Here is a 55,315-nt window from a genome sequence, read left to right on the forward strand (position 1 = left end):
TCCGCCGCACTGGTGGAGCGAAGCCGACAGGCAGGCGCTGCTGGCTGTGCTGAAGGGTTACAACGTCGTCGGCATCTTCCATGGCCACCAGCACGCGACGCCGATGATCTACCACCGTGACGGGCTCGATTTGTTCAAGCCGAAGGCCGCCTTCATGGGCGGCTTTGCCTTGGCTAGGGTGACCGGCAACAGCATGGACGTGGTGCTGGGCGAAGCCGCCGGAGATCATGGCGAGGTCATCTTCACCAATGCGTACAGCAAAAGCCTGACTTTCTGACGGGCAGGAGAGGGCGCAAAAAAGGCGGCCGAGCCGCCTTTTTCCTGGTTTGCAAAGGGTCGGCGTCAAAGCGCCTTCTTCACCTTGTCCTTCACGTCGCCGTAAGCCTTCTGCATCTTGCCGGTGGCCTTGTCGACGTCGCCTTCGGCCTCGGTGCGCCTGTTGCCGGTGGCCTTGCCGGCGGTCTGCTTGACCGAGCCCTTGGCTTGCTTGGCAACGCCGGCAACCTGATCCTTGTTCACCATCTCGCATCTCCTGAACCGTTCGCCTGGAGAAACGGTCGCGGATCGCTTAGGTTCCGGGTTCTGCCCGTCGATTGGGATAGCTTCCGGCCGCGAAGCCGACAGGATAGGGTGCGCGAGAAGCCCGAACAGACAGGGCCGGAGGGACAATGGCTGAATTCACGCTCTTCATCGGCAACAAATGCTTCTCGTCCTGGTCGCTGAGGCCATGGCTGGCGATGAAGCATCTGGAGATCCCGTTCGAGGAAGGTCTTGTGCGCCTGCGCACGCCCGAGACCGCGGCCAATCTGGCCAGGATCTCGCCGACCGGCCAGGTGCCGGTGCTGAACCATCGGCTGGCGACTGGCGAGGTCCGGATCGTCTGGGAAACCCTTGCCATCCTTGAATATCTTGCCGAGCTGTTTCCCGAGAAAAAGCTCTGGCCGGCCGACATCGGCGCCCGCGCGCTGGCCCGCTCGGCGGCCACAGAGATGCATTCGGGCTTTCGCGAGGTCCGCTATGGCTGGCCGATGAATTTGCGCCGGCCAAAAGGCCATAAGCCGCTCGACGCCGAAGGTGAGACGCAACGGGCGCGCATCGAGGATCTGTGGCGGCAATGCCGCGAAAAGCACGGCAAAGGCGGGCCGTTCCTGTTTGGCCATTTCACCGCGGCCGACGCCATGTACGCGCCGGTCGTCACCCGCTTCGAAACCTATGGTGGCACGCTGGCAACCGATACCCGCGCCTATGTCGACGCCGTGCTTTCGATGCCGGCGATGCAGCACTGGTATGCCGAGGCGGCGAAAGAGCCTTGGCCGGAGCCCGGCCCAGACGAATAGAGCCGAGCAACCGGCAAGCTGGTCTTCCACTTCGCGGCCCGCGGCCTATCTGAAGATCGGGCAGGGGTTTTGGAGACTTCACAATGACATCTGTTCCTTCCGCACTGGCCGGCAAGGTCGCACTCGTCACCGGCGCCTCCTCGGGCATCGGCGAGGCAACGGCTGTGGCGCTCGCGGCCGCCGGGGCCAAGGTTGCCATTGCCGCACGCCGCGCCGATCGGCTCGAAGCGCTGGCCGCACGTATCGAAAAAGCCGGCGGCACGGCGCTCCGCATCGAGGCCGACGTCACCAGCAACGACGATGTCAGCGCCATGGTTGACAAGGTCGTCGCCGAATGGAGCCGCCTCGACATCCTCGTCAACAATGCCGGAGTGATGCTCCTGTCGCCCGCCGCCGAGGCGGTGCTCGACGACTGGCGCCGCATGGTCGAGCTCAACCTGCTGGCGCTGATGGGCGTCACCAAGGCGGCGTTGCCGCATCTGAGTGCCGCCAAGGGTCACATCGTCAATGTCTCGTCGGTCGCCGGCCGTGTCGCCAATCCGGGCGCCAGCGGCTATGCAGCAACCAAGTTCGGTGTCGTCGGCTTTTCCGAATCGCTGCGCCGCGAAGTCTACGCCGACAAGGTTCGCGTCACGGTTATCGAGCCCGGCCTGGTGCGCACCGAACTCGGCGACCACATCACCAATCCGGCTTTCAAGGCTGATCTGGACAAGCGGCTCGCCGCCATGGAGGCGCTGACCGCCGAGGACATCGCCGCGGCTATTCTCTACGCCGTGAGCCAGCCTGCACACGTCAACGTCAACGAGATCGTCATCCGCCCGACCGACCAGGAACGGTGAACGGCGTCAGATATTTTCGCTACGCTTCGAATCCCGCCCTCAGGAAATCGCCACACTCCTCGACCAGCCGGGAAGGATCCCTCGCGAGGTAGACGCCGAAATCCGCCATCGGCGCCGGCGGCAGGTTGAAGCGTCCATTGAGGCTTTGGCAGTCGGGCGGTAGTCCTTCCTGCAGCAGAAGGCCGATGCCAAGCCCGGCCCTCAGCGCCGAGATCAGCGTCGCGAAAGTCGACACGCGGCAGCCGATCTTCCAGCCGATCCCGGCCTCGGCGAGCGAAGCCAGCATCCTGTCCTGCCAGGAGCAGGCGCCTTCGAAGATGATCAGCGGAAGCTCGACCTCGTCATCGATCTCGATCATGCGGCTTGCTGCCCAGACCAGCTGTCGTGACAGATGGCCTCGCGGCGCCATTGTGAAGCGTGCCGGATCGGCCATGACGATGTCGCATCTTCCTTCGCCAAGCGACTTGCTGAGATCGCTGCTGCTGGCCGATGTCAGCTCGATCTCCACGGAAGGATGCCGGCGGCGGAAGTCGGCGATGATCAACGGCAGCCGCGTCACCGCCAAATCCTCGACGATGCCCAGCCGGACACGGCCGACCAGCCTGCGGCCTTCTATCTCGCGCCTGGCATCGTCACCGATCGCGATGGCCTTGCGGGCGAAGGCGAGCAAGATTTCGCCGGCCTCGGTCAGCGTCACGCCGCGCGGCGAACGGCGCAGCAGCTCGGCGCCGACTTCACCCTCGAGGCGCTGAAGCTGCATACTCACCGCCGCCTGGGTGCGGGCAAGCCGATCGGCCGCCCGGCTTACCGTTCCCGTATCGGCCACGGTGACGAAGGCGCGCAGCAGCCTGACGTCGATATCTCCAGTCATAAGAATTCCTGATAGCTGTGTCAGCACTATCAGGCTATCCGAAAGCCCGATCTGAATTCAAGGTCCGCTCGCACCAACGAAACAGGAGCAGCCACCTTGTTATACAGAAGAAGATTTGAGGAGTTCGGCGTCGCCTGGCCCTCGCTCGAGCGGCCTGATTTGCCGTTCTCGCCGACGGTTCGGGTCGCCGACACTGTCTATGCCTCCGGTCAGATTCCTGAGATCGGGCAGGAGATCGCCGCGATCGGCCAGGTCGGCAGAGAGATCGATCTGGCTGCCGCGCGGAACGCTGCCCGGCTCTGCGCGGCCAACATCGTCTATTGGCTGGACAAGGAACTGGACGGCAATCTCGACCGCGTCGTGAAATTCGCCAAGCTGACCGTCTATGTGAATGCGGCGGCCGGCTTTTCGGCCTATTCGGAGGTCGGCAACGGAGCATCCGAATTTCTGCTCCATGTTTTCGGCGAGCGTGGCGAGCACGCCCGCTGCTCGCTCGGCATGGCCGGCTTGCCGGCCAATGTTCCGGTCGAAGCCGACGCTATCGTGTATGTCCGCTAGGGAGGTCGCCCGAAATGGGCAGTGAAACCAGGAGGACGCTTGGCTTGATGGCTGCAAATCTTGAGGGACGGAGGGCGCTTGTTCTCGGCGGAAGCAAGGGCCTCGGTTTCGGCGTTGCCGAAGCGCTCGCGGCGAAAGGCGCCGAGATCATCCTGGTCGGACGAGGGGAAGCGACCCAGGATGCGGCGCGACGCGCAATCGAGGCCGCCGGCCACGTCTGCTCGACTTTCAGCGCCGACCTCTCCGACAACGACAGCGTCTCCCGGCTGATCCGTGCCGTCGAGGACGAGCATCAGCGGATCGACATCCTCCTGCTCAACGGCGGCGGCCCGCCGCCCTTCGCGGCCAGCGTCTTCGATGCGAGCGTCTGGGAAAAGCAGTTCACCAGTATGGTGTTGAGCCAGATGCGCATCGCCATTTCTTTCCTGCCAGGCATGCGGGCGCGGCGCTGGGGACGCATCATCGCCGTTTCCTCCACATCCGTCCGTGAACCGATCCCCGGCCTTACCGCTTCGAACGCATTGCGTGCGTCGCTCGCCGGCTGGGCAAAGACGCTGGCCGGCGAAGTGGCGGCGGACGACGTCACAGTCAACCTGTTGCTGCCGGGCCGTTTTGCGACGGACCGGACGAAACAGTTCGACGCCATGGACGCTGCCGACAGGGGTGTCGACGCTGCCGTGATCGCCGCCGAGAGTCAGGCTGAAATCCCGGCAAAGCGCTATGGCACTCCCGCCGAATTCGGCGCGGTTGCCGCATTCCTGGCCAGCGACGCCGCCGCCTATGTCACCGGCGTGGCGTTGCCGGTGGATGGCGGGCTCAGCCGCGCCATGCTGTGAGGCAGGGGGCAGCGGCGCGAATGGTCGCATCATACAGGAACGCCCCTCGTGCCTTTTATCTGCGCGGGGGGCGTCCTGGTGGTCGTCCGCCTTTTCTCAAGATCGCTCTTTCGAGGAACGGCGTTCGACACCGAAAAAATGCCCCGGCGCCAAAATGGTTCCCGGCTGGAGCAATTCCAGGAAAAGTGTGAACGGTTTTCCGTCCGGAATTGCGCAAAAACAAAGAGATAGAGCGGTTCGGCGTTTTCGTGGAACGATGAACCGGTCTAAGTGGTTTTTTCGGCGGGCAATAGCCCGGCTTTTGTTGTCAGATTGCCGGCGCACGGGCCGCCACCGCGCGTCTCTGCGAGTGTCGCAAATCAAAAAATTGACACACCGCGCAAAGAAGTCTACAAGAATTTTGTCGATGTTTGTTTGACCGACTTTTGTTATCCGCGCGCCGAGGCGCGCCTTTGACGAACTTCCCCATCAAAATCGAGACAAACGTTGTTGTGCATCCGCATGACGGCGAATGAATATTTGCCATGGAAAGGGTTCGTTATGAGCACAGGCACAGTTAAATGGTTCAACGCCACCAAGGGTTTTGGTTTTATTCAGCCTGACGACGGTTCTGCCGACGTTTTTGTCCACATCTCAGCCGTCGAGCGCGCCGGAATGCGCGACATCGTCGAGGGCCAGAAGCTTGGCTACGAGATGGTCCGCGACAACAAGTCGGGCAAGATGTCCGCCGACCAGTTGAAGGCGGCCTAAAACGGAATTCAGCCTCACCGCTGACCACGGATGTACTGGCACCGGTGAATGGCAAATTCCAGCGCATGGTCGCGGGGAGGTTAAGTCCCGCTCATGCGCATGAGAAGAACGTTTCTTTGCGCGTCTCTCGGGATGCGCGGGCGCTCTCATGGGAGGTCAGGCGGTGCCTGGCCTTTTTCATTTTTGCGCTTCTACCGCCGAAAAGCGCTGCTCGACGGCCTAGACGTGCTAAGGACGTTTCAGCAATTTGAAACCGGCTGCCGTATTGCTTTGTGCGGGATCCTGGCCGAAAGACCAGTCTCGCCACCTTTTCGGCGGCGCGCTCCGAACCGGGAGAAAGACCTTGACCGAAACTTCAAAAAAACCCCGCGACCAGGCCGAATCCATTTTTAGCAAGACGCGGACCCAGTCGATGTCGCTCGACCGCATCAATTCCGAACGGGATGCCGTCAGCCAGGCCCGCGAAGCCAAGACCGCACGGCTGCGCGAACTGCGCCTGGAAAAGGAAGCCGACGAAATGGCGGCGGCGGTTGCGCTCGCGGCCTCGCCGAAACGCGCAGGCAAACGCTGATGGCCACCAAACGCGTGCCTCAAAAGGCGATCGCCGCAGATTCGACCATCGCCGATGTGGTGAGCGAACTCGACAAGCCGGTCGAATATGTCCGGCGCGTGCTCGAAAAGCTCGAGCGCTGCAGGCGTGTCCACGGCGATGCCCAGGTGCGGCTCGGCGTGCGCGGCCGCGCCGAATGCCCCAATTATCTGATTGAATACGTCCGGGAAAACGCCAAGACCCACGAGCGCGTGACCTTTCAGGACGCCGCCTACAGCGGCAGCACGCATCGCGAACTGGCCCCCCGGCACATCGAGGAAGCCAGGAACTGGTCGCCCGAAGAAATGAACATCACGGCCGTTTCGGCGCTCATCGGCCGCCTTCGCAATCCGAATGCGCCATCATCGCGTTTCTCTGACGAGGATTGATATGGCCATCAAGTTTTCTGCGAAGAACCAGCCGGCAGCGCCTGCTGCCGCCGTGAAGCCGGCCAAGCCGGCCGCCGCCCCAAAAACCGGTGAAGCCGCCGAGGCGGGCACCGATCTGTTCAGGTCGCCGGCCGAAGCACCGCCGCGCAAGCCGAAGAAGAAATAGCGCCCTTGCAGCAAAATGCCGGCCGGAAATCTGCGCCAAGGCTGCTTGCCCTGGAGGTCGCAGGGGATTTTTCATCGCCACAAGAGGGCGCCGACCCGGTTGCCTTCGATTGCCAGACCTGTGGCGCCTGCTGCGCCTACTCGTCCAGATGGCCGCGCTTTTCCACCGAGGATGACGCTCAGCTCGACCTTATCCCGCAAAAATACGTGGCTGCCGACGAAGCCGGCATGCGCTGCGACGGCGCGCGCTGTTCGGCACTGTGCGGCGAGGTCGGCAAGTCCACCGCCTGCGGCATCTACGAGATCCGCCCCGACGTCTGCCGCGCCTGCATGCCGGGCGATGACGACTGCCTGATGGCGCGCCGGGCTCACGGGCTGCCGACGCCGTAATCGCGGCCCCCGGGCTTGCGTCCCAGTTTGAATTTCCTCAGTCAGATGATCGAAAGTCGCTGCGGTAGAGGCCGGGCGATCTTCCGGTCAACCGTTTGAATGCCTGCGAGAACGACGGCACCGATTCATATCCGACGGCGCGCCCGATCTCGCCAATGTTCTGGTTCGTTTCCCGCAGCGCCCTGGCGGCAAGGTTCATCCGCCACCGGGTCACGTAGGATAGCGGCGGCTGTCCCACGAGTTGAGCGAAGCGACGCGCGAAGGTGGCTCGAGACTGTGCCGCGCCGCTGGCAAGGGAAGCGATAGTCCAGGGATTGCCCGGCTGCTCGTGGATCATGCGCAAAGCCTGCGCAATGCCTTTGTCGCGCAAGGCGCCAAACCATCCTCCTGTTCCGAGAGGCTGATGTTCGATCCAGGCACGCAACAAGAAGATCAACGTGCTGTCGAGAAGGCGTGGGGCGACAATATCGTGGCCGCCGAGATTGCCTTTCGCTTCGACCTGCAGAAGTTCCAGGGCAAGCCGCAGCGGCTCGCTGGTGCCTATCTGATTTCGGGTCAAATGGATCAGCGGAGGAAGCAGCGAAACCATCGGGTATGGCCCGACGCCGTCGAGTGAATATCTCGCACAAAGAAGAGTTGTCGCGCCGCTCTCGCTTTTCGGTTCTGGTCCGCTCCGATTTGCGGAAAGGACGGCGGATATAGATGCCGTTGGTGCATCCAACGGATTACAAAGAGCATGCCCGATACCGCTCGCGACAAGGATGACGTCTCCCTCGCCCAAGCGGATCGGCTCCTTTTCACCGGCTAGCCGCAGCCAGCATTCGCCGTTCTGTATGACGTGGATGGCGGCATTCCTTGTCGGATCGACCGAAATACCCCACGGCCGATGCAGGGTCGCGCTGCCGATCATGGCGCTGCCAAATCTCAGCGAAGCAAGAACTTCGGATAAGGCGTCCACGAGAACCATCCTCCAACGATGAATAGGACGACGCTATTAGACGATTGGATAAGAATCTAGCGGAATAGCGTATCGACCATCTCACAATCGCGACAGATTATGTTGGCAATGTCGGCGTGCGGACGCTCCTGTCCGCACCGGGCAGAAGCAGGCACCTGACGGAGCAAACATGCGTGACGAACCATCAAATCCACTTCCAGCCAAGGCTCATAGTTCGCTCGAGACCAACAAGATGATCGTCCTGGACTTCATCGACAAAGCGGTAAACCAAGGCAACATCGAAGCCGCTTCGATGCATTTTGGCGAACGCTATATCCAGCACACTCCGAACATTGCGGATGGCGCGGACGGCTTCAAAGCCTATCTGCAGCAGCTCAAACAGTCATTTCCCCTCGCGAGGGGAGAGGTGAAGCGGATTTTTGCCGAAGGGGATTTCGTCATCGTGCACATGCACGCAAAACGCGAACTGGAGGAGGAAGGCTTGGCCATCGTCGACATTTTCAGGCTGAAGGACAGCAAGCTCGTCGAACACTGGGAAGTTCGGCAGCCTATCGCCGATAGCAAGCTGCACGCCAACAGCATGATCTGAATGCGGATAGGCTCAGGCTGGCTTGTGCCCGCACGTTTCGCTGATTACGCTGCCGGCGGCAGGGCCAACGCCGGGAGACCATCCGTGAGCATCGAATTCCTGTTGACGTCGCTGATTGTCGTGGCTTCGCCCGGTACCGGCGTTCTCTATACGCTAAGCGCCGGGCTTTCGCGTGGTGCGCGCGCCAGCGTCATTGCCGCTTTCGGCTGCACGCTCGGCATTATCCCGCACATGGCGGCCGCCATCACCGGCCTCGCGGCTCTGCTGCATACGAGTGCCGTCGCCTTCGAAACGATGAAATATCTCGGCGTCGCCTACCTGCTTTACATGGCTTGGAACACGTTGAAGGAGAAGGGCGGCCTGAGTGTCGACGAAGATGTCGCGCCGCGCTCGGCCGGCAAAGTGATCGCCTCCGGCATTCTGATCAACATCCTCAATCCGAAGCTGTCGATCTTCTTCTTTGCGTTCCTGCCGCAATTCGTCAGCACCACCGAACCGCACGCGCTGTCGAAGATGCTGGAGCTCAGCAGCCTCTTCATGCTGCTCACCTTCGTGGTCTTTGTCGGCTACGGCATCTTCGCGGCGTCGATCCGCAGCCATGTCGTGTCGCGGCCAAAGGTGCTGACCTGGATGCGCCGCACCTTCGCCGGAGCCTTTGTCATGCTCGGCGCCAAACTGGCGCTGGCGGATCGCTAGATCTCTCTGTTTTGACGCAATTCCGGGCGGAAAACCGTTTCACACCTTTCCTGGAATTGCTTACCGCTGCGGATCGGCCGGCCCGCCTGCGGTTTCGGAAGGCTCGTTGCCTCCGAAACCGGACGCAGCGCGGACGCCCAGCCGCCAGGCCGACGGGGGGACGCCGATCATCTTCTTGAAGGCACGGCTGAACGCCGCCTCGGACTCGTAGCCGATTTCCGCCGCTATGTTTGCGACGTTGCTGTTGCCGGCGCTGAGCAATTCCGAGGCAATCTGCATCCGCCACTTGGCGAGATAGTGCATCGGCGGCATGCCGACGAGTTTCGTGAAGCGCTCGGCCAGCACGGTGCGCGACAGCGCGGCCTCCTTCGCCAGCGCCTCCACCGTCCAATTGTGCGCCGGCCGGTCGTGGATCAGCGCCAGCGCCTTGCTCAGATGCGGATCGCGCAGGCCCGCCAGCCAGCCGGTTTGTTGTGGCGGCAGCGACTCCACATAACGGCGCAGCACGTCGACGAACATCAATTCGCTGAGCTTGGTGAGCACCGTCTCGCTGCCCGCACGCTTTTCCGCGACCTCCGATACCGCCAGCTTGATGAACTGGCCGAGCCAGCCGCCGTCGCCTTTCACGTCTCCGGCCTTGATGACCGGCGGCAGCGCTTCGAGCAGCGGATTGAAGGGCAGTGCATCGCAAGCGAGATAGCCGCATACCAGCCGGGCCGACAGCGATCCGTCCTTGACGTAATTGATGGGAAACGGTGTCTGGCTGGCGGCGGCGATATCCAGCACATCCGCGGTCGGCGGATCCGCGCGCAGGGCCGGATTGCTCGACATGATATGCGGATCGCTCCTGGTGAAGACCACGACTTCGCCTGCCTCCACGGCTATCGCCTCCTTGCCGATGATGCGGGCGAAGCAGCGGCCAGCCGTGAGCACGTGGTAGGAAATCAGGTGATCCGCGCCCGGCAGTATCCTCGGCAGTATCGAGGCGGGGGAGGGCGAGCAGACCGCCCAGGGGTCCTGGGCCGCAATGTCGAAAAATGTTGCGCCGGTGAGACGCACCTTTTTCAAGAGGTCAGACAGAGCGTCCCCGGCCATTCCATCCATGTCCCCCGTAAGTTGCGGCAACCGGCGCGACATCCCTTTCGAGTTCCGGACGCGCTGTCAAGTGAGGCGGACGCCCCGTCATTCCGTTCATTGCCGGAAGCCTTAAAATCTCGTCGGCGCTGAGCTCTGTCTCAAATCAGGTGCTGAGCGCAGTCGAACTCAAGAAAGATGAGGATCTAAGTCATGACGGTACATAAGGGCGGATGTTTTTGCGGCGCCGTGGAAATCGAAGTGCACGGAGCGGCCGAGGCGATGGGCTACTGCCATTGCAGCTCCTGTCGTTCGTGGTCGGCGTCTCCCGTGAACGCCTTCACGCTGTGGAAGCCGGAGAACGTCAAGGTCACCAAGGGCGAGGAGTTCCTGTCCGGCTTCGCGAAGTCAAACATGAGCAACCGTCAGTTCTGCACGAAGTGCGGCGGCCATCTGATGACCGATCATCCGCCGCTCGGACTGGTCGACGTCTATGCGGCCACGATACCGACGGTGAAGTTCACGCCGGGGGTTCACGTCAACTACGCCGAGACGGTCCTGCCGATGAAGGACGGATTGCCGAAGCTGAAAGACTTCCCCGCCGAACTCGGGGGCTCGGGCGTGAGCGTGCCGGAGTAACCCGGCAATGACACACGATTTCGAACAGCCACATCTCACGACAGGAGAATACGCATGGACATCACGACATTTCGCGCCACGCAGGAGCCGATCAAGGATCTTTATCGCAAGGATGCGCGCGCGGCACTTCTTACGCTGAAGGCCAGGGGCAGTGCCGACGACTCCAAGGTCACCTGCAAGGTCGAGACAGGACGTGGGCTCGCGCTGGCGGGCATCCATCCGAAGGCCGGGGGCAGCGGACGGGAGCTTTGTTCCGGCGACATGCTGCTGGAAGCCCTTATCGCATGCGCCGGCGTCTCGATGAGGGCGGCGGCCGCCGTTCTCGAAATACCGATCAAGTCGGCCGAAATCTCCGCCGAGGGCGACGTCGATCTTCGCGGCACGCTCGGCGTCACCGAAGGTGTGCCGGTCGGCTTCAAGGAGATCCGCCTGCGGTTCGACATCGAGACCGACGTTGCGCAAGACCGGCTGACTGACCTGCTCGAGCTCACCGATCGCTATTGCGTGATCTTCCAGACGATCCAGCGCAGTCCCAAGACCTTCGTGAAGCTTCACAAGGTCGTGCGGTAGCCACGACCTGCCCGGAATCCTAGACTTTGGGGGTTCCGGGCTGGGCCTGAGCGCGGCCTCACTGAACGCAGCTTGGCTGAATGCAGCTTTGTCGCGCCAAGCGCTATCCCTTCACGTAGCCCATCGCCTCGACGATCCGACCGTCCTTGACGCGCATCAGGTTGACGCCGCGCAGCGAATTGCCGTCGGCCATCCAGTAGCGCCAGCGGATCGTTGCCCGGTCGCCCGGCGACGAAGGTTTCTTCGATGTCGAAGCGCGTGCCGGGTCCGGTCGCGATCGCCGACCACAGTTCGACGCAAGCGCCCTCGCCGATGCGGCGGGCGCCGTCCGGGGCCGGCGTGGTGTTCTCGATCACGCAATCTTCCGCCACCAGATCGTCGAGCGCCGACGGGTCGTGGCGCTGGAACACGTCGTTGTAGCGCCGCATGATCTCGGCGGTTTCGGCGGAGCGTTTGGCCGCGGCGATGTCGATGATGAGTTCCTGTGTCATTGGATATTCCTTTCCCTTCAGTGATCGGTAGCGGTTTCGATGAGGCGGGCGCTGAGCGTGATCACGGCGACGCCCGCCAGCGCCCGCGACACGAGGCAGCTCTCCTTGGCGGTCTGCGCCAGCCGCTCGAAATCAGCCGCCGCCAGCCCGGCGACGCTTGCCTCCGTCTCCAGCTCGATACGGGTCAGCGTCGGTCCGGCCGCGCTGGCGCCGAGATGCGCTTTCGCGATCGTGTGGATATGCGCGGGAGTGTGACCTTCGCGGCCGAGGATGGCGCTCAGCGCCATCGAGAAGCAGCCGGCATGCGCCGCCGCAATCAATTCCTCGGGGTTGGTACCGGGACCGTTCTCGAAACGTGACGGGAAGGAGTAGGCACCTTCAAAGACGCCGCTGCCGAGCTTCAGCAGGCCCGAACCTTCCTTCAACGATCCCTGCCATTGGGCCTCTGCTTCACGAATGGTCATTGTGTCTCTCCTTTGATTTGAGGGTTGATCAGTTTTTGAGCGAACCAGTCAGGCGCCGTCGACGACCACCTTTCCGAAGACGTCGCCTTGCTGGAAATAGCGGTAGGCGTCGTTGGCCTCGTCGAAGGCGAACACCTTGTCGATGACAGGCTTGAGCCGATGCACCGAGATGGCACGCAGCATGGCTTCGAGGTTGGTGCGATTGCCGACGAACAGGCGGCTGATGGTGGCGAGGCTGCGCTGGTAGACGGGGCCGGGGATCTGCACCGTCCCGCCTTTCGCATCCTGTATGGTGAGAAGCACGATGCGCCCGTAAAGCGCGCAGGCGATCATCGATTGCGCGAAGGTCGGCGGGCCGCCGGTCTCGACGACGAGGTCGATGCCGCCGGTCTGCTCGCGCACCGCAGCACCCCATTCCGGCATGTCGGCGGTCGAGACGACGAGGTCGGCGCCCAGCGCCCGCAGCCGGTCCAGCTTCTCGCTGCGCGAGGTGACGGCCACGACACGGCAGCCGAGCAGCTTTGCAAATTGCAGCGCAAACAGCGCGACACCACCTGAACCGATGACCAGAACCCATTGGCCGGGCTTCGGCATCTCGGCCGCCGTCACGGCATTCCAGGCTGTCAGGCCGGCGCAGGTCAGTGTCGCCGCCTCAGCCCAGTCGAGATGATCGGGAAGCCGTACAGCCCATTGCTCGTCGAGCACGGCGTATTCGGCCAGCATCCCGTCCAGCGTGCAGCCAAGCTGGTCGATCAGCCCGGCATTGATGCGGCCGTCGATCCAGCGCGCAAAATAGCTGCCGGTGACGCGGTCGCCGACGGCAAAGCGGGTGACAGAATCGCCGACCGCAACGACTTCGCCGGCGCCGTCGCTCAGCGGGATAACGCCTTGGCGCGGCGCCAGCGGATAGGTGCCGTTGAGGATCATCGTATCGCGGCGGTTGAGCGAGGCGGCACGGACACGCACGACGATCTCGTGCGGCTTCGGCGTCGGCTGCGCCTCGTCGCGCATCACCAGGCACTTGGTCCCGCCGGTTTCTTCAAGACGATAATTGCGCATTTGCCTCTCGCTAGTATGTAGACTGATCTACATATTATATAGACCGGTTGTCATATTCGAGGCAAGGCCTATAGTGCGCACTCCTGACAGAGGTTGACATGGCGAACGACACCCGCACCCGCATACTCGAGACGACGGCGCTGTTGCTGAGGCAGCGCGGCTACCACGGCACGTCGCTTAACGACATCTTGAGCGCCTCAGGCGCACCGAGAGGCTCGCTCTACTTCCACTTTCCGGGCGGCAAGGATCAGCTGGTCATCGAGGTGACGCGCGATAGCGTCGCCGATGTGACGCAGAGGCTGGACGCCGCGCTCGCTGCCGAAAAGGACCCGGCGGTGGCTGTCCACCACATCTACCAGTCGGTCGCGCGCATGCTGGAAGACAACCAGTTCACGCTCGGTTGCCCGATCGCGCCCGTAGTGTTGGACTCGCCGACGGACATGCCGGAGTTGGCCGAGTTGTGCCGCTCGGCTTTCGAGCAATGGATAGGCCTGCTCAGGGCCGCCTTCGTCAGGGCAGGGGTGTCCGAGCGACGCGCGCATGCGCTGGCGCTGCTGGTCGAATCATCGCTGGAAGGGCTGATGGTGATCGCGCGCGCCACCCACGACCGTGCCCCGGTGCTGGCGGTAGCCGATGAAGTCGCCGCGCTGATTGAGGGGGCATTGCTGGCTAAGGGCGCCGCTGCCGCGGTGCATTGACGCCGCTGTTTGAGCTTAGCGGCTTGCTCTCAAAGCAGAAAGGGCGACCTCTCGGCCGCCCTTTCCGTATCTGAAGGCTGATGGATTGGATTAGAAATCCATGCCGCCACTCAAGCCCGCTTGCGGGCTTGAGCAACTTGAGTTCATGGACGTGCTTTATGGACTTCTTAGAAGTCCATGCCGCCCATGCCGCCCATACCGCCGCCGCCCATGCCGCCAGGCATGCCGCCGCCAGCCGACTCCTTCTTCGGAGCCTCCGCGATCATGGCTTCGGTGGTGACCAGCAGGCCGGCGACCGAGGCCGCGTCCTGCAGAGCCGTGCGCACAACCTTGACCGGATCGACGATACCCATGGCGATCATGTCGCCATATTCGCCGGTCTGGGCGTTGTAGCCGAAGGTCGCGCCCTTGTTCTCAAGGATCTTGCCGGCAACGATCGATGCTTCCGCACCGGCGTTGGCCGCGATCTGGCGGGCCGGAGCCTGCAGCGCGCGACGCACGATGCTGATGCCCGCGGTCTGGTCGGAGTTGGCGCCGGTTGCCTTGATGCTCAGCGAAGCGCGCAGCAATGCGACGCCGCCGCCGGGAACGATGCCTTCTTCGACGGCCGCACGGGTCGCGTTGAGGGCGTCATCGACGCGGTCCTTCTTTTCCTTGACTTCCACTTCGGTCGCACCGCCGACGCGGATGACGGCAACGCCGCCCGCCAGCTTGGCGAGACGTTCCTGCAGCTTCTCCTTGTCGTAGTCCGAGGTGGTCTCCTCGATCTGCTGCTTGATCTGGGCGACGCGGCCCTGGATCTCGGCCTTCTTGCCGGCGCCGTCGACGATGGTGGTGTTCTCCTTGGAGATCGACACCTTCTTGGCGCGGCCGAGCATGTTCAGGCCGACATTCTCGAGCTTGATGCCGAGGTCTTCGGAAATGACCTGGCCACCGGTGAGGATGGCGATGTCTTCCAGCATGGCCTTGCGGCGATCACCGAAGCCCGGCGCCTTGACGGCAGCGATCTTCAGGCCGCCACGCAGCTTGTTGACGACCAGCGTGGCCAGGGCCTCGCCTTCGACGTCTTCCGAGATGATGACCAGCGGCTTCGAGGTCTGCACAACAGCCTCGAGGATCGGCAGCATGGCCTGCAGGTTGGAGAGCTTCTTCTCGTGGAGAAGGATGTAGGCGTCTTCCAGATCCGCAACCATCTTTTCGGCGTTGGTGACGAAGTAGGGCGAGAGATAGCCGCGGTCGAACTGCATGCCTTCGACGACCTCGAGCTCGGTCTCGGCGGTCTTGGCTTCCTCGACGGTGATGACGCCTTCATTGCCGACCTTCTGCATCGCTTCCGCGATCATCGAGCCGACCGAAACATCGCCATTGCCGGCAATGGTGCCGACCTGGGCAACCTCTTCCGAGGTCTTGATCTTCTTGGCGTTCTTGATCAGCGTCGCGACGACGTCGGCGACGGCGAGGTCGATGCCGCGCTTGAGGTCCATCGGGTTCATGCCGGCGGCAACCGCCTTGTGGCCTTCCTGGACGATCGACTGTGCCAGAACGGTCGCGGTCGTGGTGCCGTCGCCGGCGATGTCGTTGGTCTTCGAAGCAACTTCGCGGACCATCTGCGCGCCCATGTTTTCGAACTTGTCCTCAAGCTCGATTTCCTTGGCGACGGTGACGCCGTCCTTGGTGATGCGCGGTGCGCCGAACGACTTGTCGATGACGACGTTGCGGCCCTTGGGGCCGAGCGTGACCTTCACCGCGTCGGCGAGGATGTTGACGCCGCGCAGCATGCGCTCACGAGCGTCGCGGGAGAATTTTACGTCTTTGGCAGCCATTTTTAGCTCCTGGCAGGGGCTTGGATTGAGCCCGAAGATTTAGATGAGGGTGAGGCCGATATTCAGCCGATGATGCCCATAATGTCGGATTCCTTCATGATCAGAAGGTCTTCGCCATTGAGCTTGACTTCGGTGCCCGACCACTTGCCGAACAGGATGCGGTCGCCGGCCTTGACGTCCAGCGGGACGAGTTTGCCGGCTTCGTCGCGGGCGCCGGAACCGACGGCGATGATCTCGCCTTCCTGCGGCTTTTCCTTAGCCGTATCGGGGATGATGATCCCGCCCGCGGTCTTGGATTCGGATTCGACCCGACGAACGACCACGCGGTCATGAAGCGGGCGGAACTTCGACTTTGCCATTTTTTATTCCTCGATGAGAATGGTGAGAACAGTTCCTTCGTCCGGCGGCGCCGGACATGTGGTTAGCACTCATCTTGGGGGAGTGCCAACGTGGCGCTGAAATAGGCTGGCAGCTCGCGTGAGTCAAGGCGGCCGCTGGGCATAATCAGGACAATTGCTTCAAACAGGATCCTTGACTAAGTCAACTAAATCGCTGATCTTGCCGGGAGAAGGATGCCATGACCATTCATCGTCACCCAGGCAAGGAGCGGATCGACGCGGTGCGGGCCTTCAACCGCTTCTATACCCGCCAGATCGGGCTGCTCGACGAAGGGCTGCTGAAAAGCACCTTCTCGCTGACCGAGGCGCGGGTGCTCTATGAGCTGGCGCATCGCGATGGCCTGACCGCCACCGACCTTGCGCGCGACCTCGGCCTCGATGCCGGTTATCTCAGCCGACTGCTGAAGAAGTTCGAGGAGCGTAATCTGGTCGAGCGCGCCACGATCGAGGCGGATGCGCGGCGCTCGTCGATCGCGCTGACCAAGGCCGGGCGGCAGGCCTTCGCACCGCTGAACCAGGGTTCGCACGACCAAGTTGCGGCCTTGCTCGACCGGCTTTCGGTTGCCGAACAGGACAGGCTGGTCAAGGCCATGCAGACGGTGCAGCGCCTGCTGGACGGGACAGCCGAACCCAAGATTCCCTACACGCTGCGGCCTCTGCAGGTCGGCGACATCGGCTGGATCATCCATCGCCAGGGCCTGCTCTACGCGCAGGAATATGGCTGGGACGAAACCTATGAAGCGCTGGTCGCCGAAATCCTCGGTGCCTTCGTCAAATCCTTCGATCCGAAATGGGAACGCAGCTGGATCGCCGAGCGGGAAGGAGAGGTGGTCGGCTCGGTCTTCGTCGTGCGCCAGTCGGACGAGGTGGCGAAGTTGCGCCTGCTCTATGTCGAGCCGTCGGCGCGCGGGCTCGGCATCGGCAAGCGGCTGGTCGAGGAATGTGTCGGCTTTTGCCGCGCCAAGGGTTACAGCACACTGACGCTGTGGACCAACGACGTGCTCGTCGCCGCCCGCCACATCTATGAGGCTGCGGGCTTTAAATTGACCAACGAGGAGCGCCACCATTCCTTCGGCAAGGATCTGGTCGGCCAGAACTGGGATTTGGAGTTGTAGCAGCGCTGCAGAATTTCGGGCATCGGCCTGCGGCGGTCGCTCAGGTCGTAGGCTTGATGTTTTGGTTCAAGCGAAAGAAATTGGTAGGATCATACTTGTTTTTTAGTGCGGTCAACCTCGGATAATTCTCGCCGTAAGCTGCCAGAACCCGATCAGTGCCCTCTTCGCCTAGATTATTGGCATAGACGCCGCCGGTCGAGAACGGTCTCATTGCATCCCACAGGTCACGCGCCCATCGGATGTGCGTTTCGTCGTCAGACGGATTGTCCCAGATCGATATCGGGAAGCAATCGTAAAGTGCATCCCGGTTGGCGTAGGGCGTTCCGTCCATCGGTACTCGCGAGATGGCGCCGCCAACCTGCTGCAGGACCAGAAGCGATTCGCTGGGTGCAGTCATGTAAGCCGCAAGCATGGTATCGATCGCCTGATCTGTGATTTCGCGCATGAACTGCGCCTTCCAGTAGTAGCGCCGACCGCGCGGAAAGAGGCTGTCCGCGGCCGATTGGATTTGAAGATAGGGGGCAGGAGCAATCCGGCGCTCAACCGGCGTGCCATACTCTCTCAGAGGTTGAATGATTTGCTGGCCCTCGTCGAGTGGGCCGATGTAGCACGCCGAAATGCTGAAGAAGCGTTCGCCCGAGGGCGCCGTCACAAGTGCTGCATCCAGGCTCAGCTCATCCGGGGCGCCGCTCGAGAACGCACGGTAGAACCGCATCGCTTCGCGTGCCTCTTCGTACCGGTATAGCATCGATCCCGCGATGAGGAGCGGACCCACCGGATGGAGCTTGTATTCGAAAGTCGTGACTATTCCGAAATTGCCGCCGCCGCCCCGAATGCCCCAGAACAAATCTGCATTTTCGGCCGCGCTTGCCGTGAGCAACCGGCCGTCCGCCGTCACGATTTCGACAGCGACAAGGTTGTCGCAGCTCAGCCCATGTTTGCGGCCAAGCTTGCCGAACCCGCCGCCGAGTGTCAGTCCGGCTATGCCGGTATCTGCGTTGACACCCATGGTCGTCGCAAGACCATGGACCTGCGTGGCTGCGTCGAACTCGCCCAGGTTCAAGCCGGCTTCTGCGCGAGCAACACGGCGGATCGGGTCGACTTCGATCCGCTTCATGCGTGACACATCGATCACCACGCCGCCGTCGCATACCGAACTGCCGGCGACGTTATGACCACCGCCGCGGACGGCGGCGAGGAAGCCTTGCGATCGGGCGAAGTTGACGGCCGTGACGACATCGCTGGATTCGGCGCAATAGAAGACAGCCGCCGGCCTCTTATCGACCATCCCATTCCAAACTCTGCGCGCCTGGTCATAGCCAGGGTCGTCCGGAAGGATCAGATCGCCGCGAATCGCCTGCCTGAGCCGGGCGATATCTGGCGCCTGCAACGCCGGCTCGGAACCGTCTATAAGCTTGAACATGCTCATCGAGGGATACCCTTCGTGATCCGGCACGGTTGGACAGGCCGCTTTCGCTCACCGGCATGTGTCGGATCTTAATGATCTCATGCGGCGCCATTCGCTGCAAAATCGAATATCTCAGTCGCTGGATGAGCTAAATTCATCTAAACTGCCTGCATGAGAAAACTTCCGCCGCTCGGGTCGCTTCGCGCCTTCGAAGCCGCTGCCAGGCTGATGAGCTTCAGGAAGGCTGCGACGGAACTCGGAGTGACGCCAACGGCCATCAGCCACCAGATTCGATTGCTGGAGGAGGTCTGTGGGCAACTGCTGTTCCGGCGGCGTCCACGACCGCTCGTGCTCACAGGCGTGGGCGAACGGCTATTCCCGGTAATTTGCAGCGGCTTCGACGCTTTCGCTGCGGCAATAGCATCAGCCTCGGCCGGTGTTGGCCAACGCCCGTTGCGCGTAACGAGCCCAAATGCATTTGCCAGCCGATGGCTGGTTCCGCGCCTGTCGAAGTGGCGCGAACAGCATCCGAACATTCCACTGGAGATCATCGGGACAGACGCCGTTCTGGACCTGCGAGCCGGTGACGCCGACGTCGCGATCCGCTATGCGCGCAGGATGCCGCGGGACGTTCCCGCGCAGGAAATTTTTCGGGACGCATTCTTTCCGGTATGCAGCCCGGAGCTGTTCGCGGGAGGCGACCGACAGATCGAGCGCGCCGCCGATCTGCTGCAATACCCGCTCATCCATTTCAATTGGACGAACCGCGACCCGGAAGCGCCGACTTGGCAGCGATGGCTGGCGATCGCACGCTCGATCGATCCCAGCATCCCCAATGCCAACCAGGCATGGGACTTAAGTTTCCGCGAAGAGCTGCACGCGATTGACGCGGTAGCGGCAGGCCAAGGCATCGCTATCTGCAGCGATGTGGTCGTCAGTGGCGAACTCGAGGCCGGCAGGCTGGTCAAGGCACATGATCTCTCTCTGCCAGGCTATGGCTTTTACCTTGCGGGCGTAGCCAATCACCCCCGACAAGCGCATATCGAAGCCTTTTCCGCCTGGATGAGATCGATAGCCTGAGCATCTGAACGCCGATCTTCTGCATACTCGTCACAAGTGCTCGGCGTAATAAATTGCTAACCACGATCGCCCTGCACTGACTGCCATGCACACTTGCCGGCTTCTGGCATAATCCGCGCTCCTTGAATTATGAGCACGCTTATTATATATGTCGCTCATGGTTTCCGACGGCATCGACAGATTGGGCTTTTTGATCCACGACGTGCAGCGCCTGATGCGCAAGCGCTTCGAGGCGCGCGCCAGTGGTTTCGGCCTCTCTTCGGCGCAATGGCGGCTTCTGGTACGTGTCGCCAAGGAGGCGGGTGTCGCGCAGGCGCGGCTTGCCGAGCTTCTCGAAATCGAGCCGATCAGCGTCTCGCGCCTTGTCGATCGCATGGAGGAGGGCGGCTGGATCGAGCGCCGTCCCGACGCAACCGACAGGCGAGTGCGCATGATTTTCCCGACCGCCAAGGCGAACGCGGCCTACGCCCACGTCAAGAGCCTTGCCGGCGAGGTTTACGAGGAATCGCTCGTTGGCGTTTCGCCGGAAGATCGCCGCGTCCTGGTCAGGGCGCTGGAGACAATGGTGCAGAATCTTGCAGATGGTGAGACGCCGCCCTCGGACAAAGTGAAGAATACGGAAGGCGCAGCAGCATGAACGCGGTAGCCAAACTAGATGAGAATGCGGCCAAGCTGGAGATGGAAGCTCCCGCGAAGCCGGCGGCAGCTCCGGTAACGGTCGCTCCGCAGGTAGCTCCGGCGCCGGTGGCGCCGAAGAAGAAGCGCCGTGCCGGCCGCTTCCTTTTGATGTTTGTGCTGCCCGCTGCGTTGATCGCCGGCGGCAGCTATGTCTGGGTGACCGGCGGCCGCTATCAGGAGACCGAGAACGCCAATCTGCAGCAGGCCAAGGTATCGATAGCCGCCGATACGGCGGGCCGCATCGTTCAGGTCGACATTTTCGACAACCAGTCTGTCAAGCAGGGCGACGTGTTGTTCGCTATCGATCCCGAGCCCTACCGGATCGCATTGGCCCAGGCCGACGCGGCGGTGGCCGGCGCACGGCTCAATGTCGAGCAGCTGCGTGCGGCCTACAGCCAGGCGCTGGCGCAGGAGAAGTCCGACGAAAGCCAGGTCCAGTATGCGCAGTCGCAATATGACCGCGCCGCCGACCTTGCCCAGAAGGGCATCAACGCCAAGTCGTCGCTGGACGAAGCCAAGAACGACCTCGATAAGGCCAAGCAGCAGCTGGCCGTGGCCCAGCAAGGGATCGTCAGCGCCAAGGCGGCACTTGGCGGCAATCCCGACATCGAGACCGACAAGCATCCAACTGTAATGGCGGCGCTCGCCGCACGCGACAAGGCGGCCTACGATCTGGTCCAGACCACGGTCAAGGCGCCTGCCGACGGCATCATCAGCCAGGCCGCTTCGTTCAAGGTCGGCCAGTATGTCGGTTCGGGCACGCCGCTGTTTTCGCTGGTCGAGACCGGCGACACCTGGGTCGACGCCAATTTCAAGGAAACCCAGCTCACCAACATGAAGCCAGGCCAGAAGGCCGAAATCATGGTCGATACCTATCCGGGCAAGACGTTCGAAGCCACCGTCAAGGCGATCGGCGCCGGCACCGGGGCCGAGTTCTCGCTGCTGCCCGCCCAGAACGCCACCGGCAACTGGGTCAAGGTCACGCAGCGCATTCCGGTCCGCCTGGAATTGACCGATGCCGACGCCAAGACGGCGCTGCGCACCGGCATGAGCGCGACGGTCACGGTGGACACCGGCGTTTCTCGCGGGCTGCCGAGCATTTTCCACCGCGCCACGGCAGGCGAGGCCAAGTAAAGAGGCCTGGTAGCGGCCGCATAGCAAACAGCGAGATGGATGCAGGATTGGTCCGAGGGAGACGCAGGAAAAATTGTATGCGTAGACGGGCTGCGCTGTAGCCCGCCTGAGCAGACAACGCCGCGCAGGATCTTCGGTCCTCAGGTTTCCGGGCGGCAGGCCCGCTTTGTCGAGACGCTCAGTCGATGTAACCCCCACATCGATGCTCGCGTCCCACCGCGATGAGGGTCTCTCTACAGCGAGGGCCTCGCCGTCCGGAAACCTAATGTACACGTTTTTGTTACCTGCTGGAAGTTTTACGTCATGAGCAGCCCAGAACCCTTTCGCGAAGTACCGCACCGCGGCCTGATCACAGTTGCGCTCATGCTTGCGACGATCATGCAGGCGCTCGACACGACGATCGCCAACGTTGCGCTGCCGACCATGACCGGCGATCTCGGCGCCTCCCCCGACAACATCAACTGGGTGCTGACCTCCTACATCGTTGCCGCCGCGATCATGACGCCGGTGACCGGCTGGCTGGCCGATCGCTTCGGCCGCAAGGAGCTGTTCCTGACGGCCGTGGTCGGCTTCACCGTCTTCTCCATGCTGTGCGGCATCGCCTGGAGCCTGGAGACCATCGTTCTCTTCCGGCTGATGCAAGGCGTGTTCGGCGCGGCCATCGTGCCGCTGTCGCAGACCTTCCTGCTCGACATCAACCCCAGGGAACGCCACGGCCAGGCAATGGCCATCTGGGGCGCCGGCATAATGCTGGGACCGATCCTTGGCCCGACGCTGGGTGGCTGGCTGACCGAGAATTTCAACTGGCGCTGGGTGTTCTTCATCAACCTGCCGGTCGGCATCATCGCCTTCCTCGGCATGGCCGCATATCTTCCCAGCGTCGCCCGGCGGGTGCGCAGCTTCGATTTCTTCGGCTTCACCATGCTCTCGCTCGGTGTCGGCGCGCTGCAGCTGATGCTCGATCGCGGCGGCGAGGTCGACTGGTTTTCCTCGATCGAGATATGGATCGAGCTTGGCCTTTCCATCACCGGCTTCTGGGTGTTCACCATTCACACGTTGACGGCGGAGCACCCCTTTATCGACCCCAAGATTTTCCTCGATCGCAATTTCGTCACCGGGCTGGCGTTCATCTTTGTCATGGGCGTGCTCATCCTGGCGAGCATGTCGCTGCTGCCGCCCATGCTGTCGACCATCTTCGGCTATCCGACACTCACCATCGGCATCGTTCTGGGGCCGCGCGGTGTCGGCACGATGATTGCGATGCTGTTCGTCGGGCGGATCATGCACAGGATCGATGCCAGGATTCTCGTCGTCATCGGCTTCCTGTTGACCGCGCAATCGCTCTACACCATGTCCAGCTTCTCGCCGCAGATGGACAACTGGCTTATCCTCAGCTCCGGCGTCATCCAGGGCCTTGGAATGGGAATGGTGTTCGTGCCGCTGTCCACCGTGGCTTTCGCTACGCTCGACGCACGCTTCCGCACCGATGCCACGGCGTTGTTCAGCCTGGTGCGCAATCTTGGCTCGTCGATCGGTGTGTCGGTGGTGACGGTTCTGCTGGTGCGTAACACGCAGATCAACCACGCCGAGCTCTCGGCCTATGTCAATCCGTTCAATGCCAACCTCTGGGCGGCATCGCCGGCAGCGGCGGGCGGCGATCCGACGGCGCTGTCGCTGATGGATCGCATGGTCAATATCCAGGCGATGATGATCTCCTACGTCAATGACTTCAAGCTGCTGATGATGATGACACTGCTTGCTGTCCCGTTTGTTTTCCTGCTGCGCAAGCCAAAGGCTGCGCCGCCGGCCGGTGGGGCGCCTGCCGCGCATATGGACTAAGCCTCACAGCTCCGGCACCGCGACCGGCTCACGGGTTCCGTTGCCTGTGCCGGTCGCGTCGGCGTTGAGCAAGGTTCACCTGCCATTAGTATATCCGGACCAATATGCACTCGCTTTTGGGTTGAAAGCGAGCCTCCATTGCTTGCTTCAAGCATCAGCGGGAGGAATTGTGTTTGGCCACGAAATCATCCAGGCAAACCGCCGAAGCGCCTGAATCCGCCAATTTGACGACGCTGGCAAAACTGGCGACTGCCTCATATGAGGCCCTCGAGCGCGAGCTTCGCGCCACGATTGCGGCGCTTCAGGACCAGGCACTGCGGTTCCAGACCGCGATCGAGAACATCTCGCAAGGCATCTGCTTTTTTGATGCCGATGAACGGCTGATCCTGTGCAACCGACGCTATGCGGAAATCTATCGCCTTGCACCGGAGCAATTGCAGCCGGGTGCGGCGCTACGCGAAATCGTCGAGCGGCGCGTCGCTGTCGGAACCTCGGCAATGAATGCGGACGCTTATCTGGCGTTGGCGCGGGCGGTCAATTCGGGCACGGCTTCGGGAAACTGGACAGCCGAGCTCGCCGATGGCCGGACAATTCAGGTCTGCCATCAACCGATGCCTGACGGCGGCTGGGTGGCCACGCACGAGGACATCAGCGAGCTCAGCGCCAATCGCCTGGTCGTCGACGAGCGTATCTCGCTGCAGACGCTGATCGACCTGGTGCCTGACTACATGTGGCTGAAGGACACCGAAAGCCGCTTCGTCGTCGCCAACCGAGCCATTGCGTCCGACAGCGGTCGGGACAGCACGAGCGACATGATCGGTCTGAGCGACTTCGACCTTCACGCGCCGGATCTTGCGCAAAAATTTCGCTCCATCGAGCAGCAACTGATGCGTGATGGACAACCGATGATCGACGAGGAGGAGTTCGTCGTCGATGCGTCAGGCACCGGCAAATGGTTCCTGTCGACGAAGCTGCCGTTGCGCAACGTTCAAAACAACATTTTCGGCCTCGTCGGCATTGCCCGCGACATCACTGCGCGCAAGCAGGCCGAAATCCTTCGCGACGGGCAGGCGCATATCCTCGAGATGATCGCAAAGAGCGCTCCCCTCGAAGACGTGCTCGAGCGGCTCATGCGTCTAGTCGAGTCCCAACTGGCGGGGATATTCGGTTCGGTCTTGCTGCTCGACAAGGATGGCACCCACTTGCGCCACGCCGCCGCGCCGAGCCTGCCGAGAGACTATACCGACGCCGTCGACGGCGCCGCGGTCGGCCCTCGGGCAGGGTCTTGCGGTACCGCAGTCTATCGGCGCGAGCCGGTGATTGTCGCTGACATCATGCAGGATCCGCTTTGGCAGGACTATCGCGAACTCGCGCGGCCGTACGGTTTGCGTTCATGCTGGTCGACCCCGATCCTGTCTCATCAGGGCGCCGTGCTCGGCGTCTTTGCGATGTATTCTATGACGGTGCGCGAACCGACCGAGACCGAGACCCGCCTCATCGATTTCACCACGCGCATCGCCGGGATCGCCATCGAACGCAAACAGGCCGAAGACCGCATCCACTTCATGGCCAACCATGACGTGCTGACCGGGCTTCCCAATCGCGCCTTGCTCGAGGATCGGCTTTCGCAGGCGGTCTTGTACGCCCAGCGATACGATCGCTGGGTGACGGTGGTGTTCATCGATCTGGACAACTTCAAATTCGTCAACGACACGCTCGGCCACAATGCCGGAGACGAGCTTCTGAAGATCGTCGCAAGTCGCATGGTCGACTGCGTCCGGGCGACCGATACTGTCGTGCGGCTGGGCGGCGACGAATTCGTCGTCGTGCTTTTCGACCAGCCGGCGAACGTCGATCTCGTCTCCGAGACCTTGCAAAAGCTCAGGGCTGCACTCGCCGAGCCGGTTCAGCTCGGAGCGCATCTTGTACGGGCGACGGCCAGCATCGGCATTGCCAACTATCCCAAGGATGGGACGGATCCCGATACGCTGCTGGCAAATGCCGACGCGGCCATGTATCGCGCCAAGGAGTTCGGCCGCGACAACTTCCAGTTCTACGCTCCGGAGTTCAACACCAGGGCGCATGAAAAATTCGTGCTTCAGGAAGAGTTGCGAAACGCCTTGGCGCGTTCGGAATTCACGCTGCTCTACCAGCCGCAGGTGGACCTTCGGTCAGGTCGGGTTTTTGCGGTCGAGGCGCTGATACGCTGGAACCATCCAACGCTTGGCACGGTAATGCCGACGACGTTCATCCCGACCTCCGAGGAGACTGGTCTGATCGTACCGATCGGCGACTGGGTTCTGCATGAGGCGTGCCGGCAGAACAAAGCCTGGCAAGACGCAGGACTGCCGCCCTTGACCGTTTGCGTGAATGTGTCGGCGCGGCAATTCAGGGAACGCAACCTGATCGATCGCATCGTCAGCGCGTTGAAGGACAGCGGCCTGGAGGCGAGATATCTCGAGCTGGAGGTGACCGAGAGCCTTATCATGCAGGATATCGAGCTCGCGGTCGCCACCATGAACGCCCTGCAAAGCCTGGGTGTCCAGATCTCGATCGATGATTTCGGCACCGGCTATTCCAGCCTCAGTGCACTCAAGACCTTTCCCGTGGCGCGGCTGAAGATCGACAAGTCCTTCATCAAGGATCTCGCCGCCGACGAGAACGATCAGGCTGTGGCCAGCGCGGTGATTTCATTGGGGCAAAATCTCAACCTGAGGGTCATTGCCGAAGGCGTTGAGACGGATGATCAGGTGGCCTTCCTGCGCAGGAACAATTGCGACGAAATGCAGGGCTATCATTTCAGCAGACCGGTTTGTGCGCAGGACATAGAGGAATTGCTCGGCCGCGGCCGCAAAGACTGACGGATCGGTCGCCCGACAGGCTTCCGCCGACCACATGGCGGAAGTTATCTGCCGAGCACAAGGCACCAGTAGCGAAGTGTGCTGTCGCGGCCGTCGCTTACATAGGCGAGGCCGAAGCGGGTGAAGCGCGGGTCGAGCATGTTGCGGCGGTGGCCTGGCGAATGCACCCAGATATCGAACAGCTTCTGCTGGTCGAAGCGGCCTTCGGCGATGTTTTCGGCGGCCGCGCCGGCAATGCCATTGTCTTTGACGCGCGAGGCAAAGTCCTTGCCCCAGCCGGTGGTGTGGTTCATGCGGCCGCCGCGCGCCATGTAGCCGGCCTGCTGGAGCGCCGCCTGCTCGAGCTGCGCATCGGCGACAAGCGGCCCGAGACCCGCCGAAGCGCGGATGCCGGCCAGTGTGCCGGCGGCGGAGGCAGAGACACCGGCGCCTTCGCCGGTAGGCAGCACTGCGGTTGCGCAGGCGGTGAGCCCGGCAAGGGCGCCAAGACCGGCAGCTCTGAGCAGCACGCGCCTGTTTAGGCCAGGTTGGGCCTCATGATTTTCGATTTTCGTAACGGTCATGCCCGCCTGACATAACCGCGATCATGGCTTTTGCCGGGCAGGGGACTAACCGCTGCGGATAAGTTTGCAGTTGGACAATAATGGCCAGCCGGGCGATCCCGGTATTTAGCGTTGCTTCGGCGAGTCAATACTGAGCCTGCGCTTGCGCGCCGTCCCTCTCGACAAGACCAACAGTTGGACGCGATCGAGCGCAGGCGGGTTCAGTTGGGGCTGGTTGCGGCGGTGAACCCGCACTGCTTCTGTTCCATATCGATCTGCTTCGTGATGCGAATGGCGTTCTGTGCATAGGCCTCCGTCACGGAGCCACTATTCACGGTCTTGTCCTTCAGCGGACTCACGCCTGCGCAGAGGTGGAAAACATGCGGCTCGGCGGACTTCGCGGCTCCGTTTTCGGGCGCGATCCAGTAAACGACATCCTGACCGGCGGGGTGGCTCGCGTCCCGCGTCGCCGCCGCCACCGCGGCCGTGTCCGCCGCGATCGCCTGCGCCTGAGCGGCGACATCGGGCGAACAGGCGGTGGTCGGCTGCCCCGACTTGATCTGGGCTGCGCACGTGTTCATATCCTGAGTGTACTGTTCGACCGACGGGGGTTTGAAACTGATCCCCGTAACCGTCGCGAGCACAGCCAGCGCAGCGCCGACGCCGCCGGCAATCTTCTTGGTCCGCGGATCCATGTTTTTGTCGGTGAGGATCAGGAAAACCAGTGGGAGGAAGGCAATCAGCGTGATGATTGCGCCGAGCTGGTTTTGGAAGAAGAACCTGGCCGCGTCGGATGCGCGGGCCGGATCGTGCCTGTTGGCCGCCTTCCACAGCAAGTTGCCGGCGATTGCGAAAATCGCGATGCCGACCAGAAGGCCGATGATCAGCGGCAGGTGTCCCTGGTCGAACTTGTTCTGGCGAAGCAGCATAATCCCGTAGATCTCGCCGCCAATGGCGACGATCCACGAGAGTGCGGCGAAGAGGCGAAGACGCGTGGCGGAGGACTTCTGGCCCTGCGTCGCTTGCCAATCCTTGGTAACGTCTGGCTTGTTGTCGGTCATTGACCAGATCCCCTGATATCGACACTTCTGCCGGCGGCGTCAGACCAGAAGCCCAACCGCCCTGCGCAGCGTCATTGAACGAGCGTTACCTGCCTTGGCGACACGGCGAAAATGTGAGCGCCACGGCAGGCCTCATCTCCATTCATAATTCATATTGCGCATGAGTGAGGCTGGTAAACAGATATTTCCCCATAAACACCCTCCATTTATTAGCGATAATTATAGAGATACTTATCAACCTTGGGCAACCGGCAGCTCGCAAGGTGGTCCGATATCCGTCCGTTGCGCACAGAGAGGCCGATTCTCAAGCGAATTATGCCGCCGCTCCATCTTTGTGTTCGACCAAGATCTTTTCGGAAAACCGGTTTCCACTTTTCAGGATCATGGTCTAGACCTGACAGGCACCTTATCCGGAAATCCGATGGCTGGAGGCGCTGGTGGAAGGCCAGGACGAACATATGACCGGCGCCAGGGCGGCCGAGGAGCGCCGCGCCGACATCTATGACGAGGACGGCGTCATCCTGTCGTCGTTCCTCGCCCAGATCGGTGCCGCGATCGCCGATCGCGATACACTGACGCTGAAGCGTGAAGTCGACGATCTGCACCAGTCGGAACTCGGTCACCTGCTCGAGGCCCTGCACCCGGAACAGCGGCGCGCGCTGGTCGAATTGCTGGGCAAGGATTTCGACTTTTCTGCGCTGACCGAGGTTGACGAGGCGATCCGCCGCGACATCGTCGACAGTCTGCCCAATGCGCAGATCGCTCAAGGTGTGCAGGATCTCGATTCCGACGATGCCGTCTACATTCTCGAAGACCTCGACCAGGAGGACCAGGACGAGATCCTGTCGCAGCTGCCGTTCACCGAGCGGATCAGGCTGCGGCGCTCGCTCGATTATCCCGAAGAGACCGCCGGCCGCCGCATGCAGACGGAGTTCGTCGCGGTGCCGCCCTTCTGGACGATCGGCCAGACCATTGACTACATGCGCGAGGACAACAATCTTCCTGACCGTTTCAGCCAGATCTTCGTCATCGATCCGAGCTTCAAGCTGCTCGGCGCTATCGACCTCGACCAGATCCTGCGTACCAAGCGCTCGGTCAAGGTCGAAGAGGTCATGCATGAGACCAGGCATGCCATCCCGGCCACCATGGACCAGGAGGAGGCGGCGCGCGAATTCGAACAATACGATCTTCTGTCGGCTGCCGTCGTCGACGAGAACGAGCGGCTGGTCGGCGTGCTGACCATCGACGACGTCGTCGACGTCATCCAGCAGGAGGCCGAGGAAGATCTGCTGCGCATGGGCGGCGTCGGCGACGAAGAACTCTCGGACAGCATCTTTTCGACCTCGCGCTCGCGCGTGCCCTGGCTGCTGGTCAATCTTTTGACGGCTTTCCTGGCGGCCTCGGTGATCGGCCTGTTCGACCGCACCATCGAGCATATCGTGGCGCTGGCGGTGCTGATGCCGATCGTCGCCGGCATGGGCGGCAATGCCGGCTCGCAGACCATGACGGTCACGGTGCGGGCGCTGGCGACCCGGGACCTCGACATCTACAATGCCGGCCGCATCATCCGCCGCGAAATCGGGGTGGGCTTCATCAACGGCATCATCTTTGCCATCCTGATCGGCCTCGTGGCTGCTGCCTGGTTCCACGATCGCAATCTCGGCGGCATCATTGCGGCTGCAATGATCATCAACATGTTCGTGGCGGCTCTGGCGGGCATCCTTATCCCGCTGCTGCTCGACCGCTTCAAGATCGACCCGGCCGTGGCTTCGGCGGTTTTCGTCACCACGGTCACCGATGTCGTCGGTTTCTTTGCCTTTCTCGGGCTCGCCACATGGTGGTTCGGCGTAAGCTGAACGGCACCTCAATTGACTTTTACGTAAATGTCGTGCGAGGCTTTGGAAGGTGCCTTGTCCGCCGATTCTGGTGCGCGCCTGGGCGCCTTGGGCGCCGGCCAGTTGGAACTTGCGGCGTGGCCGGGGCATTGGAGTGACGATGCGGGAATATTATTCGATCACGGAGCTGACCCGCGAATTCGACGTGTCGACGCGGACGTTGCGCTTCTACGAGGACGAAGGGCTGGTGCAGCCGGTAAGGCGCGGCCGCACCCGGCTGTTCCGCCCGTCGGACCGGCATCTCATCCGCCAGATCATGCGGGGAAAAAGGCTCGGCTTCTCGATCAACGAGATCCGCGAGATCATCCAGATGTACAGGGAGCCGCCCGGCGAGGTCGGCCAGCTCAAGCTGATGATCAAGCGCATCGAGGAAAAGCGCGAGGATTTGCGCCAAAAACGCCGCGACCTCGAAGAGACCCTGGCCGAGCTCGACCAGGCCGAGGAATCCTGCGTCGAGCGGCTGGTGGAACTCGGCGTCACCACATAAGCGCGGTGTCAGCCCCGGCTCAAATCCAGCGCCGCACCCTTTTGGCGTAGTCCCGGTACTTCTTGCCGAATTTGGCCGTCAGCACCTTCTCCTCGCTCTCGATCGTCAGCTTCTGCGTCAGGAACGCCGCGATGACCGCCAGCGGCAGGAACCAGGCGATCCCAGTGACAAAGGCGAGGCTGACCAGCAGCAATGTGTTGGCGAGGTAGATCGGGTTGCGGCTGACGGCGAAGGGTCCGGTGGTCACCAGATGGTCAGGCACGCCGTTCGGGTTGAGCGTCGTCTTGGCGCGGATCATGGTGCGGATTGCCGTGAACCAGAGCGCGGCAACCGCCACCAACCCCACAAGGCCGGCGGCGAACAGGATGTCGCCGAGAAGATCGCCGATCCACGGCAGCGGATAGAACAGCCCCAGCGCGACGCTGACGATGATGGCGGCGATATAGATCAGCGGCGGCCATGGGATGTGCCCCAGCTTCGGCTGCCCAGGATTTTGCTGCACGGGTTTCGGGTGACTGTCGCTCATTATTGTCCTCCCTCGATTAGCGCGTTCCCGGTTCCGCCGCCTCGATTTGGGCGGTGCAGGTTCCGGCGAGCTCGCCAATATGCGCCTTCCACTCCGGGGACTGGTCGTTGCTGTAGAGCCGGTCAAGCGAGGCTTCGCCCTGGAGAGTGTCCAGCATGCAGGCACAATAGCTGGAGCAGAACTTGGTGTCGCGTGCCTGCTCGCAGGATATCTGGCAGGATTTCAGAAAACTCACCTCCCTGGTTTCGGCCTGCGCCGGCATGAATTGCGAAAGCAGGCAGACCGAGCCGATCAGCACCGGCTGATGGATCAAATAGAAGGCAAGGCTGTGCCGGCCGATGAAGACCAGCGGATTTGCCCAGCGGCCGGGCGTCAGGGCCGACAGCCGCGTCAGCACGCCGGAGGTGGAGGCGAGCTTGGTAACCGCGATGCCGGCAAGTACGGCGCCGAACCAGGGCAGCAATGGAACGTAGTCGTTGGAGCGCGGGTTGGTCGCCGACAGGCCGACCCACCATAAAGCTGGATGATCGAAAAGCTCGGATCGCAGGTAGAAAGGCGCGGCAATGACGAGGGCCGCCACGGCAAGCGTCAGCAGCGCCGGCAACCGTAGGAACGCCAGGCCGAGCAGGCTGGCGAGGGCGATCTCGTGCAATATGCCGAAGAAGATGAAGCCGTCGGGCGTGGCGATGCGGGTGACCAGCGATATTGCGAGCGCTGCCCCGGCAACCATGGCGAAGCGCTTCCAGAAGCCGGTCCAGCGGATTTTTTTGCCATGGGCGAGATAGAGGCTGATGCCGACCAGGAACAGGAAGCTCGAGGCGATGCAGCGCGCATAGATTTTCCACCAGCCGAAGGCGGTGAGGCCGGGATCGGTGTAGCCGAAAAATTCGAGGTCCCAGGTGAAATGATAGCTCGCCATGGCAAGCAATGCGATGCCGCGTGCAATGTCGATGGCGGCGATGCGCTTCGACTTCGGTTGATCCTGAACGGAGGCGGTCGGCGTGTCGGTGCTCATGGTCTCGCTGTCTTGGTTCAGCCCCGGCAAGACGACTATCACGGTTGCCACCGTCAAAAGAAGCAGGGCCTTGCGTCACGTTGGCGCCGGCCAGCATCAGGGCTGCTTTAGGCCAGAGCCGGAAAGCCTTTGGCCGGCTTCGCTTTTTGCCGTGAAGGCGTCGGTTTCCTGTTACCCGGCAAGGAATCGCCGCGGCAGATTTGTGCTCCAAACACTGCTTCAGGCGATTCGGCTTCGGGAAAAGCAATGGCTACCCATGTGCGCCATCCGATCTGGCTCGCGGCCTTGCGGCCGGCGGATGCCCGCACCTTCGCCTCGCTTTATGCGGTCGAATCCTTCGCGCGCGCCACCGTATCCAGCGTCATCCCGATCCAGGCCTACGAGATCCTGCACAACGAGCAGATCGTTTCGATCCTCTACACGATCGTGGCGATGCTCGGCCTGTCGGCGACGCTGTTCATGCCGATGCTGATCGCCCGCTTTGCCCGGCGCTGGGTCTATACCGCCGGCGCCTGCCTGCTGGCCGCCGGCTCGCTGTTCTTCGTCACCCATACGCTGGCCGGCCAGGTGGTCGGCATGCTCTGCCGCGTCGTCGGCGCCGGCGCGCTGGCGATCACGCTCAACCTCTACATCATGGATCATATCCGCAAGACCGATTTCATGCAGGCCGAGTCGCTGCGCATGGCGTGGTCGATGCTTGCCTGGACCGCCGGGCCGACCCTCGGCATTTTCCTCTACACGCGTTTCGGCATCTATGCCGCGCATGGCGCGGTGGCCGTCTTCGCCATGGCCTTGCTGGCGCTGTTCTGGACTTACCGGCTTGGCGACAACCCGTCGATCCGCCCCGGCAAGACGCGGCCGGTCAATCCGCTGGCCAATATCGGCCGCTTCGTCGCGCAGCCAAGGCTGAGGCTGGCCTGGCTGATCGCCTTCGGCCGCTCCTGCTTCTGGACGACTTTCTTCGTCTATGGGCCGCTGTTCATGGTGATCACCGGCGAGGGCAAGCTCGCCGGCGGCCTCTTGGTTTCGGCCGGCAATGCGCTTTTGTTCATGGCCATCTTCTGGGGCAGGGCAGGAAAGCGTTTCGGCGGCCGGCGCACCATGACGTTCGCCTATTTCGCGATGTCGGCAACGCTGCTGGCGGCCGGCGCCGTCGGCGAGGCCGCACCGCTCGTCACCGGCGGGTTGCTGCTTTGCGGTGCCTTCTTCACCATCGCGCTCGATGCGCTGGGCTCGACTGCCTTCATGCGCTCGGTGCGCTCGTATGAGCGGGCACAGATGGCGGCGGTCTACCGCACCTATCTCGACTTTTCCGAGCTGACGCCGCCGCTGGTCTACTCGGTGGTGCTGGCGTTTTTCGGACTGGGCGCGGTTTTCGCGACGCTCGGCCTGCTGGCGGCGATCTGCGGCTTCGTCACCTGGCGCTATCTGCCCAAATCGCTTTGATTTTCGAGCGCCGCATGGCGCTCGCGCACCCAATTGTGGAAGCGGTGCTGATCATATTCCTCCGGCATCAGCACGCCGGCCTTGTGGCGCATCGAGCGGAGGCCCTTCTGGTTGACCTCGCAGATATCAGCGTCCTCCTCCAGCACCTGGGTGCCGAAGGCGACGATGTTGTCGATATCGGCGGCCGGATCGGCGAGCGCTTCGGGCGAAAAAAGCCATTCGGCAGTGAGTTCGGTCTGCTCCGGCCCAAGTGGCACCAGCCGCACGGTCCTGACATAGTCGACATGGCCGACGACGAACATCGACGGCAGGCTGGTGGCATAGGTCTGCCCGGCGGCACGCTCGGCCGGCGTCAGGCCGGAAAAGACCGAGCCGTGGACGCGCCTGTCGCGCGACCAGGTTTCGGCCCCGGCCCGCAAGCCGCCGGCAAATTCCGGTGCGTCATTGTCGGCGTGGCGCGCCCATTCGGGGTCGTCGTGCCGGCCCATCAGGCCGCGGCCATAGATCGGCACCAGCCGCGACAGGTCCTTGTGGACGCCGGGGCAGTGCAGGCACTCGTTGAAGTTTTCCCAAAAGATTTTCCAGTTGCAGTTCATAACCTTGCGCAGGACATGGCCGCTCAGCAGCGTTTCCAACGGCCAGTTGGCGAGGTTGCCGGATGCCGGATCGAAGGATGTTTCAGCCGAACCGGCAGCGTCTTCGGCGAGGTTGACGAAGACGAACCCGCGCCACACCGACAGCGCGACGCGGTAGAGCGGATGATCGGCCTTGTCGAAACCTTCAGGCAGCGATTTCGACGGCACGCGCACCAGATCGCCGCGCAGCGAATAGGACCAGGCGTGGTAGGGGCAGGTGATGAGCCGCACCTTCAGCCGGCCTTCGCTCTGCTGGCAAAGCTGCGAGCCACGATGCCGGCAGGTGTTGTGGAAGGCGCGCAATTCGCCGGTCTCGTCGCGCAGCACGACGACCTCCTGCGTGCCGATGTGGAACGTCCTGAAAGCCAGCGGCTGGGCAAGGTCGGCCTCGCGGCAGACGAGCAGCCAGTTGCGATACCAGATGGCCTCGAGATCGTTCTGATAGGCCGCGATGTCCCAATAGGCCGATGACGGCAGCGTCGGCTCGGCCCGCGTCAGGCCGTTGTAGGGACCGCGCTCGTTCGGGCTGGGTTGCATGCCGGCTTCCTCCCCATCCGCCAGCCGACACCGGCCGCGAAAATTGTCAATCGCGGCGCCGGCCGGCCAGCTTGGCGAGGCGGCGCATTCGCTACACGATCCGGCGGAATTTGGTTTGCCGGGCGCGGCGATTCTGCCTATAGTCGCTGATGTCGTCGGTTCCGTTTGGAACCAAGAGGGAATGCGGTGAGGGCAAGTTGTTTGCCCAATGCCGTGGCTGCCCCCGCAACTGTGTGCGGTAGTCCTCTCCATATGCCACTGAGGGTTCGCCTTCGGGAAGGTGGGGAAGGGCGCTGATCCGCGAGCCAGGAGACCTGCCGGCGACAGGAAACTGACTTCTATGCCCTCGGGTGGAGGGCGAAAGGACAAGACATGAATACCGCTTCCGTCTCGCTCGGCGCTTCCGCCTCCTCGCAGTCGCGTTTCATGCAGCTGGCGCTTGCTGCATTCCTCGGCATTTTCGTCATGGGCTTTGTCGGCTTCTCGCATATCGATGCGGTCCACAATGCCGCGCACGACTATCGCCATTCGATGGGCTTTCCCTGCCACTAACAAGGGGCTGACATCATGACACTGTTTCGCAACGTCGTGTTCATCGCGGCGATCGCAGGGCTTGTGGCCGGCGTGGCTCTCGCCTGCATGCAAGCCTATGCCACGGTGCCGCTCATCCTGAAGGCGGAAGTCTACGAACAGGCCGGCGGCGGCCATGACCATGCCGCGGCACCGGCCGAGAACGCCGCGGGCACGACGGCCATGAGCAGCGCCGCGCCGGCACCGGCTGAAGCAATGGCTCCGGCGGAAGAGGAAAGCTGGGCGCCGGCCGACGGTTTCGAACGCTTCGGCTTCAGCGTCGTTGCCAATATCGTCACCGGCATCGGCTTTGCGCTGGTCCTGGTTGCGGTTTCGGAATTCGCCGGCGGCATCGGCAATTGGCGCCAGGGCCTGTTCTGGGGCTTGGCCGGCTTTGCCGTGTTCACGCTGGCGCCGGGCCTCGGCCTGCCGCCGGAACTGCCGGCGATGCCGGCGGGCGACCTTGTCCAACGCCAGATATGGTGGTGGGCAACAGTGGTGGCGACCGCGGCCGGTCTCGGCCTTATCGTCTTCCGCAGATCGCTGCCGCTGGTGGTTCTTGCGGTGGCGTTGATCGTTGCGCCGCATATCGTCGGCGCGCCGCAGCCCGACAGTTTCGAGACGACGATCCCAGAAGGCCTGCACCACCAGTTCGTGGTGGCGGTGACGCTGACCAATCTGGTGTTCTGGCTGGTGCTCGGCGCGGTCGTCGGCGTGGTGCGCGGCCGCTTCACCGGCACGGCGACCAGCCTGCGCGACAGCTTTGCCTGACCGCGCTGCCGGGGCATTGACCCTGGTCATCGGCGGTGCGCGCTCCGGCAAGAGCGCGTATGCCGAGAGGCTGGTAACGGCCCGTCCGCCGCCTTGGCGCTATATCGCCACGGCGCAAGCCTATGACGACGAGATGCGCCAGCGTATCGCGCTACATCGGTCGCGGCGAGGCGAGGGCTGGACGACCATCGATGCGCCGCTCGACCTTGCCGGCGCGATCGAGGCGCTGCCTGACGGCCAGCCGGCGCTGATCGACTGCCTGACGCTGTGGCTGACCAACCATATGCTGGCCGAACATGATGTCGAGGCCGAATGCCGAGGGCTGGCCGATGTGCTGTCGCGGCCGCGTGGGCCGTGGTTCGTGGTGTCCAACGAGGTCGGCCAGGGCATCGTGCCGGAGAATGCGCTGGCAAGACGGTTTCGCGACGCCGCCGGCCGGCTGAATCAGGACGTCGCGGCCGTCGCGGACACAGTGCTTTTGATGGTGGCGGGGCTGCCGCTCAAGGTGAAATGACATGGCTGATGCTATCGATCCCAAGACCATTGAACAGGGGGACGAGGAACGCCACCGCGCCAAGATGGCCAAGCGCAAGGCGGTGCAGGACGCCGAGGTCGCGGCCAAGACGGTCGAGAAGGGGCTGCTGATCGTCAACACCGGGCCGGGCAAGGGCAAGACCACGGCCGCCTTCGGGCTGGCGCTCAGAATGCTCGGCTATGGCAAGCGCGTCGGCGTCGTCCAGTTCATCAAGGGCAAATGGCACACCGGCGAGAAAGACGCGTTTGCTAGTTTTGGCGATCGTGTCGTCTGGCACGCCATGGGCGAGGGTTTTACCTGGGAGACGCAAGACCTGAAGCGCGACATCGCGGCGGCCGAGGCCGCCTGGGCGAAGGCGCTCGAGTTGATGGCCGACCCGTCGATCAGCCTCGTGGTGCTCGACGAGCTGAACATCGCCCTGCGTTACGACTATCTCGATCTCGAAAAGGTGGTCGCGGCGCTGAAGGCTCGTCGCGAAGGCCTGCATGTCGTCGTCACCGGCCGCAACGCCAAGCCGGCATTGGTCGAGGCGGCCGATCTGGTCACCGAGATGGGCGTGACCAAGCACCACTTCTCCGCCGGCGTGAAGGCGCAGCAGGGGATCGAGTTCTGAGGGTTTGGCGATCGGGCAGAACGTTCAGAGGAAGATCCAACTCGGATGACGCTTGCCGAGGTTGCCCTCGACCTCTCAAGACCTGGGTTCCTCGCCCGCCGCGAAGCGGGGGAGAGGTGGCCGCGCAGCGGCCGGAGAGGGGGCCTTCGTAGGGCGCAGTCCCCTCTCCGTCTCGGCTTCGCCGAGCCACCTCTCCCCACTTTCGTGGGGCGAGGAACCCAAGCTGGAATGAAGCCACGATTCTCGCGCGCCCTCTGGCCTGCCGGCCGGCTCCTTTCACAAGGGGCATATCCGCGATTTTCTCCGACCGCAGCCACATTTTGTTCTTGCTTTGTGCCGGCAGCTATGCTACTAATTTCGCTATGGTGATTATTCGCCCCAACGACCCGCCCGCAGAGGCGGGTTTTTGGTTTCAGCTGTCGCCGTCGCTTAAGACCCCCATCATCCGCACTTGCATTTCATCGCCGGATTGCCGATATGGAGGCTGGGAGGTTGGTGGTGGACGGTCCACTCGCCAACCGGGTCAGGTCCGGAAGGAAGCAGCCCTAACGAGCCCGGAACGGGTCATTGTTCCAGCCTCCCACCTCTTCGCCTTTTGCTCGACATTGACGGCGCCAAGCCGTGCGGGCGAAACTATGCGCAGGAATCGGCCGCCTCCAGTGGCAGCCCTTGGAGCTTAACGGGCGAATGAGCGAAGCCGAAAACGAGGCCGGGAAATTGGACAAGCCTGCCGCCTATCGGGTGCTAGCGCGCAAATACCGGCCGTCGAATTTCTCCGAGCTGATCGGCCAGGAGCCGATGGTCCGCACGTTGACCAATGCCTTTGCCACCGGCCGCATCGCCCAGGCCTGGATGCTGACCGGCGTGCGCGGCGTCGGCAAGACGACGACCGCGCGCATCCTCGCGCGGGCGCTGAACTACAAAACACCGACCGTCGACCAGCCGTCCGTCGACCTTGCCGTGCTCGGCGAGCATTGCCAGGCGATCATGGAAGGCCGCCATGTCGACGTCATCGAGATGGACGCCGCCTCGCATACCGGCATCGACGACATCAGGGACATCATCGAGCGCGTGCGCTACGCCCCGGTGTCGGCGCGCTACAAGGTCTACATCATCGACGAAGTGCACATGCTTTCCAACCAGGCCTTCAACGGCTTGCTGAAGACGCTGGAAGAGCCGCCGCCGCACGTCAAGTTCATCTTCGCCACCACCGAAATCCGCAAGGTGCCGATCACCGTCCTGTCGCGCTGCCAGCGTTTCGACCTCAGGCGCATCGATGCGGCGATGATCAAGGCCGACCTTGCCAGGATAGCCGGTCTGGAGGGCATCGAAGTCGAAGACGATGCGCTGGCGATGATCGCGCGCGCTGCCGAAGGCTCGATGCGCGATGCGCAGTCGATCCTCGACCAGGCGATCGCCCATGGCGGCGGCGCGGTCAGCGCCGAAGCGGTGCGTGCCATGCTCGGCCTGGCCGACCGTGCCCGCATCGTCGACCTGTTTGAACATGTCATGAAGGGCGACGTCGCCGCCGCGCTTGCCGAATTCCGTGCCCAGTACGATACCGGCGCCGATCCTGCCGCGGTGCTGACCGACCTTGCCGAGTTCAACCATCTGGTCACCCGTCTGCGTTTCGTGCCGGCTGCCATCGACGACGCCTCGCTGTCCGAGGACGAGCGCCGGCGCGGCGCCGATTTCGCCAGCACGCTGTCGGTCAAGGTGCTGTCGCGGACATGGCAGATGCTCTTGAAAGGCATTCCCGAGGTGCAGACCTCCAACCGCCCGGTCAGCGCCGCCGAGATGGTGCTGATCCGGCTGGCCCATGCCGCCGACCTGCCGACCCTGGATGAGGCGCTGAAATCGCTGGAGAACGGCGTTTCGCTGCCGGGCGCCGCGCCGCGCGCGAATGGCGCGCCGGCAAGCCCCGGCCCCGCGAGCCATGCGCCTGCAAGCGGTGGTGCCGGCGCCGTGGCACAGACGCGGATGCCGACGGCCAATGGCGGCGCGCAGACGATGCGCCTGGTCGAGGCCGAGCCCGTGCCGACCGACTTCGTTGCTCCGCCGGAGCCAGTGGTCGAGGCGCCGCCGGTGCCGGTGAAATCGCTGGCCGACATTGTCGCCCTTGCCGACGCCCAGCGCGACATGGCCTTCAAGGTGCTGGTGAAGCGTTGCGTGCGCCTTGTGCGCATCGAGCCCGCCCGTATCGACGTCAGCCTGACCGACGATGCGCCGAAGATGCTGCTCAATGATTTGACCGCCAAGCTGCGCGCCTGGACCGGTCGCAACTGGCTGGTGTCGCTGTCGAAGGAGGAGGGCGGCCAGACGCTGGCCGAGATGGAATCGACGAAGCGCGAAAACGCCTTCCTCGATGCCAAGAGCGACCCGACGGTCGCCGCCATCCTGGCGCGCTTTCCCGGCGCCAAGATCATCGACGTACGCATTCCCGACGCGCCGGAAGCCGATGCGGCCGAGGCCGAAGTGCCGGTCGAGCCGCCGGCCGACGACGACGAAACCTGAAACAACCAGCACCAACTGCAAAGGACCGTGCGATGAAAGATCTTCTTGGCCTGATGGGCAAGGCAAAGGAAATGCAGGCCAAGTTTCAGGCCATGCAGGATGAGATCGCCATGCTGGAAGCCACCGGGCAGGCCGGCGGCGGCCTGGTCAGCGTCACGCTGACCGGCAAATTCGAGATGAAGTCGCTGAAGATCGATCCGTCGCTGTTCAAGGAGGACGAGGTCGAGATTCTGGAGGACCTGCTCCTCGCTGCCCACAACGACGCCAGGACCAAGGTCGAGCAGACCATGCAGGAGAAGACCAAGGCGCTGACTGCGGGACTGCCGATCCCGCCGGGAATGAAGCTGCCGTTCTAAGGCTAATGCATGTCGCGCAAAAGTGTGCAGGGGTTTTGCGATAATGACATGCATCAAAACAAGAACCTAAAACGCGTCGCATGAGGCCGGTCGAACGCGACGCGCTATTAGTCAATCGGGATGCCGTTACAGTGGCCGAAGCCTTTAGCGGCCCAACGCTTGCTGACCAGCCAGCTGTGTCTATTGGGCAACGCCCCACACTTAATAACGCTTTAGCCATCTTTTTGCCTGAAAGTGTCTCATTCTTGCCGCAACCAGGGGCGGGCTGGCAGCAGAATGAGGGGACGCCTGTTGATCTCTACCCGATGGAAGACGCCGTTGCGGCTCGGCGTCGTTATCTCGCCGCTGTTTTTGGCCGCTTGCAGTCAGACCGCCTCGCACGGCATGTCCAGCCTGACCGATGCCATTACGCCGGGTTTCCTGAGCTCGCGCTCCTACAATTCCACGCCCAAGGAGAAGGAATGCCTGGAGCGGGCGATGTTCTTCGAGTCCAACCGCTCGAGCCGTGACGGCATGATTGCGGTCGGCACCGTGGTGATGAACCGGCTCCGGTCCGGCAAGCACGGCAGCACCATCTGCGAAGTGGTTGGCGAGCGCGGCCAGTTCGCGCCGGGCGTCATGACACGGCCGATGAATTCGAAGGCGATGCCCGATGTCGAGGAAGCCGCCGAGGCGGTGCTCAAGGGCGAGCGCAAGGCCAAGCTGAAGAACACCATGTATTTCCACACCGCCGGCCTGCGCTTCCCCTACAAGAACATGCACTACACCATGGTCGCCGGCGGCAATGCCTTCTATGAAAAGCGCGGCCGCAACTGGCAGCCGCTGCCGGACGAACCGGTGGTCGCCGTGGCCCAGGCCAAGCCGCAGGCGCCTGCCGCTCAGGCCATACTTGTCGCCTCGGCGGAGCCGGCACGCGAGGCCAGGCCGACATTTGCCAAGGCAACCTATGTGACCGCCGCTGCATCGCAGCCGGCAAAGCAGACCAGGGTGACTGCCGGAATGGCGACCCCGGAGAAGCCGACTCAAGAGAAGCCGATACTTGTGGCGCTGCAAGAACCAATGCAGGAGCCGGATGCGGCCCGTTTTGGCGGGACCGTGAGCGCCCGGCCTGTCACCTCCTTCCAGGCCGCGCCGGCGGAACCGACAATGTCGTTCGAGGCGACGCCCGAGAACGCCGACGCGATCGGCGCTATGATCGCCGGCCAGACCCGGCCGCTGGAAGAAAACTGAGGCGGTCGATTGTTGAGGGCGCCGCCGCCCCTCATCTGGCTGCCGCCATCTTCTCCCCGTATAGTGACGGGGAGAAGTACGCCTTTGCCAAGGACTTCGCCAATTTCCGGCGCTGCAAAAAGGGTGCCGAGGTCGCGGTTGGCCCTTTCTCCCCGTCACTATACGGGGAGAAATGCCCGGCAGGGCAATGAGGGGCGGCGCAAACCTAAAGCGATTGCCTCGTTGCGCGTTGAACAGCGCGCGCCTCAGGAGTGTTCCAAAACCCGCTGAAAAATCCTAGAGCCTGATCCATTCCGATAGTTCGGAATGGGGCTCTATCGTCTTGTTTGACCATGATCTTTTCCGAAAACCGGTTTCCACTTTTCGGGATCATGGTCTAAACCGGTGCGATGTCGAAGCGAATCGCCGGTCCCGAGATCGAACGCCTGATTCAGCTGCTGGCCAAGGTGCCGGGGCTCGGTCCGCGTTCGGCACGGCGCGCCGCGCTCCACCTCATCAAGAAGAAGGAGCAGCTGCTGGCGCCGCTCGCCGCCGCCATGGGCGAGGCGGTCGACAAGGTGCGCATCTGCTCGACCTGCGGCAATGTCGATACCTCGGATCCATGCATGATCTGCACCGACCCGCGCCGCGACCCCACTACGCTCATCGTCGTCGAGGACGTGGCCGACCTTTGGGCGCTGGAGCGGGCGACCGCCATGAACGTGCGTTATCATGTGCTCGGCGGTACGCTGTCGCCGCTCGACGGCATTGGTCCTGATGAGCTCAACATCCGTTCGCTGGTCGATCGCGTCGCCGGCGGCGAAGTCAAGGAAGTGATCCTCGCCGTCAACGCCACGGTCGAGGGCCAGACCACCGCACATTATCTCACCGACCAGCTTTCCGGCTTCGACATCAAGGTGACGCGCCTGGCGCACGGTGTTCCGGTCGGCGGCGAGCTTGATTATCTCGACGAAGGCACGCTGGCCGCAGCGCTGCGCTCGCGGACGGTGTTTTGAGGCGGGTTGCGGGGAAGGGTAGTTCTGAGATGATTGCCTTCTGTCGCGCCCCCCTCTGTCCTGCCGGACATCTCCCCCACGAGGGGGGAGATCGGACGTCACGCCGGCTTTCGCTAACCTCCAAAGCCGGAGAAAAGGCGCCGCCGTCAAAGCTGGCAATCTCCCCCCAAGTGGGGGAGATGTCCGGCAAGACAGAGGGGGGCGCGACGGAACGTCGGCTTTGCGGATTGGCGATCTTTCTCGCAGTCCTCTTTGCCTTCCTCCTCGCCACCCCCGCTTCCGCGGCAAAGATCGACGACCAGTTCCGCGCCTGGCTTGGCAACGACCTCTGGCCCGAAGCCAAGGCCAAAGGCATCTCCAGGAAAACCTTCGATGCCGCCTTCGACGGCGTCAAGCCGAACCTCCAGCTGCCCGACCTGGTGAAGCCGGGCGAGAAGGCGACGACGCCGCAGAAGCAGCATCAGGCCGAATTCGGTTCGCCCGGAGCCTATTTCGCCGAAAAGATAGTTCGTGCGGTGACGGCCGGCGGCCGCACCCGCGAGGCGGCCAATGCGAGCACGCTGGCCGCGATCGAGAAACGCTACGGCGTGCCCGGCGAAGTGCTGCTGGCGATCTGGGGCCGCGAGAGCGGCTTCGGCGCGGCGAAGATGCCTTATGACGCCTTCGAGGTGCTGGGCACCAAGGCGTTCATGTCGACCAAGAAGGAATTCTTCCGCACCGAGCTCTTGGCGGCGCTGGAGATCGTCGAGCGCGGGCTTGCCCCGGTCGGTGCGATGAAATCGTCCTGGGCCGGCGCGCTCGGCCAGCCGCAGTTCATGCCGACATCGTTCCTCAAGCATGCCGTCGATTTCGACGGCGACGGCCGCACCGACATCTGGAATTCGACGCCCGACATACTGGCATCGATCGCCAATTATCTCGTGCATTATGGCTGGGTCAGGGGCCGCGGCTGGGGCTTCGAGGTGACGGTGCCGGAAAGCGTCTCGTGCTCGCTCGAAGGTCCGGACCAGGGCAGGAAGATTTCGCAATGGGCTGATATGGGTATCAGGCGTGTGTCGGGTAAACCGTTCCCGGCGAGCGAACTGAAGGCCGACGGCTTTCTTTTGATGCCGGCCGGGCGTAGCGGCCCGGCCTTCATCGTCACTCCCAATTTCTATGTGCTGAAGCAGTATAACACCAGCGATCTCTATGCCCTGTTCATCGGCCATGGCGCCGATCGCATCGCCCATGGCGACAGCAATTTCTCGGGCAATTGGGGCGCAGTCGGCGGGCTCTACCGCTCCGACATCGCCGCCCTGCAGCGGGTGCTGGAAGCCAAGGGCTACGATGTCGGCAGCGCCGACGGCCTGCCTGGCTTCAAGACGCGCCGCTCGATCGGCAAATGGCAGGCCAGCAACGGCCGTTCCGCTACCTGCTTTCCCGACGCCGACCTGGTTACCGCGCTGAAATAGCCGGATTTTCGCACCGCCGGTCTGGCCCAATCGACCGTTCTGCAAATGCTCGTTGCCGCGCTCGAAACCGCCGGATATGGTGAACCGGAACCGCACAAAAAATTGCCAAGACAACGGTCCGGGGATCACCGTTCGACGCGGCAAGAAATGCCACAACCCTGAGCCGGGAACTCAGGTCAACAAAAACAGGGAACAGTTAATATGATGATGGAAAAGTTTGCTCTACGCTCCCGCTTCTTGCTCGCGGGCGCGGCCATGTCCGCGCTGCTTCTGGCCGGTGCGCCTGCCTTCGCGGTCACGCCCGCCGACACGCTGGTCGAGGGTTTCGCCATCGACGACATCATCTCCATGGATCCGGGCGAGGCATTCGAATTGTCGACCGCCGAGATCACCGGCAACACCTACGATCTCCTGGTGCGCCTCGACCTCAGCGACACCTCGAAGGTCAAAGGCGATCTCGCCGAAAGCTGGAGCGTCTCCGACGACGGCCTGACCTACACGTTCAAGCTCAAGCCCAGCCTCAAATTCGCCTCCGGCAATCCGATCACGGCGGCGGACGTCGCCTATTCGTTCGAGCGCGCCATCAAGCTCGACAAGAGCCCGGCCTTTATCATCGGCCAGTTCGGCATCGATGGCGGCAACGTTACCGAGAAGGCCAAGGCTGTTGATGATACGACGTTCCAGTTCACCGTCGACAAGGCCTATGCGCCGAGCTTCGTGCTGAACTGCCTGTCGGCGACGGTCGCCTCGGTCGTCGACGCCAAGCTGGTCAAGGAGCATGTCGCCGCGGTCACGCCGAGCGCCGACTACAAATGGGACAATGATTTCGGCAATGCCTGGCTGAAGACCGGCTATGCCGGCTCCGGCGCCTTCAAGCTGCGCGAATGGCGCGCCAACGAGGCCGTCGTCCTCGAGCGCAACGACAATTACAACGGTGAAAAGGCAAAGCTTGCGCGGGTCATCTATCGCAACATGAAGGAAAGCTCCGGCCAGCGCCTGGCGCTGGAAGCCGGCGACATCGACGTTGCCCGCAATCTCGAGCCGAACGATCTCGACGCGATCGCCAAGAATGCCGACCTCACCACCACCTCAGCGCCGAAGGGCACGGTCTTTTACATCAGCCTCAATCAGAAGAACCCGAATCTCGCCAAGCCCGAGGTTCGCCAGGCCTTCAAATATCTTGTCGACTACGATGCCTTGAGCTCGACCATCCTCAAGGGCATCGGCGAGATCCACCAGACCTTCCTGCCCAAGGGCGTGCTCGGCGAACTGGACGAGAACCCGTTCAAGTTGGACGTCGCGAAGGCCAAGGAACTGCTGGCCAAGGCGGGTCTCGCCGACGGCTTCAGCGTCACCATGGACGTGCGCACCGGGCAGCCGACGACGGGCATGGCGGAATCCATCCAGCAGACGCTGGGACAGGCCGGCATCAAGCTGGAGATCATCCCCGGCGACGGCAAGCAGACGCTGACCAAATACCGCGCCCGCAACCACGACATCTATATCGGCCAGTGGGGCCAGGACTATTTCGACCCGAACTCCAACGCCCAGACCTTTGCCAGCAACCCCGACAATTCGGATGAAGGCAAGACCAAGACGCTGGCCTGGCGCAACGCCTGGGACATTCCGGACCTGACCAAGCAGACCGAAGCGGCTCTGCTCGAGAAGGATGCGGCCAAGCGCGCCGCAATGTACCAGGATCTCGAGAAGAAGATCCTCGACACCAGCCCGTTCGTCATCATCCACCAGCAGCTGGAAGTGGCCGGCCTGCGCAAGAACCTCAAGGGCTTTGCACTCGGCCCGAGCTTCGACACAAACTTCGTCGGCCCCGTCTCGAAGGAGTGATGCCGGCGGACGCGCCGTATGAGTGTGGCTGAAAGCGAAGTGACGGCAGGGCGCGGCGGCGCCCGCGCCGTTGCCGTGGCCTCATCGATCGCCAGGTTCCTGGTCATCGCGATAACGACCTATCTCGGTCTGCTCGCGGTGACCTTCTTCATAGGCCGCGTGATCCCGATCGACCCGGTGCTGGCGGTGCTCGGCGACCGGGCGCCGGCCAATGTCGTCGAACGCACGCGTCGCGAAATGGGCCTCGACCTGCCGCTGGTCGAGCAGTTCTACATCTATGTCAAACATGCCCTGAACGGTGATTTCGGCACCTCGGTGCTGACCACCAATCCGGTGATGACGGACATCCGCCGCGCCTTTCCGGCGACGCTCGAACTGGCGACGCTGGGGACACTGATCGGTTCGGTGATCGGCGTCCCGCTCGGCGTGCTGGCCGCCGTGCGGCGCGGCAGCATCATCGACCAGATCGTGCGCATCATCGGCCTTGTCGGCTATTCCGTGCCGATCTTCTGGCTGGGGCTGCTGGCGTTGGTGCTGTTCTATGCCAAGTTGCAGTGGGTCGCCTTTCCCGGCCGCCTCGATGTCGTCTACGAATACACGTTCACGCCGATTACCGGCTTTTACCTGCTGGATGCACTCTGGCAACGGCAGTGGGACGTATTTGCCGATGCCTTCCGCCACATCATCCTGCCTGCCTCGCTGCTCGGCTATTTCTCGCTCGCCTACATCAGCCGCATGACGCGCTCCTTCATGCTGAACGAACTCACCCAGGAATACATCGTCGCGGCGCGCGCCAAGGGCCTGTCGGAAACGCGCATCATCTGGGGTCATGCGCTGCGCAACGCCGCGGTGCCGATGGTTACGGTGATCGCTCTGTCCTATGCCGGGCTGCTCGAAGGCTCGGTGCTGACCGAGACGGTGTTTTCGTGGCCGGGCATCGGCCTCTACATCACCAACTCGCTGCAGAATGCCGACATGAATGCCGTGCTCGGCGGCACCATCATCATCGGCTCGGTCTTCATCGCCATCAACCTATTCTCCGACCTGCTCTACCGGGTGCTCGATCCAAGGACCAAGGCGGGATGAGCACCGAAGCGATTCAAACCCGCCGCGACTGGCTGCTCAGCGAGCGGCCGGCGTCGCGCGTGCAGGCAAGGCTCGGCCGCGCCTATGTGGCCTGGCGGCGCTTCTCCGCCAACCGGCTGGCGTTTGCCGGCCTGCTCATCATCATCGCCCTGCTGGTGGTCGCGGCATTCGCCGATGTGCTGGCGCCCTATTCGCCGACGTTCGGCGACCTCAAGGGCTCGCGGCTGCTGGCGCCGAGTGCTGCGCACTGGTTCGGCACCGACGATCTCGGCCGCGACATCTATTCGCGCATCATCTTCGGCTCGCGCTGGACACTCTACGTCGTCATTCTGGTTGCCATCATCGCCGCGCCCATCGGCTTGCTGGTCGGCACCGTTGCCGGCTATGCCGGCGGCTGGACCGATGCGATCCTGATGCGCATCACCGACATCTTCCTCGCCTTTCCGAAGCTGATCCTGGCGCTGGCCTTCGTCGCCGCGCTCGGCCCCGGCATCGAAAATGCCGTGCTGGCAATCGCCATCACCTCGTGGCCGCCCTATGCCCGCATCGCGCGCGCCGAAACGCTGACCGTGCGCAATTCCGATTACATCAAGGCCGTGCAGCTGATGGGCGCCTCGCCATTCCGCATCGTGCTTCGCCACATCATGCCGCTCTGCATCTCCTCGCTGATCATCAGGGTGACGCTCGACATGGCCGGCATCATCCTGACCGCCGCCGGCCTCGGCTTCCTCGGCCTCGGCGCGCAGCCGCCGCTGCCGGAATGGGGCGCGATGATCGCATCGGGCCGCCGCTTCGTGCTCGACCAGTGGTGGGTTGCGGGCGCGCCGGGCTTTGCCATCCTCATCGTCAGCCTCGGCTTCAACCTGCTCGGCGACGGCTTGCGCGACGCACTCGACCCCCGAAGCGGTGACCAATGAGCACGCTTCTCGACGTCGACGACCTGCGCGTTACCTTCCCGACGCGCACCGGCCTGATCGAGGCGGTGCGCGGCGTTTCCTTCTCGCTCGGCCGCGAGCGGCTCGGCATCGTCGGCGAGAGCGGTTCGGGCAAGTCGCAGACCGGCCGCGCCATCATGGGCGTCACCCCGCCGCAGGCCGAGGTGACCGCGAAGACGCTCGCTTTTGACGGCATCGACCTGCTGGCTGCGTCGCCGCGCGAGCGCCGCGCGCTGCGCGGCAAGCGTATCGCCATGATCCTGCAGGATCCGAAATATTCGCTCGACCCGGTGATGAGCATCGGCCGCCAGATCGTCGAGACGCTGCGTACGCATGAGAAGGTCTCCAGGGCCGAAGCCCGCGACCGCGCGCTGGCCATGCTGGAGGCTGTGCAGATCCGCGATCCGGCCCGTGTCTTCGACCTGCATCCGCACGAGGTTTCCGGCGGCATGGGCCAGCGCGCCATGATCGCCATGATGCTGATCGCCGGGCCGGAGATGATGATCGCCGACGAGCCGACCTCGGCGCTCGACGTCACCGTGCAGCTCGACGTGCTCGGCATCCTCGACCGGCTGGTCAGCGAGCGCGGCATGGGGCTGATCTTCATCTCGCACGACCTGCGCCTGGTCTCGTCTTTCTGCGATCGTGTCATCGTCATGTATGCCGGCAAGGTGGTCGAACAGCTCAAGGCCTCCGAGCTCGGCCGTGCCCAGCATCCCTATACGCGCGGCCTGCTCAACTGCATGCCCAAGATCGGCGCCGACCGCCACCCGCTGCCGGTGCTCGACCGCAAGCCGGAGTGGGCGGCATGACGGCAGCCCTTTCCGTCAACAGGCTGGACGTGACGTTCGACCGCTTCCGCGCGCTGAAAGGCGTCAGCCTCGAGGTGCAATCCGGTGAATCCTTCGGCCTCGTCGGCGAGTCCGGCTCCGGCAAGTCGACGCTGCTCAGGGCAATCGCCGGCCTGGCGCCGGCCGCATCGGGCACCATTACCGTCAACGGCAAAACGCTCGGCGCGCGCCGCGACAAGGCGTTCTACCGCGAGGTGCAGATGGTCTTCCAGGACCCATACGGTTCGCTGCACCCCCGCCAGACCGTCGACCGCCTGCTGCAGGAGCCGCTCGCCATCCACGGCTTTGCCGATGGCGAAAAGCGCATCCAGCGGGCGCTGGACGAGGTTGGGCTCGGAACCGGCTTCCGTTTTCGTTATTCGCATCAATTGTCCGGCGGCCAGCGCCAGCGCGTGGCGATCGCGCGCGCCCTGATTCTGGAACCGTCGATCCTGCTGCTCGACGAGCCGACCTCGGCGCTCGACGCTTCGGTGCAGGCCGAGGTGCTGAACCTGCTGGAGGAGATCCGGCGGCGGCGCAAGCTGACCTTCCTGATGGTCAGCCACGACCTAGCCATCATCACCCACATGTGCGAGCGGCTGATGGTGATGCAGAACGGCGAGGCGGTCGAGCACCTCACCGCCGGCGACCTCGTCGAGCGCCGCGTCACCGAGGACTACACGCGCAATCTACTGCGGGCGAGCGAAGGATTTGTCAGAGTGTAGATCCCCACGCCCCGCTCTGTCGCGCCCCCCTCTGGCCTGCCGGCCATCTCCCCCACAAGTGGGGAGATCGGCAGCTTTGCCGTCCCGCTCCTCTTTCAACGTTCAAGATTGGCGAAAGCCGAGATGACGGCCAATCTCCCCACCCGTGGGGGAGATGTCCGGCAGGACAGAGGGGGGCGCGACAGAACACGACCTTAACGGCGACAGGCCCAATCACCCGCCGCCAGTGCCAACTTGAGGAAAACCTGAAATAAGCCCAGAAGAGTCTCGACAGCCATCAAACGAGAGCGGGCGCCGGCCCGGTGAGAGATACGATGACAAATTCAGCCATTTCCGAACGCAAGAGCCAGTCGATTTCGCGCGGCGTCGGCATGACCACGCAGATCTATGCCGATCGCGCCGAAAACTCGGAGATCTGGGATGTGGAAGGCCGCCGCTACATCGATTTCTCGTCCGGCATCGCTGTCGTCAACACCGGCCACCGTCATCCGAAGGTGATCGAAGCGGTCAAGGCGCAGCTCGACCGCTTCACCCACACCTGCTACCAGGTCGTGCCCTATGAGAGCTATATCAGGCTGGCCGAACGGCTGAACGGCATGCTGCCTGGCAAGTTCGACAAGAAGACGATTTTCGTCACCACCGGCGCCGAGGCGGTGGAGAATGCCATCAAGATTGCCCGCAGCGCCACCGGCCGGCCGGCGGTCATCGCTTTTTCCGGCGGCTTTCACGGCCGCACCTTCATGGGCATGGCGCTGACCGGCAAGGTCGTGCCCTACAAGGTCGGCTTCGGCGCCATGCCGGCGGATGTCTTCCATGCGCCGTTCCCGGTGGCGCTGCACGGCGTGTCGGTCGCTGATTCGCTGGTTGCGCTCGATCGGCTGTTCAAGGCCGACGTCGATCCGGCCCGCGTCGCCGCGATCATCGTCGAGCCGGTGCAGGGCGAGGGTGGCTTCTACGAGGCGCCACGCGACTTCATGACCGCATTGCGCAAGATCTGCGACCAGCACGGCATGCTGCTGATCGCCGACGAGGTGCAGACCGGCTTTGCCCGCACCGGCAAGATGCTCGCCATGGACCACCATGAGGTGGCAGCCGACATCACCACCATGGCCAAGAGCCTGGCCGGCGGCTTCCCGCTGGCGGCGGTCACCGGGCGTGCCGAGATCATGGATGCGCCGAACCCCGGCGGGCTCGGCGGCACCTATGGCGGCAGCCCGATCGGCGTTGCCGCGGCGCATGCCGTGCTTGACGTCATCGACGAAGAGAAGCTCTGCGACCGCGCCAACACGCTGGGCAACCGTCTGAAGCAGCGCCTGCAATCGATCCGCGACGAAGCGCCGGAGATCGTCGATATCAGAGGCCCCGGCTTCATGAACGCTGTCGAGTTCAACGATGTTAAGAAGGGCTTGCCGTCGCCGGAACTCGCCAATGCGGTCCGGCTGAAGGCGCTCGACAAGGGCCTGATCCTGCTCACCTGCGGCGTCTACGGCAACGTCATCCGCTTCCTCGCGCCGATCACCATCCAGGATGGCGTCATGAACGAGGCGCTCGACATCCTGGAAAGTTCGATCCGAGAGGTCCGCGCCGCCTAGAGCTATCCCGCCGCTCTTGCAGGCTCTGTCTGCTGGAAGGCGGCGAGCGCCGCCTTCAGCCCGTCGGGCCCGGTCGCGACAATCTGTGGCGACGGCGAAAAACCGGCACCGAGCATCTTGCGGCCAAGCATATGGTCGCCCGGCCGGTTGACCGATTCGATGCCGAGCAGCCGGCTTCCGGCATAATGGTAGATGGAGAATTTGTTCTCGGCCACGTCGCCCAGTACGACATGGCTGTCGCCGCCCGCAATCAGGCCGACCATCTGCAGCTTCATGTCGCCGATATCGGACCAGAACCACGGCACTGCGGAGTAATTGTCGGCGTGGCCGACGATCGTGCGCGCGGCGAGCCGCGCCTGGTCAGTGGCGTTCTGTACCGATTCCAGCCGCACGTCGCCGCCGGTGAACCAGTGCCGGTAGGAGGCGGCGTCGCCGATGGCGAGGATTTCCGGCACTGACGTGCGCATCTGCTGGTCGACGCGGATACCGTTGGCGATGGCAATGCCGGCGGCTTCGGCCAATTCGACATTCGGCACGACGCCGATGCCGATGACGACCATCTGCGCCGGCAATCTTTCGCCGGATGAGGTGATTGCAGCCGAAACACGGCGGTTCTCGCCCTCCAGCCGTTCAATGGTGGTGCCGGTGAGGACGCGCACGCCGGTGGCTTCCAACCGCTGGCGCACATGGCCGGCGATGACCGGCGCCACGGCGCGGCCGAGCAGCCGGTCGACCGCTTCGACCACCGTAACCTTGCGGCCTGCCGCGGTGAGCGTTGCGGCAATCTCCAGGCCGATGAAGCCGCCGCCGAGGATGACGATCTCCTCGCTCTGCGCGCTCAATTCGCGGATCAGGCGGGCATCGCCGAGCGAGCGCAGCGACACAACGCCGGAAAACTCCGAACCCGGCAGCGGCAGCAGGCGCGGCCGCGCGCCGGTGGCGAGGACCAGCCCATCGAACGGCAGCACGCCACCACCTGACATCTCCAGCCTGCGGCCGCCCACGTCGATCCGCTCGATCCGGATGCCTGGCCGGAAGTCGACGGCGCTGCCGGTATAAAAAGCTTCGCCGCGCAACGGCTGCGGCTTTGCTTGCTGATCCTTGATGAAGGTCTTCGACAGCGGCGGCTTGTGGTAGGGCAATTCGTTTTCGTCGCCGACCAGGATCACCGGGCCGTCATAGCCTTCTTCGCGCAGGCTGGCGGCCGCTTGCACGCCCGCATGACCCGCACCGACAATGACGACCCCGTTCTTCATAACAGCCCGATTCCTCATCCAAATCTAGGACGTCCCGCCAGGTGGCGATTGTCCGGCGCCGCCGCAAGAGCGCCGATCCGGGTCGCACCCGGAACGGCCGCCTGTCAACTGCGTCATGCGCCGGCATTCCCTATACATCGATGTTAAAGTTGACAGTTCTAGTTTAGAATAATTCTAAACTATTGTTTCAATTGAATTTTTTCTACGCCCCCAGTTGACATCCGGCGTCTTCACCGTTTTATGGAAGCTCGCGCGTTAGCGCATCCCTTTGATGTCTGGGCCTTGAACCCTTTCGATTGGAGGCATTTCGGTGTCTTTCTTCCGCGAACCGCGCGATGGCGCGACCCTTCTTGCCCGCTGGCAGCTGCCCGCCGCGGCGCCGGCATTTCATTAATTCCCGAGGAGAGACAGTCATGAGAACGATGATCACGGCACGGTATGGCGGCAGGCTTGCGGCGATCGGCGCCACCGCGATGCTGACGGCGGCGGTGTTCGTGCTGCCGGCCAAGGCGCAAACCGATGCCAAGGCGGTCATCAAGACCTACTCCGACATCGCGCTTGCCAAATACGAGGATTCGCTGATCACCGCCGAGGCGCTCGACAAGGCTGTCGATGCACTGCTCGCCAAGCCATCTGCCGAAACGCTGAACGCCGCCCGCGAGGCCTGGAAGGCATCGCGTGTTCCCTATCAGCAGACCGAGGTCTATCGCTTCGGTAATGCCATCGTCGACGACTGGGAAGGCAAGGTGAACTCCTGGCCGCTCGACGAGGGCTTGATCGACTATGTCGCCAAGAGCTACGGCACCGAGTCGGACGCCAACGCGCTCTACACCGCCAATGTGATCGCCAACAAGTCGATCGAGATCAACGGCAAGAAGGTCGACGCCACCAATCTGACGCCGGAGTTCCTCTCCGGCACCCTGCAGGAGGCCGGCGGTATCGAGGCCAATGTCGCGACCGGCTATCACGCCATCGAATTCCTGCTGTGGGGGCAAGACCTGCACGGCACCGGTCCGGGCGCCGGCGGGCGGCCCTACACCGATTACGACCTCACCAATTGCACCGGCGGCAATTGCGACCGCCGCGGACAGTACCTGAAATCGGCGAGCGACCTTCTGGTTTCCGATCTCAAGGACATGGTCAACGACTGGAAGGAAGGCGGCGCCGCCCGCAAGGACCTTGTCGATGGCGAGCCGAACGCCGCCATTTCGACCATCTTCACCGGCATGGGCTCGCTGTCCTATGGCGAGCTCGCCGGCGAGCGGATGAAGCTCGGCCTCTTGCTGCACGATCCGGAAGAGGAGCACGATTGCTTCTCCGACAACACCTACAACTCCCATCTCTATGACGCGATCGGCATCCGTGCCGCCTATCACGGCAGCTACACGCGGCTTGACGGTACGGTCGTCGAGGGGCCGTCGGTGGCCGACATGGTCAGGCAAGCCGATCCGGCGATCGACAAGGAATTGTCGGCTAAGCTTGATGTCACCATCGCCAAGATGGAGGCCATCAAGGCGCGGGCACTTGCCGGCGAGGCCTATGACCAGCAGATCGGAGAAGGCAACACGGAAGGCAATGCCACCGTGCAGGCGGCGATCGACGCGCTGGTCGATCAGACCAAGTCGGTCGAACGCGCCGTCGGCACCCTGAAGCTCAATGCGATCGCCTTCGAGGGCTCGGACAGCCTCGATTCACCGGACAAGGTGTTCCAGTAAACTTCGAAACCACCAGCCACGCGGCGCAATGAGCGCCGTCAGCCAGAGCGACAAATGCTGATCTGCCATTGCAACATCATCACCGAAAAGGAGATAGAGCAGACGATCGTCGGACTGCTGGATGAGGACCCCTGGCAGCTGATCGTGCCGGCGAAGGTCTATCATGCCATGCACAAGCGCGGTCGCTGTTGCGGCTGCTTCCCAAATGTGGTCGAAACGATCATTCGGGTCACCGAAAATTACCACGCCCGCTCGGCGGCGAGTGGCGTGGACATCGTTTCACACCTGGATCGCGTCAGAGGCCTGCGCGTCCAATACGGGAGCAGAACCCATGAAAGGCGAACAGCAGATCATAGAGCGGCTTAACGAGGCTCTGTTTCTGGAACTTGGGGCGGTCAATCAATATTGGGTGCATTTCCGGCTGCTGGAAGACTGGGGATACGCCAAGCTGGCGAAGAAGGAACGCGCTGAATCGATCGAGGAAATGCACCATGCCGACCGGCTCGTGGCGCGCATCATCTTCCTCGAGGGCCATCCGAACCTGCAGTCCGTGGCGCCGCTGCGCATCGGGCAGAATGTCAAGGAAGTGCTCGAATCCGATCTTGCCGGCGAATATGACGCGCGCACCGCCTACAAGCGTTCGCGCGAGGTTTGCAACGAGGCAGGCGACTACGTGACGATGAAGCTATTCGAGGAATTGCTGGCTGACGAGGAAGGTCACATCGACTTCCTCGAGACGCAACTCGACCTGCTGGCCTCGATCGGCGAGGAAAAATACGGCCAACTCAACGCAGCATCGGCCGACGAGGCGGAATAAGGATATGCCGGAATGCGGCGCCCCCTAGAGTTCATGCGCCGCTTGCGGCCGGCCGAAGGTTGCGGCCTGCCGCCTCAGAAGAAGCCGCGATACGGTATCCTTCGCGGCGCTTTTCTTGCAATGGTGGCGACGCTCACGGCCTCGGCGCTGGCCGGGGCGCCGCAACCGGCGGGGCTTGCCACCAGCCGCACCGATCTGACGCCGAAGGATCTGGCGCGCGTCATCGCCATCATCAGGCCGACCGGCGATTTCTCCAAGCCCGAGCAATTCGAGCTGATGCAGGGCGGTGCCGGCACCTCGAAGAAGGACGTCAACAAGGACGCCTTCTCGCAATCCTCCGCCAACATCAGCTTCGAGGAAGAGGGTACCTTCAAGCTCGGCAATGCCATTTTCCGCAAGAACTGGGTGTCGTCGCCATCCTCGACACAGGCCTCGGATGGGCTCGGTCCGCTGTTCAACGAGCGCGCCTGCCAGAACTGTCATCTGAAGGACGGTCGCGGCCATCCGCCCAAAGGCGACAGCGGCACCACCTCGATGTTCCTGCGCCTGGCAAGGGAAGCCAGTACCGGTGAGGAGAAAGCCGCACTCGCCGATCACAAGGTGCTCAACTTCCCCGACCCGGTCTACGGCACGCAATTGCAGGAATTGGCGGTACCCGGCCTGCAGGGCGAAGGCAGGATGCATGTCGATTATCAGGAGCAAAAAGTAAAACTGGCGGACGGCAGCACGGTGTCGCTGCGCAAGCCGAGCTATTCGGTCGAGGGTCTCGCCTACGGGCCGCTCGATCCACACACCACGCTGTCGCCGCGCATGACGCCGCCGATGATCGGCCTTGGCCTGGTCGAGCAGATCGCTCCTGCCGACATCCTTGCGCGTGCCGATGCGACCGACCGCGATGGTGACGGGATTTCCGGCAGGCCCAATATGATTCGCGACGGCAGCAGCGGTGAACTGACGCTCGGCCGTTTCGGCTGGAAAGCGCAGGCGGCATCGATCCGCCAGCAATCGGCGGACGCTTTTGCCGGCGATATCGGCAT

The 55,315-nt window shown here is 63.0% G+C and carries 58 protein-coding genes, 1 other RNA gene, 1 pseudogene and 1 riboswitch (2 of these 61 running past the window's edge); of the genes and pseudogenes, 44 read left to right on the forward strand and 16 right to left on the reverse strand.

Annotation, left to right across the window (positions count from 1 at the left end):
- Positions 1-277, forward strand: partial view of a metallophosphoesterase gene (locus NKI19_RS18055; protein WP_352492585.1) — the 3' portion only. Its footprint begins 854 nt before the window's first position; the window shows 277 of its 1,131 coding nt (coding positions 855-1,131); its start codon lies beyond the left edge, outside the window; the stop codon is at positions 275-277.
- A 65-nt stretch (positions 278-342) separates the two neighbouring features.
- Here the strand turns inward: NKI19_RS18055 and NKI19_RS18060 are convergent, their stop codons facing one another.
- A complete protein-coding gene (locus NKI19_RS18060) occupies positions 343-522 on the reverse strand; it encodes a CsbD family protein (protein WP_254820647.1) in 180 nt (59 codons plus the stop codon).
- Between the two features lie 146 nt (positions 523-668).
- On the opposite strand from NKI19_RS18060, the gene NKI19_RS18065 reads away from it, so the two are divergent.
- Positions 669-1,337, forward strand: a complete 669-nt coding sequence (locus NKI19_RS18065) for a glutathione S-transferase family protein (protein WP_352492584.1) — start codon at positions 669-671, stop codon at positions 1,335-1,337.
- 83 nt (positions 1,338-1,420) lie between these two features.
- Positions 1,421-2,176 (forward strand): SDR family NAD(P)-dependent oxidoreductase, encoded by a 756-nt coding sequence (locus tag NKI19_RS18070; RefSeq protein WP_352492583.1) that lies wholly within the window; start codon positions 1,421-1,423, stop codon positions 2,174-2,176.
- Between the two features lie 19 nt (positions 2,177-2,195).
- On the opposite strand, the gene NKI19_RS18075 is transcribed toward NKI19_RS18070, so the two are convergent.
- Positions 2,196-3,047 (reverse strand): LysR family transcriptional regulator, encoded by an 852-nt coding sequence (locus NKI19_RS18075; RefSeq protein WP_352492582.1) that lies wholly within the window; start codon positions 3,045-3,047, stop codon positions 2,196-2,198.
- 96 nt (positions 3,048-3,143) lie between these two features.
- Between NKI19_RS18075 and NKI19_RS18080 the strand changes: the two genes are divergently transcribed.
- The 7 genes from NKI19_RS18080 (at position 3,144) to NKI19_RS18110 (ending at position 6,724) form a co-directional block, all read left to right on the forward strand.
- Entirely contained in the window at positions 3,144-3,605 is a 462-nt protein-coding gene (locus NKI19_RS18080; RefSeq protein WP_352492581.1) for a RidA family protein, read from the forward strand.
- A gap of 47 nt (positions 3,606-3,652) precedes the next feature.
- Entirely contained in the window at positions 3,653-4,441 is a 789-nt protein-coding gene (locus NKI19_RS18085; protein ID WP_352492580.1) for an SDR family oxidoreductase, read from the forward strand.
- 540 nt (positions 4,442-4,981) lie between these two features.
- Positions 4,982-5,191 (forward strand): cold-shock protein, encoded by a 210-nt coding sequence (locus tag NKI19_RS18090; RefSeq protein WP_010915421.1) that lies wholly within the window; start codon positions 4,982-4,984, stop codon positions 5,189-5,191.
- 343 nt (positions 5,192-5,534) lie between these two features.
- On the forward strand, positions 5,535-5,762 hold the full coding sequence (locus NKI19_RS18095) for a hypothetical protein (RefSeq protein ID WP_352492637.1): 228 nt from the start codon (positions 5,535-5,537) through the stop codon (positions 5,760-5,762).
- Positions 5,762-6,169 (forward strand): hypothetical protein, encoded by a 408-nt coding sequence (locus NKI19_RS18100; protein ID WP_352492579.1) that lies wholly within the window; start codon positions 5,762-5,764, stop codon positions 6,167-6,169. Before NKI19_RS18095 ends, NKI19_RS18100 begins: the two co-directional genes overlap by 1 nt.
- 1 nt (position 6,170) lies before the next feature.
- Complete coding sequence (locus tag NKI19_RS18105; RefSeq protein WP_352492578.1) at positions 6,171-6,335, forward strand: hypothetical protein; 165 nt, start codon at positions 6,171-6,173, stop codon at positions 6,333-6,335.
- Positions 6,336-6,385: 50 nt separating this feature from the next.
- A complete protein-coding gene (locus NKI19_RS18110; RefSeq protein ID WP_352492636.1) occupies positions 6,386-6,724 on the forward strand; it encodes a YkgJ family cysteine cluster protein in 339 nt (112 codons plus the stop codon).
- A 37-nt stretch (positions 6,725-6,761) separates the two neighbouring features.
- On the opposite strand, the gene NKI19_RS18115 is transcribed toward NKI19_RS18110, so the two are convergent.
- Entirely contained in the window at positions 6,762-7,691 is a 930-nt protein-coding gene (locus NKI19_RS18115) for an AraC family transcriptional regulator (protein ID WP_352492577.1), read from the reverse strand.
- A gap of 160 nt (positions 7,692-7,851) precedes the next feature.
- Here NKI19_RS18115 and NKI19_RS18120 point away from each other — a divergent pair, with 160 nt between their 5' ends.
- Both NKI19_RS18120 and NKI19_RS18125 read left to right on the forward strand, forming a co-directional pair.
- Positions 7,852-8,271 carry a nuclear transport factor 2 family protein gene (locus tag NKI19_RS18120; protein WP_352566683.1) on the forward strand — a complete coding sequence of 140 codons (420 nt, stop codon included), beginning with the start codon at positions 7,852-7,854 and terminating at the stop codon, positions 8,269-8,271.
- Positions 8,272-8,355: 84 nt separating this feature from the next.
- Positions 8,356-8,967 carry a LysE family translocator gene (locus NKI19_RS18125; RefSeq protein WP_352492575.1) on the forward strand — a complete coding sequence of 204 codons (612 nt, stop codon included), beginning with the start codon at positions 8,356-8,358 and terminating at the stop codon, positions 8,965-8,967.
- A 60-nt stretch (positions 8,968-9,027) separates the two neighbouring features.
- Here NKI19_RS18125 and NKI19_RS18130 read toward each other — a convergent pair whose 3' ends face one another.
- On the reverse strand, positions 9,028-10,062 hold the full coding sequence (locus NKI19_RS18130; protein WP_352492574.1) for an AraC family transcriptional regulator: 1,035 nt from the start codon (positions 10,060-10,062) through the stop codon (positions 9,028-9,030).
- A 192-nt stretch (positions 10,063-10,254) separates the two neighbouring features.
- Between NKI19_RS18130 and NKI19_RS18135 the strand changes: the two genes are divergently transcribed.
- Together NKI19_RS18135 and NKI19_RS18140 are read left to right on the forward strand one after the other, a co-directional pair.
- The gene (locus NKI19_RS18135) at positions 10,255-10,680 is read left to right on the forward strand and encodes a GFA family protein (protein ID WP_352492573.1); all 426 of its coding nucleotides are present in this window, start codon (positions 10,255-10,257) and stop codon (positions 10,678-10,680) included.
- Between the two features lie 54 nt (positions 10,681-10,734).
- A complete protein-coding gene (locus tag NKI19_RS18140; protein ID WP_352492572.1) occupies positions 10,735-11,250 on the forward strand; it encodes an OsmC family protein in 516 nt (171 codons plus the stop codon).
- A 103-nt stretch (positions 11,251-11,353) separates the two neighbouring features.
- Here NKI19_RS18140 and NKI19_RS18145 read toward each other — a convergent pair.
- The 3 genes and pseudogenes from NKI19_RS18145 to NKI19_RS18155 form a co-directional block, all read right to left on the reverse strand.
- A pseudogene (locus NKI19_RS18145) lies at positions 11,354-11,741 on the reverse strand (nuclear transport factor 2 family protein).
- Positions 11,742-11,758: 17 nt separating this feature from the next.
- Complete coding sequence (locus tag NKI19_RS18150) at positions 11,759-12,205, reverse strand: OsmC family protein (RefSeq protein ID WP_352492570.1); 447 nt, start codon at positions 12,203-12,205, stop codon at positions 11,759-11,761.
- A 48-nt stretch (positions 12,206-12,253) separates the two neighbouring features.
- Positions 12,254-13,264 carry a zinc-dependent alcohol dehydrogenase family protein gene (locus NKI19_RS18155; protein WP_352566681.1) on the reverse strand — a complete coding sequence of 337 codons (1,011 nt, stop codon included), beginning with the start codon at positions 13,262-13,264 and terminating at the stop codon, positions 12,254-12,256.
- A 98-nt stretch (positions 13,265-13,362) separates the two neighbouring features.
- Here NKI19_RS18155 and NKI19_RS18160 point away from each other — a divergent pair, with 98 nt between their 5' ends.
- Complete coding sequence (locus NKI19_RS18160) at positions 13,363-13,962, forward strand: TetR/AcrR family transcriptional regulator (protein WP_352492568.1); 600 nt, start codon at positions 13,363-13,365, stop codon at positions 13,960-13,962.
- A gap of 167 nt (positions 13,963-14,129) precedes the next feature.
- Here NKI19_RS18160 and groL read toward each other — a convergent pair whose 3' ends face one another.
- Positions 14,130-15,785 carry a chaperonin GroEL gene (groL, locus tag NKI19_RS18165; RefSeq protein WP_352481739.1) on the reverse strand — a complete coding sequence of 552 codons (1,656 nt, stop codon included), beginning with the start codon at positions 15,783-15,785 and terminating at the stop codon, positions 14,130-14,132.
- Between the two features lie 62 nt (positions 15,786-15,847).
- Positions 15,848-16,144: a co-chaperone GroES gene (groES, locus tag NKI19_RS18170; RefSeq protein WP_006203049.1), complete on the reverse strand. Its 297-nt coding sequence runs from the start codon at positions 16,142-16,144 to the stop codon at positions 15,848-15,850.
- 218 nt (positions 16,145-16,362) lie between these two features.
- Here groES and NKI19_RS18175 point away from each other — a divergent pair, with 218 nt between their 5' ends.
- Positions 16,363-17,298: a bifunctional helix-turn-helix transcriptional regulator/GNAT family N-acetyltransferase gene (locus NKI19_RS18175; RefSeq protein WP_352567565.1), complete on the forward strand. Its 936-nt coding sequence runs from the start codon at positions 16,363-16,365 to the stop codon at positions 17,296-17,298.
- A gap of 40 nt (positions 17,299-17,338) precedes the next feature.
- On the opposite strand, the gene NKI19_RS18180 is transcribed toward NKI19_RS18175, so the two are convergent.
- A complete protein-coding gene (locus NKI19_RS18180) occupies positions 17,339-18,727 on the reverse strand; it encodes an FAD-binding oxidoreductase (RefSeq protein WP_352567564.1) in 1,389 nt (462 codons plus the stop codon).
- Between the two features lie 150 nt (positions 18,728-18,877).
- Between NKI19_RS18180 and NKI19_RS18185 the strand changes: the two genes are divergently transcribed.
- The 5 genes from NKI19_RS18185 (at position 18,878) to NKI19_RS18205 (ending at position 26,298) form a co-directional block, all read left to right on the forward strand.
- Entirely contained in the window at positions 18,878-19,786 is a 909-nt protein-coding gene (locus NKI19_RS18185; protein WP_352493418.1) for a LysR substrate-binding domain-containing protein, read from the forward strand.
- A 157-nt stretch (positions 19,787-19,943) separates the two neighbouring features.
- The gene (locus NKI19_RS18190; protein ID WP_352493422.1) at positions 19,944-20,423 is read left to right on the forward strand and encodes a MarR family winged helix-turn-helix transcriptional regulator; all 480 of its coding nucleotides are present in this window, start codon (positions 19,944-19,946) and stop codon (positions 20,421-20,423) included.
- Positions 20,420-21,598 (forward strand): HlyD family secretion protein, encoded by a 1,179-nt coding sequence (locus NKI19_RS18195; RefSeq protein WP_352493417.1) that lies wholly within the window; start codon positions 20,420-20,422, stop codon positions 21,596-21,598. The genes NKI19_RS18190 and NKI19_RS18195 overlap by 4 nt, the downstream gene beginning before the upstream one ends.
- Before the next feature lie 303 nt (positions 21,599-21,901).
- Complete coding sequence (locus tag NKI19_RS18200) at positions 21,902-23,437, forward strand: DHA2 family efflux MFS transporter permease subunit (RefSeq protein WP_352493416.1); 1,536 nt, start codon at positions 21,902-21,904, stop codon at positions 23,435-23,437.
- A 173-nt stretch (positions 23,438-23,610) separates the two neighbouring features.
- Entirely contained in the window at positions 23,611-26,298 is a 2,688-nt protein-coding gene (locus NKI19_RS18205) for an EAL domain-containing protein (protein WP_352567563.1), read from the forward strand.
- Between the two features lie 44 nt (positions 26,299-26,342).
- On the opposite strand, the gene NKI19_RS18210 is transcribed toward NKI19_RS18205, so the two are convergent.
- Positions 26,343-26,861, reverse strand: a complete 519-nt coding sequence (locus NKI19_RS18210) for a CAP domain-containing protein (RefSeq protein WP_352567562.1) — start codon at positions 26,859-26,861, stop codon at positions 26,343-26,345.
- 200 nt (positions 26,862-27,061) lie between these two features.
- The gene (locus tag NKI19_RS18215) at positions 27,062-27,901 is read right to left on the reverse strand and encodes a hypothetical protein (RefSeq protein ID WP_352493413.1); all 840 of its coding nucleotides are present in this window, start codon (positions 27,899-27,901) and stop codon (positions 27,062-27,064) included.
- Between the two features lie 437 nt (positions 27,902-28,338).
- Here NKI19_RS18215 and mgtE point away from each other — a divergent pair, with 437 nt between their 5' ends.
- Both mgtE and NKI19_RS18225 read left to right on the forward strand, forming a co-directional pair.
- Entirely contained in the window at positions 28,339-29,757 is a 1,419-nt protein-coding gene (mgtE, locus tag NKI19_RS18220; protein WP_352567561.1) for a magnesium transporter, read from the forward strand.
- Between the two features lie 139 nt (positions 29,758-29,896).
- Positions 29,897-30,283 carry a MerR family transcriptional regulator gene (locus tag NKI19_RS18225; protein ID WP_023676566.1) on the forward strand — a complete coding sequence of 129 codons (387 nt, stop codon included), beginning with the start codon at positions 29,897-29,899 and terminating at the stop codon, positions 30,281-30,283.
- Positions 30,284-30,302: 19 nt separating this feature from the next.
- On the opposite strand, the gene NKI19_RS18230 is transcribed toward NKI19_RS18225, so the two are convergent.
- On the reverse strand, positions 30,303-30,809 hold the full coding sequence (locus NKI19_RS18230; protein WP_352454650.1) for a methyltransferase family protein: 507 nt from the start codon (positions 30,807-30,809) through the stop codon (positions 30,303-30,305).
- Between the two features lie 16 nt (positions 30,810-30,825).
- Positions 30,826-31,824 carry a heparan-alpha-glucosaminide N-acetyltransferase gene (locus tag NKI19_RS18235; protein WP_352493410.1) on the reverse strand — a complete coding sequence of 333 codons (999 nt, stop codon included), beginning with the start codon at positions 31,822-31,824 and terminating at the stop codon, positions 30,826-30,828.
- A gap of 246 nt (positions 31,825-32,070) precedes the next feature.
- Between NKI19_RS18235 and NKI19_RS18240 the strand changes: the two genes are divergently transcribed.
- Positions 32,071-33,270, forward strand: coding sequence for an MFS transporter (locus NKI19_RS18240; RefSeq protein ID WP_352493409.1), 1,200 nt, complete (start codon positions 32,071-32,073; stop codon positions 33,268-33,270).
- On the opposite strand, the gene NKI19_RS18245 is transcribed toward NKI19_RS18240, so the two are convergent.
- Positions 33,249-34,442 carry an aromatic ring-hydroxylating oxygenase subunit alpha gene (locus NKI19_RS18245; protein ID WP_352493408.1) on the reverse strand — a complete coding sequence of 398 codons (1,194 nt, stop codon included), beginning with the start codon at positions 34,440-34,442 and terminating at the stop codon, positions 33,249-33,251. The genes NKI19_RS18240 and NKI19_RS18245 overlap by 22 nt on opposite strands.
- A gap of 139 nt (positions 34,443-34,581) precedes the next feature.
- Positions 34,582-34,778: riboswitch (cobalamin riboswitch) on the forward strand.
- A gap of 36 nt (positions 34,779-34,814) precedes the next feature.
- Between NKI19_RS18245 and NKI19_RS18250 the strand changes: the two genes are divergently transcribed.
- From NKI19_RS18250 to NKI19_RS18325, 16 genes are all read left to right on the forward strand, one after another.
- On the forward strand, positions 34,815-34,994 hold the full coding sequence (locus NKI19_RS18250) for a CbtB domain-containing protein (protein ID WP_292663404.1): 180 nt from the start codon (positions 34,815-34,817) through the stop codon (positions 34,992-34,994).
- A gap of 15 nt (positions 34,995-35,009) precedes the next feature.
- Positions 35,010-35,783, forward strand: coding sequence for a CbtA family protein (locus tag NKI19_RS18255; protein ID WP_352493407.1), 774 nt, complete (start codon positions 35,010-35,012; stop codon positions 35,781-35,783).
- Positions 35,776-36,297 (forward strand): bifunctional adenosylcobinamide kinase/adenosylcobinamide-phosphate guanylyltransferase, encoded by a 522-nt coding sequence (gene cobU / locus NKI19_RS18260; RefSeq protein ID WP_352493406.1) that lies wholly within the window; start codon positions 35,776-35,778, stop codon positions 36,295-36,297. Before NKI19_RS18255 ends, cobU begins: the two co-directional genes overlap by 8 nt.
- A gap of 1 nt (position 36,298) precedes the next feature.
- A complete protein-coding gene (cobO, locus tag NKI19_RS18265) occupies positions 36,299-36,931 on the forward strand; it encodes a cob(I)yrinic acid a,c-diamide adenosyltransferase (RefSeq protein WP_352493405.1) in 633 nt (210 codons plus the stop codon).
- Between the two features lie 487 nt (positions 36,932-37,418).
- An RNA gene (ffs, locus tag NKI19_RS18270) (signal recognition particle sRNA small type) lies at positions 37,419-37,515 on the forward strand.
- A gap of 103 nt (positions 37,516-37,618) precedes the next feature.
- On the forward strand, positions 37,619-39,445 hold the full coding sequence (locus tag NKI19_RS18275) for a DNA polymerase III subunit gamma/tau (RefSeq protein ID WP_352566264.1): 1,827 nt from the start codon (positions 37,619-37,621) through the stop codon (positions 39,443-39,445).
- A gap of 32 nt (positions 39,446-39,477) precedes the next feature.
- Positions 39,478-39,801, forward strand: coding sequence for a YbaB/EbfC family nucleoid-associated protein (locus NKI19_RS18280; RefSeq protein ID WP_352488128.1), 324 nt, complete (start codon positions 39,478-39,480; stop codon positions 39,799-39,801).
- Between the two features lie 291 nt (positions 39,802-40,092).
- On the forward strand, positions 40,093-41,031 hold the full coding sequence (locus NKI19_RS18285; RefSeq protein WP_352488130.1) for a cell wall hydrolase: 939 nt from the start codon (positions 40,093-40,095) through the stop codon (positions 41,029-41,031).
- A 389-nt stretch (positions 41,032-41,420) separates the two neighbouring features.
- A complete protein-coding gene (gene recR, locus NKI19_RS18290) occupies positions 41,421-42,026 on the forward strand; it encodes a recombination mediator RecR (protein WP_352448580.1) in 606 nt (201 codons plus the stop codon).
- A 179-nt stretch (positions 42,027-42,205) separates the two neighbouring features.
- A complete protein-coding gene (locus NKI19_RS18295; RefSeq protein ID WP_352566262.1) occupies positions 42,206-43,477 on the forward strand; it encodes a lytic murein transglycosylase in 1,272 nt (423 codons plus the stop codon).
- Positions 43,478-43,678: 201 nt separating this feature from the next.
- A complete protein-coding gene (locus tag NKI19_RS18300) occupies positions 43,679-45,322 on the forward strand; it encodes an ABC transporter substrate-binding protein (protein WP_352566260.1) in 1,644 nt (547 codons plus the stop codon).
- A gap of 18 nt (positions 45,323-45,340) precedes the next feature.
- A complete protein-coding gene (locus NKI19_RS18305; RefSeq protein ID WP_352488134.1) occupies positions 45,341-46,408 on the forward strand; it encodes an ABC transporter permease in 1,068 nt (355 codons plus the stop codon).
- The gene (gene nikC / locus NKI19_RS18310; RefSeq protein WP_292653972.1) at positions 46,405-47,325 is read left to right on the forward strand and encodes a nickel transporter permease; all 921 of its coding nucleotides are present in this window, start codon (positions 46,405-46,407) and stop codon (positions 47,323-47,325) included. The genes NKI19_RS18305 and nikC overlap by 4 nt, the downstream gene beginning before the upstream one ends.
- Complete coding sequence (locus NKI19_RS18315; RefSeq protein WP_352488135.1) at positions 47,322-48,155, forward strand: ABC transporter ATP-binding protein; 834 nt, start codon at positions 47,322-47,324, stop codon at positions 48,153-48,155. Before nikC ends, NKI19_RS18315 begins: the two co-directional genes overlap by 4 nt.
- Positions 48,152-48,898, forward strand: a complete 747-nt coding sequence (locus NKI19_RS18320) for an ABC transporter ATP-binding protein (protein WP_352488136.1) — start codon at positions 48,152-48,154, stop codon at positions 48,896-48,898. Before NKI19_RS18315 ends, NKI19_RS18320 begins: the two co-directional genes overlap by 4 nt.
- 314 nt (positions 48,899-49,212) lie before the next feature.
- Entirely contained in the window at positions 49,213-50,490 is a 1,278-nt protein-coding gene (locus tag NKI19_RS18325; protein WP_352488137.1) for a 4-aminobutyrate--2-oxoglutarate transaminase, read from the forward strand.
- Between the two features lie 2 nt (positions 50,491-50,492).
- On the opposite strand, the gene NKI19_RS18330 is transcribed toward NKI19_RS18325, so the two are convergent.
- On the reverse strand, positions 50,493-51,746 hold the full coding sequence (locus NKI19_RS18330) for an NAD(P)/FAD-dependent oxidoreductase (protein ID WP_352566258.1): 1,254 nt from the start codon (positions 51,744-51,746) through the stop codon (positions 50,493-50,495).
- 422 nt (positions 51,747-52,168) lie between these two features.
- Between NKI19_RS18330 and NKI19_RS18335 the strand changes: the two genes are divergently transcribed.
- From NKI19_RS18335 to NKI19_RS18350, 4 genes are all read left to right on the forward strand, one after another.
- Positions 52,169-53,461, forward strand: coding sequence for an imelysin family protein (locus NKI19_RS18335; protein WP_502899308.1), 1,293 nt, complete (start codon positions 52,169-52,171; stop codon positions 53,459-53,461).
- Between the two features lie 54 nt (positions 53,462-53,515).
- Positions 53,516-53,827: a (2Fe-2S)-binding protein gene (locus tag NKI19_RS18340; RefSeq protein WP_023676882.1), complete on the forward strand. Its 312-nt coding sequence runs from the start codon at positions 53,516-53,518 to the stop codon at positions 53,825-53,827.
- Entirely contained in the window at positions 53,793-54,278 is a 486-nt protein-coding gene (gene bfr, locus NKI19_RS18345) for a bacterioferritin (RefSeq protein WP_023676883.1), read from the forward strand. The genes NKI19_RS18340 and bfr overlap by 35 nt, the downstream gene beginning before the upstream one ends.
- A 120-nt stretch (positions 54,279-54,398) precedes the next feature.
- On the forward strand, positions 54,399-55,315 hold the 5' portion of the coding sequence (locus tag NKI19_RS18350) for a di-heme oxidoreductase family protein (RefSeq protein ID WP_502899309.1). 583 nt of this gene lie beyond the right edge of the window; the window shows 917 of its 1,500 coding nt (coding positions 1-917); it begins with the start codon at positions 54,399-54,401; its stop codon lies off the right edge, out of view.

This window comes from Mesorhizobium sp. M0751, from assembly GCF_040320265.1.
Taxonomy (GTDB): domain Bacteria; phylum Pseudomonadota; class Alphaproteobacteria; order Rhizobiales; family Rhizobiaceae; genus Mesorhizobium.

Excerpts from the sequence above, each read along its gene's own strand:
- NKI19_RS18065 (WP_352492584.1), top strand. The coding sequence starts at position 669 with ATGGCTGAATTCACGCTCTTCATCGGCAACAAATGCTTCTCGTCCTGG.
- NKI19_RS18130 (WP_352492574.1), bottom strand. The coding sequence starts at position 10,062 with ATGGCCGGGGACGCTCTGTCTGACCTCTTGAAAAAGGTGCGTCTCACC.
- NKI19_RS18100 (WP_352492579.1), top strand. The coding sequence starts at position 5,762 with ATGGCCACCAAACGCGTGCCTCAAAAGGCGATCGCCGCAGATTCGACC.
- bfr (WP_023676883.1), top strand. The coding sequence starts at position 53,793 with ATGAAAGGCGAACAGCAGATCATAGAGCGGCTTAACGAGGCTCTGTTT.
- NKI19_RS18200 (WP_352493416.1), top strand. The coding sequence starts at position 21,902 with ATGAGCAGCCCAGAACCCTTTCGCGAAGTACCGCACCGCGGCCTGATC.
- NKI19_RS18150 (WP_352492570.1), bottom strand. The coding sequence starts at position 12,205 with ATGACCATTCGTGAAGCAGAGGCCCAATGGCAGGGATCGTTGAAGGAA.
- NKI19_RS18325 (WP_352488137.1), top strand. The coding sequence starts at position 49,213 with ATGACAAATTCAGCCATTTCCGAACGCAAGAGCCAGTCGATTTCGCGC.
- NKI19_RS18300 (WP_352566260.1), top strand. The coding sequence starts at position 43,679 with ATGATGATGGAAAAGTTTGCTCTACGCTCCCGCTTCTTGCTCGCGGGC.
- NKI19_RS18140 (WP_352492572.1), top strand. The coding sequence starts at position 10,735 with ATGGACATCACGACATTTCGCGCCACGCAGGAGCCGATCAAGGATCTT.
- NKI19_RS18230 (WP_352454650.1), bottom strand. The coding sequence starts at position 30,809 with ATGAGCGACAGTCACCCGAAACCCGTGCAGCAAAATCCTGGGCAGCCG.
- NKI19_RS18105 (WP_352492578.1), top strand. The coding sequence starts at position 6,171 with ATGGCCATCAAGTTTTCTGCGAAGAACCAGCCGGCAGCGCCTGCTGCC.
- groES (WP_006203049.1), bottom strand. The coding sequence starts at position 16,144 with ATGGCAAAGTCGAAGTTCCGCCCGCTTCATGACCGCGTGGTCGTTCGT.
- NKI19_RS18160 (WP_352492568.1), top strand. The coding sequence starts at position 13,363 with ATGGCGAACGACACCCGCACCCGCATACTCGAGACGACGGCGCTGTTG.
- NKI19_RS18070 (WP_352492583.1), top strand. The coding sequence starts at position 1,421 with ATGACATCTGTTCCTTCCGCACTGGCCGGCAAGGTCGCACTCGTCACC.
- NKI19_RS18305 (WP_352488134.1), top strand. The coding sequence starts at position 45,341 with ATGAGTGTGGCTGAAAGCGAAGTGACGGCAGGGCGCGGCGGCGCCCGC.
- NKI19_RS18215 (WP_352493413.1), bottom strand. The coding sequence starts at position 27,901 with ATGACCGACAACAAGCCAGACGTTACCAAGGATTGGCAAGCGACGCAG.
- NKI19_RS18090 (WP_010915421.1), top strand. The coding sequence starts at position 4,982 with ATGAGCACAGGCACAGTTAAATGGTTCAACGCCACCAAGGGTTTTGGT.
- groL (WP_352481739.1), bottom strand. The coding sequence starts at position 15,785 with ATGGCTGCCAAAGACGTAAAATTCTCCCGCGACGCTCGTGAGCGCATG.
- NKI19_RS18340 (WP_023676882.1), top strand. The coding sequence starts at position 53,516 with ATGCTGATCTGCCATTGCAACATCATCACCGAAAAGGAGATAGAGCAG.
- cobO (WP_352493405.1), top strand. The coding sequence starts at position 36,299 with ATGGCTGATGCTATCGATCCCAAGACCATTGAACAGGGGGACGAGGAA.
- NKI19_RS18235 (WP_352493410.1), bottom strand. The coding sequence starts at position 31,824 with ATGAGCACCGACACGCCGACCGCCTCCGTTCAGGATCAACCGAAGTCG.
- NKI19_RS18060 (WP_254820647.1), bottom strand. The coding sequence starts at position 522 with ATGGTGAACAAGGATCAGGTTGCCGGCGTTGCCAAGCAAGCCAAGGGC.
- NKI19_RS18195 (WP_352493417.1), top strand. The coding sequence starts at position 20,420 with ATGAACGCGGTAGCCAAACTAGATGAGAATGCGGCCAAGCTGGAGATG.
- NKI19_RS18210 (WP_352567562.1), bottom strand. The coding sequence starts at position 26,861 with ATGACCGTTACGAAAATCGAAAATCATGAGGCCCAACCTGGCCTAAAC.
- recR (WP_352448580.1), top strand. The coding sequence starts at position 41,421 with ATGTCGAAGCGAATCGCCGGTCCCGAGATCGAACGCCTGATTCAGCTG.
- NKI19_RS18295 (WP_352566262.1), top strand. The coding sequence starts at position 42,206 with ATGTCCGGCAAGACAGAGGGGGGCGCGACGGAACGTCGGCTTTGCGGA.
- NKI19_RS18280 (WP_352488128.1), top strand. The coding sequence starts at position 39,478 with ATGAAAGATCTTCTTGGCCTGATGGGCAAGGCAAAGGAAATGCAGGCC.
- NKI19_RS18255 (WP_352493407.1), top strand. The coding sequence starts at position 35,010 with ATGACACTGTTTCGCAACGTCGTGTTCATCGCGGCGATCGCAGGGCTT.
- NKI19_RS18250 (WP_292663404.1), top strand. The coding sequence starts at position 34,815 with ATGAATACCGCTTCCGTCTCGCTCGGCGCTTCCGCCTCCTCGCAGTCG.
- NKI19_RS18275 (WP_352566264.1), top strand. The coding sequence starts at position 37,619 with ATGAGCGAAGCCGAAAACGAGGCCGGGAAATTGGACAAGCCTGCCGCC.
- NKI19_RS18115 (WP_352492577.1), bottom strand. The coding sequence starts at position 7,691 with ATGGTTCTCGTGGACGCCTTATCCGAAGTTCTTGCTTCGCTGAGATTT.
- NKI19_RS18240 (WP_352493409.1), top strand. The coding sequence starts at position 32,071 with ATGGCTACCCATGTGCGCCATCCGATCTGGCTCGCGGCCTTGCGGCCG.
- NKI19_RS18155 (WP_352566681.1), bottom strand. The coding sequence starts at position 13,264 with ATGCGCAATTATCGTCTTGAAGAAACCGGCGGGACCAAGTGCCTGGTG.
- NKI19_RS18320 (WP_352488136.1), top strand. The coding sequence starts at position 48,152 with ATGACGGCAGCCCTTTCCGTCAACAGGCTGGACGTGACGTTCGACCGC.
- NKI19_RS18190 (WP_352493422.1), top strand. The coding sequence starts at position 19,944 with ATGGTTTCCGACGGCATCGACAGATTGGGCTTTTTGATCCACGACGTG.
- NKI19_RS18175 (WP_352567565.1), top strand. The coding sequence starts at position 16,363 with ATGACCATTCATCGTCACCCAGGCAAGGAGCGGATCGACGCGGTGCGG.
- NKI19_RS18185 (WP_352493418.1), top strand. The coding sequence starts at position 18,878 with ATGAGAAAACTTCCGCCGCTCGGGTCGCTTCGCGCCTTCGAAGCCGCT.
- NKI19_RS18075 (WP_352492582.1), bottom strand. The coding sequence starts at position 3,047 with ATGACTGGAGATATCGACGTCAGGCTGCTGCGCGCCTTCGTCACCGTG.
- NKI19_RS18225 (WP_023676566.1), top strand. The coding sequence starts at position 29,897 with ATGCGGGAATATTATTCGATCACGGAGCTGACCCGCGAATTCGACGTG.
- NKI19_RS18245 (WP_352493408.1), bottom strand. The coding sequence starts at position 34,442 with ATGCAACCCAGCCCGAACGAGCGCGGTCCCTACAACGGCCTGACGCGG.
- NKI19_RS18315 (WP_352488135.1), top strand. The coding sequence starts at position 47,322 with ATGAGCACGCTTCTCGACGTCGACGACCTGCGCGTTACCTTCCCGACG.
- NKI19_RS18330 (WP_352566258.1), bottom strand. The coding sequence starts at position 51,746 with ATGAAGAACGGGGTCGTCATTGTCGGTGCGGGTCATGCGGGCGTGCAA.
- NKI19_RS18335 (WP_502899308.1), top strand. The coding sequence starts at position 52,169 with ATGATCACGGCACGGTATGGCGGCAGGCTTGCGGCGATCGGCGCCACC.
- NKI19_RS18180 (WP_352567564.1), bottom strand. The coding sequence starts at position 18,727 with ATGAGCATGTTCAAGCTTATAGACGGTTCCGAGCCGGCGTTGCAGGCG.
- nikC (WP_292653972.1), top strand. The coding sequence starts at position 46,405 with ATGAGCACCGAAGCGATTCAAACCCGCCGCGACTGGCTGCTCAGCGAG.
- NKI19_RS18085 (WP_352492580.1), top strand. The coding sequence starts at position 3,653 with ATGGCTGCAAATCTTGAGGGACGGAGGGCGCTTGTTCTCGGCGGAAGC.
- NKI19_RS18120 (WP_352566683.1), top strand. The coding sequence starts at position 7,852 with ATGCGTGACGAACCATCAAATCCACTTCCAGCCAAGGCTCATAGTTCG.
- NKI19_RS18135 (WP_352492573.1), top strand. The coding sequence starts at position 10,255 with ATGACGGTACATAAGGGCGGATGTTTTTGCGGCGCCGTGGAAATCGAA.